This is a genomic window from Corynebacterium sp. HMSC071B10 (genome assembly GCF_001814825.1).
GTDB lineage: Bacteria > Actinomycetota > Actinomycetes > Mycobacteriales > Mycobacteriaceae > Corynebacterium.
Genome location: NZ_KV818008.1, coordinates 1 through 56255 on the forward strand (window position 1 = coordinate 1; position 56255 = coordinate 56255).

A 56255-nucleotide genomic window follows, 5' to 3' on the forward strand; every position below is an offset into this window, starting at 1 on the left:
GGTGTCTACCTAACGGGGGTCAGGTCCATCGACGAAGTCACGCTCGGCACGACCAAAGCCGAAAAGCAACACATCGATGCCCACGCGATCCTTGAAGAACTCGACCTTGCCGACCATGAGTCCGACCATCCGCAAGCGCTGTCTGGTGGGCAGCGCCAACGCCTGGTTATTGCTACAGCGCTTGCTGCGAACAAGAAAGTTTACATCTTCGACGAACCCACGTCCGGTGTTGGCTACAAGCACCTTGTCGCGATTTCCCGAGTAATGCGTAAACTCGCTGACACTGGTGCCGTCGTCATTGTCATCACCCACGACGCTGAACTCGTTACCGAGGTCGCCGACCATAGCGTCCGCCTTGACCAGATCAACGCCTGCTAACGCAAACGCTCGCTCAGCCGAAAGAGAGGAAAGCGTTTCCGCAGGTCAGAGCTAATGCGCTATACACTCGCTAACGCAAGCGATTTTCTTGACCCCCTTGGGGCGTACGCGCTAACGCAAACGCCTACTTATCATTTTCGACGTCATAGTGGAGCCGGCGACGAGAATCGAACTCGCACTCTCAGCTTGGGAAGCTGATGTTCTACCACTAAACTACGCCGGCATCTGCCGCACAATGATACGCGCGACAATGGGGATACTGTAGCACCGTCCCTCCCTGAATCGGAAAACGAGCCTGCCGTATGCTTGTGGCGTGCTTCTTTCAGATCATGACATCCGTGACGCTATTGATTCCGGCCGCCTCGGCATCGACCCGTACGACGCTTCGCTGGTGCAGCCGAGCTCAATTGACGTGCGCATGGACAAGTTCTTCCGCGTCTTCAATAACTCGAAGTACACGCACATCGATCCGAAGCTGGAAATGCCGGATCTGACCACGGCAGTGGAGGTACCCGAGGGCGAGGCCTTCGTGCTGCACCCGGGCGAGTTCGTCCTCGCGTCCACGTTGGAGCACTTCACACTGCCCGCGGACCTGGCTGGCCGCCTGGAGGGCAAGAGTTCGCTGGGCCGACTTGGCCTGCTCACGCACTCCACCGCGGGCTTCATTGACCCGGGTTTTTCCGGCCACATCACCCTCGAGCTGTCGAACGTGGCGAACCTGCCGATCACGCTGTGGCCCGGCATGAAGGTCGGCCAGCTCGCCATCTTCAACATGTCCTCGCCCGCGGAAGTCCCGTACGGCTCTGGTGCGCTCGGCTCGAAGTACCAGGGCCAGCGCGGGCCCACGCCGTCGCGCGCGTACTTGAACTTCCGGTAGCCCTATTTTTCAAAAACAGCGGTTTTTGCAAAATAGGATCGCGTCTCGCGCTGCTTGTTTGCAACTTTGAAAAATACAGCGCCCAAGCCGCCCTACGCCCCTCACCCTGCCGTGTCCGACCCGACCGGGCATAATAGGCAGTTATGCGGATGACAGTAATTGGCACCGGATATCTCGGTGCAACCCACGCGGCATGCATGGCTGAACTTGGCCATGAGGTGCTGGGCGTGGACGTAGACCAAGAAAAGATCGATCAGCTCAAGGCCGGAAAGGTCCCGTTCTACGAGCCGGGCCTGCCGGAGGTACTTGAGCGCAACATGGCCGCTGGTCGCCTGGATTTCACCACCTCATACGAGGAGGCAGCGGCCTTCGGCAATGTCCACTTCATCGGCGTTGGGACCCCGCAGCAGCGCGGCTCTTACGCGGCGGATACTCGCTACGTGGAGGCCGTGATCGATTCGTTGGTGCCGCACCTGGAGGGTGCGCACGTCATCTTTGGTAAGTCGACGGTGCCGGTGGGTACCGCCGCGGCGCTGCAGGAGCGCGCAAATAACCTCGCCGCTCCGGGAACCACTGTGGAGATCGCGTGGAACCCGGAGTTTCTGCGCGAAGGCTACGCGGTCAAGGACACGATTGAGCCGGACCGCATTGTGCTGGGCACTCGCCCGGAAGATTCGCAGGCAGAGGCCATTGCGCGCGAGGTCTACGCGACCCCGCTATCCAATGACACCCCGTTCATCCTCACCGATCTGCAGACTGCGGAGCTGGTGAAGGTGTCCGCCAACGCCTTTTTGGCCACGAAGATCTCGTTCATCAACGCGGTCAGTGAGGTCTGCGAGATTGTGGGCGCGGACGTGACCAAGCTGGCCGACGCCATTGGCTACGACGACCGGATTGGCCGCAAGTTCCTGGGCGCGGGCCTGGGCTTCGGCGGCGGCTGCCTGCCGAAGGACATTCGCGCGTTCATGGCTCGCGCGGGCGAGCTGGGCGCGGACCAGGCACTGACCTTCCTGCGCGAGGTGGACGCGGTGAACATGCGTCGCCGCGAGCGCGTGGTGGACATAGCGCGCGCGGAGCTGGGCAGCCTGATCGGCCGCCGCATCACGGTCCTCGGCGCGGCGTTTAAGCCGAACTCGGACGATGTGCGCGATTCGCCGGCGCTCGCGGTCGCGGGCCAGCTCTCGCTCGCGGGTGCCGCGGTGCGCGTCTTTGACCCGGAGGCGATGGACAACGCCCGCCGCGTGTTCCCCACGCTGGACTACGCGGACACGCTCGAGGACGCGCTCGCTGGCGCTGAGCTGGTCATTCTCGCCACCGAGTGGAAGCAGTTCAAGGAGATGGATCCTGTCGCTTCGGCGAAGCTCGTGGAGCAGCCGCTGCTTATCGACGGCCGCAACGTCCTCGACGTCCCCACCTGGCAGCAGGCGGGCTGGACCATGCGGGCCCTGGGGCGGAACCTGTAGAACTCGCCGCTTCCGGGGTGCATGATGGAGGTATGGCTGAAGAAAAATCTGCACCCCTTGTCAAAGGCGCCCTCGGTGCCGCTGCGGCGGCGCTCGGCGGGATTGCCGTCCACGATCTGACGCAGCAGAAGTACCCAGTGCTGCGGAACTACCCGGTGCTGGGGCACATGCGTTACCTGCTCACGGATCTTGGCCCAGAGCTGCGCCAATACTTCATTGAGCGGGACTGGGACGGCCGCCCCTTCAACCGGGACCAGCGCAACGCCATCTACGAGCGCGCCAAGGGGATACAGAGCGAGACTGCTTTCGGCACGGTGCAAAACGTGCGCGAACCTGGCCACGAGTACCTGGTGCACTCGGTCGCGCCGGTCGCGCAGCCGGATGAGCCGCCGCGCACGCTCATCGGGGGCAAGGACTGCGCGAAGCCTTATTCGATGTCGCTGATGAACGTTTCGGCGATGAGTTTCGGTTCGCTGTCGCGCAACGCGATCCGGGCGCTGAACAAGGGCGCGGAACTCGGCGGGTTCGCCCACGATACTGGCGAGGGCGGGCTGAGTCCGTACCACATGGAAAACAACGGCGACCTGATCTGGGAGCTGGGTACCGGCTACTTCTGCGCGCGCACTCCGGACGGCGACTTCGATCCCGCACAATTCCGCGAGAAGGCCGCGAATGACCAGGTTAAGATGGTGGAGCTGAAGCTGAGCCAGGGCGCGAAGCCCGGCATTGGCGGCGTGCTGCCGGCGGACAAGATCACCGAAGAAGTTTCGCAGATTCGCGGGGTTCCGCGCGGGCAGGACTGCATTAGCCCGGCCCGCCACCGCGTCTTTTCCACGCCGACCGAGCTGATCGAATTCATTGCGCAGATGCGCGAGCTCTCTGGCGGCAAGCCCGCGGGCTTCAAGTTATGCGTGGGTAGTCGTCGAGAAGTGCTCGCGATCTGCAAGGCGATGCGCGAGGTGGGCACCGCCCCGGACTTCATCGTGGTCGACGGCTCCGAGGGCGGCACGGGTGCGGCCCCGATCGACTTCGAGGACCACGTGGGCATGCCGCTGACGCACGGGCTGATGACGGTGCACAATGCGCTCGTCGGCACTGGCCTGCGCGACCAGGTCAAGATCGGCGCGTCGGGCAAGGTCGCGGGCGGTTCGGACATCGTGATGCGCCTGATTCAGGGTGCCGACTTCACCAACGCCGCCCGCGCCATGATGATGGCGCTCGGCTGCATCCAGGCGCAGCGCTGCCACACCGGCAAGTGCCCCTCGGGCGTGGCCACGCAGGACCCGCGCCGCAACCGCGCGATCGTGGTGGAGGAGAAGTCGCACGCCGTCTACAACTTCCAGAAGGCGACAGTTGCGCAGGCCGTGCGGCTGATGGCGTCGATGGGGGTCAGCGACCCGGCGGAGCTTACCCCGGCGATGCTGCGCCGCAACGTCTCGCCCACCGAGGCACGCTCCTACGCCGAGCTCTACGAGTGGCTTGCGCCTGGCCAGCTACTCGACGACGCCCCGGCGTCCTGGGCCGACGACTGGCAGGCAGCCTCCGCGGACACCTTCCGCCCGGTGTAGGGCCGCAACGCCCGTGGTAGGCGGGCGTGCAAAAAGTTCCCGGGTTCGCCTTGAAACCGGGAACTATTTTCGGGAAAAGGCCCATAACATCAGGTCAAATCATCGATGGAAACTTCCCTGTCAAGGTTCATACGCTCACAGAAGTCTTCGTCGTGGCTGACGAGAAGAAGCGCACCTGCATAACTCTCAAGAGCGGAGACAAGCCAGTTCACGGTTGAGATATCGATGTTGTTGGTGGGCTCGTCGAGAAGCAATAGCTGCGGAGCAGGCGACGAAAGAAGAACACGGGCAAACTCGACGCGGAAACGCTCACCACCCGAAAGCGTTCCGATAGGTGCGTGGACAGTCTCATTCTGAAACAACAATTGCGCGAGTTGGTCCCGAATATACTGCGGATCAGCAGAGGCGTTAGCCTCCGAGACCAACTCCAAGACTGACCGGTTGGGGTCAAGAGCAATGCGCTGCCGGAGGTACCCCACATTCTCAATCACGTACCCCGCGCCTCCGTCTGCAACAGAGTTGAGCAGGGTCGTCTTTCCGCTGCCGTTCGGTCCAGTGATCCGGACACGCTCGGGGCCCACAACAGTGAGTCCTGGGATTTCCATAACGCGGGTTCCGTTCGGAAGCGCCGTTCCGGGAAGCTCAATGTACACATGTTGATCGTCGCGAACCTTGTCTTGCGCGTGACGATACTCAGCGAGAGACGACTCCACAGACTCGGCATGAGCCGCACCACGCCGAGCAGCAGTCTTCTCAGACCGATCCTTGTCCAGCCCCATCGCCATGCCAGGTTTACGATTGTTAGCAGCGAACTTCTTTCCGCGACGAGCGTCCCGCGCAATGCGAGTTTGCATCGCCTCACGCTCTCGAACCTGCCTACTGTGAATCGTCTTCTTTTCCCGAACCTCCCGCATCGCTGCATCTTGTTCATTGGCCAGAGCTTCACGGTAGGCGGAGTAGTTACCGGGGAAAAGTCGTAGCTTCCCGTCGTGAAGTTCTGCAATTTCGTCCACGGAATCCAACAAGTCGCGATCGTGGCTCACCACAATCGCAGGAACAGTGGATTTGGAAAGAGCGCGGATTAGCTGGGCTTTCGCTTCCGCATCGAGGTTGTTCGTGGGCTCGTCCATGACAATGAAATCGGGGTTGTCAGCCATGAGCGCAGCTAGTGCAACACGAACAGCCTCTCCACCGGACAGTGTAAACAGCGGCCTATCCAGGTTGAGCTCGAGTCCATGAGCTGACAACACAGCCCGAGTCTCTTCGGCAGCATCCCACCGGTCACCGATGAGCTCGAACAATTCGGGATTGAACTGGCCACCTTCGATGGCGCTGATTGCCTCGATGATTTCGGTGATCCCAAAGACGTCTGAAACCGTAGTGTCCAGTTGCAGTCCAAGATCCTGAGGTAGGTAAGCGATTTTCGACGGGCGCTCGACCGAACCAGTGCTCGGTTGCAGCTCGCCGAGGATGACCCTGATCAGACTCGTTTTTCCGGAACCGTTATCGCCGATCAGGCCGGTCAGGTGACTTGAAAAAATGGCGTTTAAGTCCGAGAAGCAGGGGGATCCGTTAGGCCACTCGAGGGAGACGTTATTCAGGGAAATAGGCATGCTCATTCAACTTTCTGTTTCGTGTTAGGCGGAAACACGGAACTTGAGCACGGCCTATTCCTTCCTTCGGGGACAGTTCCTCGTCGATATTATGACAGTGTCCGTCGGGGGTCAAGGGGTTTGCGCTGCTGTAAGTCGGGATAGGTGATGGTTTGAAGGTGGACCGCGGCTGACAGATTGCGGCGGAATCTGTCAGCGACCGGCAGCGGCACCCAACCGCCAACAAACGAGCCCTAGTGCTGGTGGTAATCGGCCAGGAAGTTGCCTAGGCGCTCGAGGGCGTTTTCCAACTGGGACGCCCAGGGCAGCGTCACTACGCGGAAGTGATCTGGTGTGGGGTAGTTAAACCCGCGGCCCTGCACCATCAAGATCTTCTCTGACTTGAGCAGGTCCAGCATGAAGCGCTCGTCGTCGTGGATGTTGTACATCTCGGCGTCGATCTTGGGGAAGCAGTAGAGCGCGCCCTTCGGCTCGACCACTGAGATGCCCGGGATCTCGCGCAGCTTGCGTACCGCCACGTCGCGCTGCTTGCGCAGGCGGCCGCCCTCCGCGGTGAGCTCGAAGATGGATTGGCGCCCGCCGAGCGCGACCTGGATCGCGTGTTGGCCGGGCACGTTCGCGCACAGACGCGTCCCGGAGAGCAGATCAAGCCCCTCGATGAAGCCCTTCGCGCGCCGGCGCGGGCCCGTGATGACCATCCAGCCTGCGCGGTAGCCGCACACGCGGTAGGCCTTAGACAGGCCGTTGAAGGTCAGGGTGATGACGTCGGGGGCAACTTCGGCCATGGAGATGTGCTGCGCATCGTCGTAAAGCACGCGGTCGTAGATCTCGTCAGCGAAGATCATCAGCTCGTGCTCGCGCGCAATGTCGGCGATGCCCTCGAGCACTTCGCGGGAGTAGACGGCCCCGGTGGGGTTGTTCGGGTTGATCACCACGATCGCCTTCGTCTTGGAGGTGACCTTGGAACGAATGTCCTCCAGCGAGGGGTTCCAGTCGTCCTCCTCATCGCAGGTGTAGTGGACAACCTTGCCGCCGGCCAGGGTGGAGGCGGCGGTCCACAGCGGGTAGTCGGGGGCGGGGATGAGGATCTCGTCGCCGTCGTTCAGCGCGGCCTGGGTGACCATGCTGATGAGCTCCGAGACACCGTTGCCCAGGTAGACATCGTCGATGTCGAGCGGCGGGAAGTCGTCGATCATTTCGTAGCGCGTCACCACGGCGCGGCGGGCCGAGGTGATGCCCTTGGAGGTGGTGTAACCCTGCGAGGTAGGCAGGTTGGCGATCATGTCGCGCATGATCACGTCCGGCGCCTCGAAACCGAAGACTGCGGGGTTGCCGGTGTTCAGCTTGAGGATGGTGTGGCCGTCGCGCTCCATCTCCTCCGCCGTGGCAGACACCGGGCCGCGAATGTCGTAGAAGACATTTTTCAGTTTCTCGGCCTGGTCGAAGTGGCGGTGCGGGCGCGGCTTCTTTGCCTTCGCCGGTGTGGGCTGCGGGGCGGATTCATCCTTATTTGTGGCCATACGGCCATGTTAGCCACGGCGACGGAACTTGTTCAGTGATTCCTGAGCAAAATTCAGGGTATCGCCGGTGAGACGGTCGATCTGTTCGCGCCGCTCCACCTTGCGTTGCGCTACGTCAAAGGCGCGGTCCGCCTCCAGCTCGAGCTGCTTCGCGCGAACGAGTCGGCGCTGCGCCCGTTCGATGTCGCGTAGCGATGGGCTGTACCAGCTATCCGGGCCGACCTTCATGACGTAGAGCAGGATGAACAGCACGGGCACCACGGCGAGGACCGCGGGGGCATTGAAGACTAAGGCGGCGGTGACGCTGCCGACCGTACCCAGCCAGAAGATCCCGGCGCGCGTGCGGCGGCCCGAGCGGCGCGCCTCCACCACCTCGCGGGCGCTGAAGACGGGCACGTCCTGCTGCACCTGGGCGACATCCGTTGAGCCGAAGGCAGGCCGCTGCGGCAGGTCGGCGAACAGGGGAGCGAGGTCCGTGCGCGTGACCGCGGTGGTGCAGGCCTGACAACGCTCGTCGTACTCCTGCATGCTCAGTCGGCCCTCGCCCAGCGCGTTGCCGAGCGCGGTCATGGCCGCGGTGCGGTCGGCGTCAGAAAGGCGCACGTGATCTGGCTGGCGGGCACTGGTCATGAGGGAAGCGAGCTCCTTTGGTTCAAACGCGCGTAGAAAAGGGCCGGAGATATCTCCGACCCTTCGAAGTGTAACACTCGCCTATGCGGCCCAGCGGGAATCCGGACCGGTCACGCGGTCGTTAAAGCGGGTGCGGGCCGTGTCGTACTCGTCCTCCGGCAGCTGGTAGAAGTACACGCGCGGCAGGACGCCCTCGACGCGGTTGAGGTAGGAGTTTATGAACTCCTCCAGCGCGGCGTTGTCCTCGACCGACTCGGCGTTGACGTAGACAAACAGCGGGCGGGCCAGGGGATATTCGCCTTCCTGGGTGGCGTCGCGCGCAGGGGCGACGCCGTCGACGGTGACGTTGTCGATCCGGTCGCGTACCGCGCCCTCGGTGGCCAGGTAGTTACCGGTACCCATGAAGCCGATGGCGTTTGTATCCTCGGCGATCCAGGTGGAGAGCTCGTCGATGTCGTCGGTGGCCTCGTAGTCCTCGCGGATGGTGTCGCCGCCGAGCACCTTGTCCTTGAACACCTCAAGGGTGCCGGAGCCGTCCGGGCGGCCGTACAGAGAGATCTCCTCGTCAGGCCAGGACGGGTCGATGTCGGACCAGGTGGTGACCGGGGAATCCTGCGACCACACGTCGTGCAGCTGCTCGACGGTGAGGTCGTCTGCCCACGTGTTCTCAGCGTTCTTCACAATGGTCACTGCATCCAACGCGATGGGCAGCTCGATGAACTCTACCCCGTTGTCGCTGCACTGCTTTTGAAACTCTTCCGGGATCGGCACGGAGGAGTCGTTGATGTCCGACGTGCCGTCACAGAAGTCGGCGAAGCCGTCGGTGGAGCCGTCGGCGGTGATGCGCACGTCCTGCTGGGAGCGCTCAGCAATGAACGCGGTGATCGGCTCGACGGTGGCGGAACCGGTGACGTGAATCGGCCCATCTGTACTCGGCTGGGCGTCGGTGTTGGATTCGCTGGAGCATGCACTCAGACCGCCAACGGTCAGCGCGAGTGCGGTAGTAAGTGCGAGGATGCGCGAGTTCATACCTGATCCTTCCCATGCTTCTTCTTCGAGGCTTCGTCGCGCAGCTCGCGGAAGAGGCTCAGCACGTCGCGCCAGCGGGGACGGGTCAGCTCGAGGTACTGGGGGATGTGATTGAGCTCCTCGAGCTGTTCGGGCGTGAGGCGCTCATGGTCGGCCTTTTCACGCTCCTCCAGCTCGTTGCGCAACACGCGGGACGTTTCCTCGAGCTCGTTGATCAGCTCTTGCAGTTCGGCGTTCGGCGCGTCCGCGTCAATCAGCTTCTGCGCTCGCTTGCCCGAGGTGGACTGTTCGGATTCGGGGTGAGTCATGGCAGTTCCTTAAGGGTGCTTAGAAGAAGACGTTGGTGATCAAAACGGCGAGGAGCGGGAGGGCGAAGAAGATGCCGCCGACCCAGATGAAGACGTACCACTTGTTCTTATCCGCCAAAGTGGCCAGCCAGTTCGCGCCCTTCGGGGGCAGTACGCGCAGGAATGGCAGCGTCATGATGACGAGCGCACCGAAGACGTTGAACATGGTGTGTACGAGTGCACCCTGCATCGCCGCCTCCGCCTCCACACCGGAGGCGGAGAAGGCGGCGATCAGGCCCGTGACGGTAGTACCAATGTTGGCGCCCACCACGAAGGGGAACAGCTCTGTGACCTTGAACTTGCCGGAAGCCGCCAGCGGGACGGTCAGCGAGGTCGTGGTGGAGGAGGACTGGACGGCGGTGGTGATGATGGCGCCGGAGAGGATGCCCGTGATCGGGCCGCGGCCGAGTGCTGCGTGCAGCATCTCCTGGGCGCGGCCCACGAGCAGGGCGGACAGCATCTTGCCGATGTAGCCGATGACCACCAGGATGAGCACGACACCGGCGACGGACAGCACGATGCCGCCCCACACGTCGCCCAGCGGACTGACGATGAGCGTGGCCAGGTTGACCAGCGGCTCCGTGATTGCGTCGACGCCGTTGCCAACTACCTCGAAGATGCCGGCGAGCACGCCGTCGCCCTCGCCCGCGAGCGAGCCGGCGAAGACGCCAGAGACCTTGGAGAGGAAGCCGGTGAAGATTTCTAGCGGGAAGAAGATGGCCAGCGCGAGCAGGTTATAGAAGTCGTGCACCGTGGCCATGGAGAATGCGCGGTGGAACTGCTGCTTGTTGCCGGACAGGCCGAGGGCAACCAGGGTGGAGGTCACCGTGGTACCGATGTTGGCACCGAAGAGCATGGGCACCGCCACCTCGAGCGGGAGGCCACCGGCAATCATGCCGACGGTAATAGAGGTGGTGGTGGAAGACGACTGCATGATGGCGGTGGCGAGGATGCCGACCGCCAGGCCGACGAAGGGGTTCTCGGCAAAGGCAAAGAGCTCCTTGGCCTGGTCGCCCGCCGCCATCTTGAAGCCGGCACCGATCATGCCGACGGCGTTGAGCAGCAGCCAGATAGCCAGGACAACCGAGATCCACTCGGCCGCCTTCTTCGCGCCGCCGCTCAACGGGAGCCAGCCGAGCGGGTCGGCCGGTGCGTCCTCGCTCTGTGCTTCCTGCGGCTCACTGTCTAGGTGGGGCTTGGTGGCGACGGTGCTGCCCACCGTGTCGCGTGTGACGTCTCTGCTCATCTGCGCTCTCGATCAACGTGTGTACAAAAACTCGGTCGTGCAGCACCATAGACGCCCGAAGCAGATTCCCCGTGTCTTCTCGGTTAACTTACAGCAAATTAAATACAGGCTCCCTAAGTATTTGTGAACTGGCTCTGGTGGAGCGCGTAGTACGCGCCCCGGCGTTTGAGCAGCTCATCGTGAGTTCCTTGCTCCACGATCCGACCGGACTCCATGACTAGGATCACGTCCGCGTCTCGAATGGTGGAAAGCCGGTGCGCGATGACAAAGGAGGTGCGCTGCGCCCGCAGCGCGTGCATCGCCTGCTGCACGAGCACCTCGGTGCGCGTGTCCACCGCTGAGGTCGCTTCATCGAGCACCAGGATGGTGGGCTGCGAGAGGAACGCGCGGGCAATCGTGATCAGCTGCCGCTCACCTGCCGAAAGCGCCCCGCCGTCCTGGTCCACCACCGTGTCGTAGCCCTCCGGCAGCGTGCGCACGAAGCGATCCACGTACGTGGCCTTCGCCGCAGCGATGACCTCGTCGTCCGTCGCGTCGAGTCGCCCATAGCGAATATTTTCCATGATCGTGCCTTCGAAGAGCACCGCGTCCTGCAGCACCATGCCAACTTGGCTGCGCAACGCCGTGCGCGTCAAGGTGCGGATGTCACGGCCATCGAGCTCAATCGCACCGGCGTCCACGTCGTAGAAGCGCATGAGCAGGTTGACCAGCGTGGTCTTGCCAGCGCCGGTCGGCCCCACAATCGCGGCGGTCTGCCCAGGCGCAACGCGCAGGCTCAGGTCCTGGATCAGCGGCTCGTCGGTGTACGAGAAGGAGACGTCGCGGAACTCCACCAGGCCTTCCGGGCTCTCGCTTATCGACGCCGCGTCGTCCCGCACGTCCGCCACCTCCTCTTCCGCATCGAGCAACTCGAAGATGCGCTCGGCGGAGGCAACGCCGGACTGGATCATCTGCATCATGCCAGCGAGCTCGCCAAGGGGTTGGTTGAACTGGCGTGAGTACTGGATGAACGCAGTGGCGTCGCCAAGCGTCATCTGCCCGCTGGCCACTCGCAGGCCGCCGAGGACGGCGATGGCCACGTACGAAAGGTAGGAGATGAACTGCATGAGCGGGTGCATCGAGTTGGCGAGGAACTGCGCCTTGCCTGCAGCAACGGCGAGACGTTCGTTGCGCTCGTCGAACTCGCGGTGCAGCTCATCGGTGCGGCCGAAGATGAGCGCGACCTCGTGGCCAGAAAACGCCTCCTCGACCTGGCCGTTGACCTCGCCGGTGGCTTTCCACTGCGCGGCGAACTGCTTCTGCGAGCGGGTGCCCACCACGCCCATGGCGAGAGCTGTGAGGGGGATGGACAGCAGCGCGACCAGCGCGAGCTGCCAGGAGATCACGAACATCATCGCGATGATGCCCACCACTGTGAGGACCGCGTTGAAGATCTGCGACAGTGCCTGTTGCAGTGCTTGCTGCACGTTGTCCACGTCGTTGGTGGTGCGGCTCATCACGTCGCCGCGCTGGCGCGAGTCGAAGTAGCTCAGCGGCAGGCGGTGCAGTTTTGCCTCCACGCGCTCACGCAGCTGGTAGACAGTGCGCATGGTCAGCCGGTTCAGGATCGCACCCTGCGCCCACATCAGTACCGATGAGAAGACGTACAGCGCCAGGATCACCAGGATCAGGTCGCGCAAGCGAGCAAAATCGATGCCCTCGCCCGGGCGCAGATCCATGGCCGAGGCCATATCTGCGAAGCGCTCCTGGCCGGCAGCGCGCAAGCCTTCGACAGCTTGGTCCTTGCTGACCCCGGCCGGCATGCGGCCTGAGATCGCGCCACTAAAGATCACGTCCATCGCCTGGCCCAGCACCTTCGGTGCCCAGACGGCGAGCACAACGGCTGCGATGTTCATCACGAACACTGCCGTCAGCGCGAGCTTGTACGGGGCGAGCAGGCCTACCAGCCGTTTCGCCGAGGGCCAGAACTGTTTCGCCTGCCGTGGTTCTTGCTCACTCATGCCTGTACCGCCTTCTGGCTCTGTTCGATTTCCCGGTATGTCTGGCTGGTCTTCAAAAGCTCCTCGTGGGTACCGCGGGCGACGATCTCGCCGGCCTCCAACACCAGAATCTGGTCCGCCCCGCGGAGCGAAGCGATGCGCTGGCCGACAATGATGACGACCTTGCCCGCGGTGTATTCGCTCATCGCGGCGCGCACACGCGCGTCCGTGGAGGCATCCAGCGCGGAGAAGGCGTCGTCGAAGAGGTACACATCCGGCTGTGCGACCAGCATCCGTGCGATGGAGAGGCGCTGACGCTGCCCGCCGGAGACGTTGGTGCCGCCCTGGGAGATCTCCATGTCCAGGTCGTCTACGAAGTCGGCCTGCGCCACGCGCAGCGCCTTCCAGAGCTCCTCGTCCGTGGCGTCAGGGTTGCCCATCCGCAGGTTGGAGGCAACGGTGCCGCTGAACAGCCAGGGCTTCTGCGGCACCATGGAGACGCGCTCGACGAGGTCGGTGCGGGCGAAGTGGGGGATGGGCGTGGCGTCGAGAAGCACTTGGCCCTCGGTTGGGTTGTGCAGGCGCGGGATGAGGCTGAGCAGCGTCGACTTGCCGGAGCCGGTCGCGCCGATGATCGCCGTGGTCGTGCCGGGACGTGCCGTGAAACTGATGTTCTTCAGCACGGGGGCCTCGGCGCCGGGGTAGGCGAAGGTGACGTCGCGGAACTCGATTTCGCCGCGGCGCTTCGTCGGGGTAGCGGGGGAGGCAGGCTCGATGATCTGCGGGTCGTGGCCGAGCACTTCGGCGACGCGGCGAGCGCAGACGATGGCGCGCGGCAGCATCATGAGCATGAAGGTGGCCATCATTACCGCCATGAGGATCTGCATGAGGTACTGCATGAATGCGGTGAGCGCACCGACCTCGACCAGGCCGTCATCAACGCGGTGCCCGCCGAACCAGAGGACCGCCGCGGTGGCGAGGTTGAGGATGAGCATGATGACGGGGAACATCGTGACGAAAACGCGGCCGATGTTCAACGAGACGCGGGTGATGCGCTCGTTGGCGTCGGTGAAGCGCTGCGCTTCGAACTCCTCGCGCCCAAACGCGCGGACAACGCGGATGCCCGCGATCTGCTCGCGCAGTACCCCGTTGATCGCGTCGAGGCGCTCCTGCATCGTGCGGAACATGGGCATGAGCAGGGCCGCGATGATGCCCACCACGACGGCGAGGGTCAGCACCGCCGTGACCACCAGCCAGGACAGCCCCGCGTCCTGGCGCAGCGCCATGATGATGCCGCCGACGGCCATGATCGGGGCGGTGACCATGAAGTTGAGGAAGAGTAGGAACGTCATCTGGATCTGCTGCACGTCGTTGGTGCCGCGGGTGATCAGTGACGGGGTGCCAAAGTGAGACATATCCTCCGGAGAGAAGCGGCTCACGTGGGCGAACACGGCTGCGCGGATGTCGCGGCCGGTGCGCATGGCGGTGCGCGAGGCGAACCAGATCGCCGCCACCGCCGTACTCACCTGCACGAGCGCGGCGGCGAGCATGACGCCGCCAGTGCGCCAGATGTAGGGCACATCGCCTTGGGCGACGCCCTGGTCGATGATCGCGGCGTTGAGATCCGGCAGGTACAGCGTGGCCAGAGTCGTAAGCAGCTGGAGGATGACCACTGCGAGGATCGCGGGCCAATACGCCGCGGCGTGCCTGGCGAGTAGGCGAGTGAGATGCATGGGCGCATGCTAGCACCTAAAACCCTTGACCTGCACCTTCTTAAGCGTGACAGGTCAACATGTCGATTTTGGGCCGAAAAATCGACACGTCGCGCGGACGTTTCGATTCGGTGTACATGTCGGGTTTATTCGCCGGCGCGGGAGTGACTGAGCATGTCGTCCCACTCCACGATCTTCTTGCGCTCGCGCGGGAACTTCTCGTCGGCCTCGCCCAGGGCGCGCTCCGCCTCGTCGAGCTTGTACCAGCCGGCCCAGGTGGCGTAGTCGATGCCGCGCTCGCGCAGCAGGCCGAGGATGTCGTCGATGCCGGTGTGCGACGGGGTAGCCAGCTTGCCCGCGTCCGCGTCGGCGAGCAGCATGTCGGTGGTTTCCTTCGCGTCCGACTTGGTGTTACCGATCAGGCCGACCGGGCCGCGCTTGATCCAGCCGGTCACGTACAGCTTCTCCTCGGGAGCAGCGCCGTCTTCGGCAGAGACGAGGACGCGGCCGCCGTCGTTCGGGATGACGTGGCGCTCAAGGTCGAAGGGCACGCCTTCGACGGGCTCGGAGCGGTAGCCGACGGCGTGGTAGACCTGCTGGGCGGGCCAGTCGGTGAACTTGCCGGTGCCCTTGATGCCGCCGTTACCGTCAAGCTCTTGGCGCTCGGTGCGGATGCCGGTGGTGTTACCGGCGTCGTCTACCAGGACCTCCACCGGTTCCTCGAAGAAGTGGATGTGAATCTTGTGCGGCGCATCGTCCGGCTCGCGCATGGCGTACTGCTCGAGCACCTGGCAGTTCAGATCGATGGACTTGTCCGCGCGGCGGACTTCCTCGCTGGCGGCGTCGTAGTCGATGTCTTCCGGGTCGACGAGGACCTGGATGGTATCCGACAAGTCCATCTCGCGCAGTTCCTTCGGGGTGAACTTGGCCTGCGCCGGGCCGCGGCGGCCGAACATGTGGACCGTTTCGGCCTGGTTCTTCTTCAAGGACTCGTACACGTTGTCCGGGATCTCGGTGACGGCGAGCTCGTCGCCGGTCTTGGCCAGCACGCGCGAGATATCGAGGGCGACGTTGCCCACACCAATGACGGCGACTTCCTTGGCTTCGAGGTTCCAATCGCGTTCGAAGCGGGGGTTGCCGTCGTAGAAACCGACGAACTCGCCGGCACCGATGGACTTGTCGCCGTTCGGGATGAGCAGCTCGCGGTCACGCACAGCGCCGGTGGACAGGATGACGGCGTCGTAGTAATCACGCAGCTCGTCGATGGTGACGTCGCGGCCGACGGTGACGTTGGCGATCAGGCGCAGGTTGTCCTTATCCAGCACCCGGTGCAGGGACTTGACGATGCCCTTGATCCGCGGGTGGTCGGGGGCGACGCCGTAGCGAATCAGCCCGAAGGGGGCGGGCATCTGCTCGAAGAGGTCGACGTGGATGTCGTGCTCCGCGTTGCGGAGGAGGAGGTCGGAAGCGTAAATGCCGGCCGGGCCGGCGCCGACGACGGCGACGCGCAGACTCATGTAAGGGGTGTCCTTTCGAGATAGGGGTCCGTTTAATATTCAACCAATATAGCGTATAGACAGCTTGGTCTGAAAGTTGGGGCGTGTCAAGGCCAGTGCTTCTCGACGCCCCTCCGTCCGCCCATTCGCGCAGCGCAGCAGGGGTATCTGCCAGTGAAAAAATGACAGACCGGGTGGTCTGATTTGGCATGGAGGGGGTTTGCGTGACGTCGATAAGCGCACTGCTCGGTCTGAACTGGAATACATTCACAATAAATACGCAGTTCAGCGCCCATGATTTTCCAAACGCTTGCCACAGACTGCTTGGTACGGCACACTCGACCGCACAACAAAAACGTGCCGCACACCATAGACCACTCGGTCTGTGCCACTAGGAGGAAAAATGACCGTATCGACCGCTACCCGCGAGGTGAAGGCCCGCGCCAAGAAGCCCGAGGGGCAGTGGCGCATTGACGGGACCGACCCGCTCAACCACGACGAAGAGGTTAAGCAGCGCGAGCCCGTCATGGAGGTCAAGCAGCGCGTCATTGACACCTACTCCAAGGGTGGGTTCGACTCGATCGACCGTGAGGACCTCTACCCGCGCTTCAAGTGGCTGGGGCTGTACACCCAGCGCAAGCAGAACCTCGGCGGCGAGCACACCGGCGAGGACAACTCGGTGCTGGAGGACAAGTACTTCATGATGCGGATCCGCTTCGACGGCGGTATCTGCACCACCGAGCAGGCGCGCGTCGTCGGTGAAATTTCCCGCGACTACGCCCGCTCCACCGTAGACCTCACCGACCGGCAGAACATCCAGCTGCACTGGGTGCGCATCGAGGATGTGCCGACGATCTGGGAGAAGCTCGAAACCGTTGGCCTGAACACCTGGGACGCCTGCGGCGACGTGCCTCGCGTGGTGCTCGGCTCGCCGGTTGCCGGCATTGCGAAGGACGAGATCATCGACGCGACACCGGCGATCCACAAGATCCAAGAGATCGTCACCGACGAGGAGTTCCAGAACCTGCCGCGCAAGTTCAAGTCCGCCATCTCCGGTAATGCGCGCCAGGACGTGGTCCACGAGATCAACGACCTCGCCTTCATCGGCGTGGAGCACCCGGAGCTCGGCCCGGGTTTTGAGTGCTACGTGGGCGGTGGGCTTTCCACCAACCCGATGCTCGCGCAGTCGCTCGGCGCCTTCATCACGCTCGAGCAGGTGCCCGAGGTGTGGGCCGCGGTGGTGCGCATCTTCCGCGACTACGGCTACCGTCGCCTGCGCAACCGTGCCCGCCTGAAGTTCCTCGTGGCCAAGTGGGGTGCGGCCAAATTCCGCGAGGTGCTCGAGACCGAGTACTTGGGCTATGCGCTTCCCGACGGACCGAAGGCCCCGAACAACCTCATCGACCGCGACCACATCGGCGTCCACGAGCAGAAGGACGGCAACGTCTACGTCGGTGTGAAACCCACCCTGGGCCACATGTTTGGCGAGCAGCTCATCGAGGTCGCCGACGTGGTGGAACGCTACGGTTCGACCTCCCTGCGCTTTACTCCGTTTAAGGAGCTGCTGGTACTCGACATCGCACCGGAGCGCGTCGACGCCCTGCAAGCGGACCTGGAAGCACTCGGCCTGTACGCCAAGCCCAGCGAGTTCCGTCGCGGCCTGCTTTCCTGCACCGGCCTGGAGTACTGCAAGCTCGCGCACGTGACCACCAAGTCCCGTGCCATTGAGCTGGCCGACGAGCTGGAGGAGCGCTTCGGCGACCTGGACAGCCCGATCACCATCTCGCTCAATGGCTGCCCGAACGCCTGCGCCCGCCACCACGTCTCGGACATCGGGCTGAAGGGCCAGACGGTGACTAACGCCGATGGCGAGCGCGTCGAGGGCTTCCAGGTGCACCTCGGCGGCACGGTGGGCGAGGGCGCGAACTTCGGCCGTAAGCTGCGCGGCCACAAGGTCGCCTCGACCGAGCTGACGGACTACGTCACCCGCGTGGTGCAGAACTACGTAGACAACCGCGAAGAGGGCGAACTCTTCCGCGATTTTTTGCTGCGCGCCGACGAGGAGCAGCTGCGATGAGCTTTCGCCGCGAACCGAACCCGAACCGCAACCACCCCACCTTTTGCCCGTACTGCTCGGGCGAGGGGCTGTGGCCGGACGAGCAGACCGATTTCGCGTGGAAGTGTGACGCATGCCTGCGTATTTTTGAGGTCAAGTTCTACGGACAGGACGACCCAGACCACGCGCCCGCGCCGGCTCCTTCGACGCCGCAGGCGCTGCAAGACTCACTCGCCCGACACGGTCATACCGCGGTGGTGCGAAACGATGGAGGCAGAAAATGATCAACCTTTTGCAGGGCGACAGCTCGCAGTACAACGACCCGGAAGTCAGCCCGGAAGGCCCGAAATCCACGGCCCCGCTGGATGCGGAGACCGCCGCGCGCAACGCGCAGCTTGTCGACGAATACGCCGATGCGCTGTACGACGCCTCCGCGGCAGAGATCCTCAGCTGGGCGCACGAGCACGTGCCGGGTGAGCTGGTGGTGACGCTCTCGATGGAAAACACCGTGCTCGCCGAGCTGTCCGAGCAGTATCTGCCTGGTGCGGACTTCCTCTTCCTGGACACCGAGTACCACTTCCCGGAGACCCTCGAGGTCGCCGATGCGGTAGAGCAGCGCTACTCCGAACACCGGCTGGTGCGCGCCACCGCGCAGCTGAGCCGTAAAGAGCAGGACAAGGTCTACGGGCCGAACCTGTACCGCCGCAACCCGACCGCCTGCTGCCGGATGCGCAAAGTGGAGCCGCTGGCGGTGCACATGAGCCCGTATGCAGGCTGGGTCACCGGCGTGCGCCGCGCAGACGGCCCGACCCGCGCCGAGGCACCCGCGCTGAGCCTGGACCGCACGGGCAGGCTCAAGATTTCGCCGCTGGTGACCTGGTCGCTTGCGGACACGGACACCTACATCGCCGACCACGACTTGATCGTCCACCCGCTCACCACCCAGGGCTACCCCTCCATTGGCTGCGCAACCTGCACGTTGCCGGTGGCGGAAGGGCAAGACCCACGCGCCGGGCGTTGGGCGTTCGCGCAAAAGACCGAGTGCGGCCTGCACACCGACTAGATCGAAAGTAGAAGGACCACATGACTGTTGCAACGAATGAGGCGCGCACCGCAGCCGGTACGCTCTCGCCGCACCTGAAAGACCTAGAAGACGAATCCATCCACATCCTGCGCGAGGTCGCGGGCCAGTTCGACAAGATCGGCCTGCTCTTCTCCGGCGGGAAGGACTCCTGCGTGGTGCTAGAGCTGGCGCTGCGCGCGTTCGCCCCGGCCGCCATGCCGATTGAGCTTTTGCACGTGGACACCGGCCACAACTTCCCCGAGGTTCTCGAGTTCCGCGACCGCATCGTGGAGAAGTACGGGCTGCGCCTGCGCGTAGCCAAGGTGCAGGACTGGATCGACCGCGGCGACCTCACCGAGCGCCCCGACGGTACGCGCAACCCGCTGCAGACGGTGCCGCTGGTAGAGACCATCGCCGAGGTGGGCTACAACGCCGTGCTCGGCGGCGCGCGCCGCGACGAGGAGCGCGCCCGCGCCAAGGAACGCGTCTTCTCCGTGCGCGATTCCTTCGGTGGCTGGGACCCGCGCCGCCAGCGCCCCGAGCTGTGGGACCTGTACAACGGCGCGACCCTGCCGGGGGAGAACGTGCGCGTGTTCCCCATCTCCAACTGGACGGAAGCGGATGTGTGGGAGTACATCGGTGCCCGCGGCATCGAGCTGCCCAGCATCTACTTCGCGCACGACCGCGAGGTGTTCAACCGCGACGGCATGTGGCTCACCGCTGGTGAGTGGGGTGGCCCGCGCGAGGGCGAGGAGCTTCAGACCCGCCGCGTGCGCTACCGCACGGTGGGCGACATGAGCTGCACCGGCGCTGTTGAGTCCGACGCAGCAACGATCGACGCAGTACTCGCCGAGATCGCCAATTCCACCCTCACCGAGCGCGGCGCTACGCGCGCCGACGACCGCCTGTCCGAGTCCGCCATGGAGGACCGTAAGAAGGAAGGTTACTTCTGATGACTGTCGCCCAAGCTACTTCCGCAACTGACCTGCTCGCCGCGCGCCAGACGCTGCGTCTGTGCACCGCCGGCTCCGTCGACGATGGCAAGTCCACTTTCGTTGGCCGCCTGCTGCACGACACGAAGTCGGTGCTCGCCGACCAGCTCGCCTCTGTTGAGCGCAGCTCAGCCGATCGCGGCTTCGAGGGCCTCGACCTGAGCTTGCTTGTCGACGGGCTACGCGCCGAACGCGAACAGGGCATCACCATCGACGTGGCCTACCGCTACTTCGCCACCGACAAGCGCACCTTCATCCTCGCCGACACCCCAGGGCACGTGCAGTACACTCGCAACACGGTCACCGGCATGTCCACTTCCCAAGTGGTCGTCCTGCTTGTCGACGCCCGCAACGGCGTCGTCGAGCAAACCATCCGCCACCTCACCGTGGCGAAGCTGCTCGGCGTGCGCACCGTGATCCTCGCGGTGAACAAGATTGACCTGGTCGACTACTCCGAGGACACTTTCACCCAGATCAAGGACACCTTCGAGGCGAAGGCCCACGAATTGGGCATCGAGCAGCCGATCGTGGTGCCGATCTCCGCCCTCAAGGGCGACAACGTGGTCGAGCGCTCCACCAACATGGACTGGTACACCGGCCCGACCGTCCTGGACGTACTGGAGGAGATCCCGGTGAACTCCGGCCGCGCGCTCGACCTGGACTTCCGCTTCAACATCCAGTACGTCCTCCGCGAGCACGCCAGCGACTACCGCGCGTACGCGGGTCGGATCAACGCCGGCACGATCAACGTCGGCGACACGGTCACCGCCCCGCACGGCCGCACCACCACCGTGGTGGGCATCGACACCTCCGACGGCGAGGTCGACTCCGCACGCGCCGGCCAGTCCGTCGCACTGCGGCTTGCCGACGAGATCGACCTTGTCCGCGGCGACCTGCTCGCCGCGGGGACACGCCCCGAGCCGGTGCGCGAGTTCGAGGCAACCGTGGTTGGCCTGTCGGAAAAGGAGCTCACCGCGGGCAAGGCCGTGAAGCTGCGCTACGGCACCGGCCTCGAGCGCGCCCGCGTGGTGGCGATCGAGCGCACCCTGGACATCGACTCCGCTGACAACGACGTCCTCGACCCGGCAGCCGTGGGCCTCAACGACATCGCGCACGTGACCATCCAGACCGCCGGCGAGCTGCCGGTGGAGGACTACGCCGCCCGCGGCGCGGTGGGCAACTTCCTGCTCATCGACCAGTCTTCCGGCAACACGCTGGCCGCGGGCCTGGTTGGTAAGCGTCTGCGCTAGGTGTGCTGCCATGGTTGCCCTGATTACGCTCTCGCACGGATCCCGCCACCCGCGGGCCCGCGCCGGAGTGCGCGCACTGACCGAAGTCGCCGCGCAGCGAATCGGGGCACCGTGGGTTGATGCCCACCTCGAGTTCGACCGTCCCGACCTGGAGGGCGCTGCATGCGAGCTCGCCTCGCGCGGCGCGGACCGGGCAGTCGTGGTCCCGCTGCTGTTTACCCACGCCTTCCACGCCAAAAACGATGTGCCCGCGCACATGCGGGCAGCAGGCGAGTTCCTCCCGCTCACCCAAGCCCCAAGCCTCGGGCTTGGCGAGGAGCTCGTCGACCTGCTCGCCGCGCAGGCGCTTGCCGACGCCCCACCGCACGCCCACCTCGTTGTCTACCCCGTCGGGACGTCCGATGCGGGGCAGGCGGCGCGGTACGAAGAGGTGCGTGTGGGCGTCGAGAAGCGAACCGGGCGCCCAACAGAAGTGATTGCCGCGACGCGCGGCGGGGCCCAAGCCCTCGCCGAGCGGGCGCGGGCCACCCCGATCCATCTTTTGCCGCTTTTTGTCTCCGACGGCCTGCTGCTCGATAAGGCGCTGGCCGCCCTGGCACCATTTCCCGAGGCCACGGCCTCGGGCCCCCTCACTACCGCGCTCGCGGACATCGTGGTCAACCGCTACCGCGCAGCGCTTGAAGGAGCACCTCATGTATAAACTCAGCACTCTCACGCTCATCGCGTTCGCGGGCCTTGCCGCCCAGCTTGTCGACGGTGGTCTCGGCATGGGGTTCGGTGCCACTTCCACCACCATCCTGGTCATGCTCGCTGGCCTGGGGCCCGCCGCCGCGTCTGCGGTCGTGCACACCGCCGAGCTGGGCACGACCCTGGCCTCGGGCGTGGCGCACTGGCGCTTCGGCAACGTGGACTGGAAGGTCGTGGCCGCGATCGGCGTGCCGGGCGCGGTTGGCTCGTTCGTGGGCGCGACGGTGCTGGCGCGGCTGTCGACGGAGGCGGCGCAGCCGGTGATGTCGCTGATCCTGGCCCTGATCGGCCTGAATCTGATGATCCGGTTTTCCCGGGGGCTCACGCAGCGCAAGCTCGCGGCGAAGCCGCACTCGAAGCAGTTTTTGGGCGGACTTGGCCTCTTCGGCGGCTTTGTCGACGCCACCGGGGGCGGCGGCTGGGGGCCGGTGACCACCTCGACGCTTTTGGCCGCGGGGCGCAGTGAGCCGCGCCGCATTGTCGGCACAGTCAACACCGCGGAGTTCTTGGTTACTGCTGCGGCGACCTTGGGCTTTGCCATCGGGATGTGGCACGACCTGGTGGCCAACCTCGCCGCCGTGGCAGCGCTGCTGGTTGGCGGCGTGATCGCCGCCCCGATCGGCGCGTGGCTGGTCTCCCGCCTCAACCCGGTCCTGCTGGGCGGGGTCGTGGGCACCCTGATTGTGTTCTTGAACCTGCCGAAGGTACTCGACGCGCTCGGGGTGCCGGGCGACGGGCTGTGGGCCGCGCGCGTCGCAGTGCTTGTGGTGGGTGTGCTGCTGTCCTGGCGCGGCGTGCAGCGGGCGCGCACCTCGCAGGCGAAAACGCCGGGTCCGGTGTCCGAGGACCCGCAGCGCCGCACAACGAAGGTGCACGCAGCCTAGCTACTTGGCAAACTCCTCGACGAGCGCTGCGTTGAAGGCCTCCAGGTCAGCCGGGGTGCGCGAGGAGATGAAGCCGGAGTCCACGACGACTTCCTCGTCGACCCAGTTGGCACCGGCGTTGACCAGGTCGGTCTTCACGTTGGCTACCGAGGTGAGCTTGACGCCCTTGAGCACGTCGGCGTCGGTAAGAATCCAGCCGCCGTGGCAGATCACGCCGATCGGCTTGCCTGCGGCCTTGAACTCCTTGACCAGTGCTACTGCCGGGGCGTCGACGCGGATCGCGTCCGCGTTCAAGGTGCCGCCAGGCAGGATGAGCGCATCAAAATCGGCGGCGTTTGCCTCGGCGGTGGTGGTGTCCACCTTCACCGCCGCGCCCTTCTTACCCTCAATCTCGCCGGTCTCGGGCGCGATGACGGCGGTGGTAGCGCCGGCGGCCTCGACGGCCTCCTTCGGCGAGGTCAGCTCAGAATCCTCGAAACCGTCGGTAGCAATAATTGCAATTGTCTTGCCGTTCAGGTCAGCCATGATGCTCCTTTGTCAGTGGGGTTTTCGCTTACCGGCCCCAGGGTAGGAGCGAACCCGCCCGGCGTGCCACCTATTCTTCGTCGGGGGTTGTGTCGCGCGGCACCTTCGTCGAGCCGAGCTCGGTGTCCTGCACGGGTTTCTTCTCCCGCTTGGCAATGCGGACCATGTGGTCGCGCACCGCGAAGAAGGCCTCCTTGGAGTCCAGCGTCTCACTCTGCGAGGTGGAGATCTGTATGTCGTCGGCGGTGATTTCGCCGGTGCGCAGCGAGATCATCTCGGCCCAGTAGCGGAGCCAGACGGCCACCACCGCGGCCACGGGCACCGCCAGGAAGGCACCGACGATGCCGAAGAGGGTGCCGCCGAGAGCGACCGCGAGCAGCACGATCGCCGCGTGCAGGCCCATCGCCTGGGACTGCAGGATCGGCTGGAGGATGTTGCCCTCGATCTGCTGCACGGCGATGATGAGAATGAGCACGAACACGGCGTTCATGAAGCCGTTCGACACCAGCGCAATGATCACGGCGAGCGCGCCGGCGGTAAAGGCACCGACGATCGGCACGAAGCCAGCGAAGAAGGTGGTCACCGCCAGGACCGGCCACAGCGGCACGCCGAGGACGAGCAGGCCGATACCGATGAAGATGGCGTCGACCGCGGACACGATCGCCTGGGTGCGGATGAAGCCGGACAGCGTGTTCCAGGAGCGCATGCACACCTCGGTGAGGTGCCAGCCCGCCTTCACGCCGACGTATTTGCGTAGCCACGGCAGGAAGCGGTCGCCGTCTTTGAGGAAGAAGAAGGTGAGAATCAGCGTGAGCACGAGCGTAGTGCCGACCGAGGCGATCGCGCCGATGCCGGAGAACACACCGGAGGCGATATTCGACGCCTGCCCGCGCAGCGCGTCGGTGGCCTGCGCAAACTTCTCGCGGATCTCATTCGGGTCAAGCACGGACGGATCAACCTGCTCGTTGACCCACGCGAAGATCTGGTCAATGCCCTGGCCCGCCTGCTCGTAGAGCTGCGTGCCCTGCTTCTTTACCGTCGGCCCCATCGCGGCGAAGATGCCGATAATGATGCCGAAGAAGCCGATCATCACAGTGAAGGTGGCCAGCGCCGCCGGGAACTTCTTGGAGCGCAGCCAATGCACCGGCGGCCACAGGACGGTGCACACGATCAGCGCGAGGAAGATCGGGAGCAGGCCCATCCACACGAACTTGAGCAGGTAGAGCACAATCGCGGTGGCAGCGACGATGATGATGAAGCGCAGTGCCCACGCGGCAGCGGTGCGCCCATCAGCAGCAATGACTTCGCCGCGGTCAATGGGCTCTTCGGAGAGCTCCTGAGCGGCGTCGGCCGGGGTGGGCATCATGTCGACTTCTTCGACGGTGGTATCGAGCGCGCCGACGAAGTCGTTAGGTTTCTTCTCAGTCCCCTTGCTTATTGTGCCAGACAGGCGGTAAATCGCAGAGGTCGGTGGGAGGTGGGTGCTGGATTCGGGGCGCTTGAATCATCCACGTTTCGGCCGATTGACGATTCATTGACAGATTAAGGGGGTGCCTAATCTAACAATGCCCTTCTTTCTGCTGGTCAGGTGGCCGTATGGCGTTTGCCGGGGCGACGTGACGTCGATAAGCGCTATGCCCTAGCCCTCGTTCCAGAATGCGTGTAGTGTGGGTCACACTGCGCCCCTAAGTAACGAAAGGAAACAGCGAAGTGACTGTCTACCCTAACCCCGGCACCGCCGGTTCGACCGTGAAGTTCCGCGAGCAGTACGACAACTACATCGGTGGCGACTGGGTCGCGCCGGTGGACGGCGAGTACTTCGACAACATCACCCCGGTGACCGGCGAGACCTTCTGCCGCGTGGCGCGCGGCAAGGAGGCGGACATCAACCTGGCGCTGGACGCGGCGCATAAGGCGGCACCCGCGTTTGGCAAGACTTCGCCGGCGGAGCGTGCGCTGATGCTGCACCGCATCGCGGACCGGATGGAGGAGCACCTCGAGGACATCGCGGTGGCTGAGACCTGGGAGAACGGCAAGGCCGTGCGCGAGACGCTCGCCGCCGACATCCCGCTGGCTATTGATCACTTCCGCTACTTCGCGGGCGCGATCCGCGCACAGGAAGGCCGTCTGAGCCAGATCGACGACAATATGGTGGCCTACCACTTCAACGAGCCGCTCGGCGTTGTCGGTCAGATCATTCCGTGGAACTTCCCGCTGCTCATGGCGGTGTGGAAGCTTGCTCCGGCACTGGCTGCGGGCAACGCCGTGGTGCTTAAACCCGCGGAGCAGACCCCGGCCTCCATCCTGTACCTGCTTGACCTGATCGGGGATCTGATCCCGGACGGCGTGGTCAACGTGGTCAACGGCTTCGGCGATGAGGCGGGTGCGGCGCTGAGTGGTTCCGACCGCATCGCCAAGATTGCGTTTACTGGCTCCACCCAGGTGGGCAAGATCATTAACAAGGCGGCCGCGGACAAGGTCATCCCGGTCACGCTGGAGCTGGGCGGCAAGTCGCCGTCGCTGTACTTCGAGGACATCTTCGCTCGTGACGACAACTTTAAGCAGAAGGCGATCGAGGGCTTCGCCATGTTCGCGCTGAACCAGGGCGAGGTCTGCACCTGCCCGTCGCGTGCGCTGATCCACGAGTCGATCGCCGACGAGTTCCTGGAGCTGGGCGTGAAGCGCGTCCAGCAGATCAAGGTGGGCAACCCCCTGGACACCGAGGTCCAGATGGGTGCGCAGGCCTCGCAGGAGCAGATGGACAAGATCACCAGCTACCTCGAGCTCGGCCCAAAGGAGGGCGCGGAGACGCTCACTGGCGGTGGCGTGAACAAGCTTGAGGGCCTGGAGAACGGCTTCTACATTGAGCCGACCGTGTTCAAGGGCACCAATGACATGAAGATCTTCCAGGACGAGATCTTCGGTCCGGTGATGTCGGTGACCACGTTCAAGGACTTCGACGATGCGATCCGCATTGCCAACGACACCATCTACGGCCTGGGTGCGGGCGTGTGGTCGCGCAACCAGAACACGATTTACCGTGCAGGCCGCGCGATCCAGGCGGGCCGCGTGTGGGTGAACCAGTACCACTCGTACCCCGCCCACGCAGCCTTCGGTGGTTACAAGCAGTCCGGTATCGGCCGCGAGAACCACCTGATGATGCTGAACCACTACCAGCAGACCAAGAACCTGCTCGTCTCCTACGACGAGAACGAGACTGGCCTGTTCTAGCGCCGTTCCACTCCAGTGCCCCGCCGCTTTTGCGTACCTTGCGCGCGAAGCGGCGGGGCCCGCTGTCTTCCTCCCCCACATAAAAGAAAAGAGTTATACAAGTGAAAAACACGCACGTCGCCGCCGCGGCCCTTGCCACCTGCCTTGCCGCCTCCGCGGTTGCTGCTCCAGCCGCCCAGGCCTACGAGACCAGGTACGACGCCGAGAATAACCAGTGCACCATCACCTTTACGGATAAGGACACTGAGCGGGTCAACGGTGCCTACTCCGTGCTGTTTGCCCGGCTGGGCGAGCAGGTCCGCGACAGCTTCGAGGGCGAGGAGGCGAAAGCCCAGGCCAAGACGGTGTGGGAGTATGGCCAGCGCAAGGACGTCAAGAGCGCGAGTGACCTGCCGGTGCCCGCGGATCGGAAGGTCTCCGACGCGCAGGCCGCGCTCGCGCTGGGCAAGCAGAAAGATAAGTACTGGCGCATGGTTGGCTTTCTCAACGCGTCGAAGAACGACGTGATCACCGAGCAGAAGATCACGATCACCCCGGAGAAGGCGCACGAGCTCGGCCCGCTGTACGGCGTGGACTTCGGACCCGTGGTCGGCGGCACTGCCAGCGGCGTTCTCTTCGGCACGAGCTTCGTAGAGTTCCGCGACGGGATCATCGACGCGGCCAAGACCCACGCGCCAGAGTTCGCCGGCCCGGTCGTGTCCTACTTCAAGGCGTTCTCCGACTGCGCCGAGGGCAAGACGCGCTCCAGCTCGGTGCTGCCGGCCAGCTCCATGACGTCGAGCCAGACGACGGGGCTCGGCATCGCGGGCGTGATCGTGACGCTCTTCGCGCTCGTCGGTTTGGGCTATGCCGCACGCCCGCTTATCGACGATGCGTTGGCCCAATTCCAACGCTAGCCCACCCAATTTCCCGCCTGTGACCTGCGGTAACAAAGAAAGTTGAGCCGAGTGGGAACAACTTTGGGGCGTGTGCCGTTGTAAAGATTGAGTGCGACAGGCTCAACTCCGGTGAATCATCTGTTACAGTGGTGGCCGTGAAGTTGAGTCACAGCACATCAACTTACTGATAAACCCCAGATACACAGGAGGAAAAGCACATGGCACGCGCAGTAGGTATTGACCTCGGTACGACGAACTCGGTTGTCTCCGTCCTTGAGGGCGGCGAGCCGGTTGTTATTGCAAACGCGGAGGGCTCCCGCACGACCCCGTCCGTCGTCGCTTTCGCGAAGAACGGCGAGGTGCTGGTTGGTCAGTCCGCGAAGAACCAGGCGGTGACCAACGTTGACCGCACCATCCGCTCCGTCAAGCGCCACATGGGCGAGGACTGGACCGTCAACATTGATGACAAGAACTACACCCCGCAGGAGATTTCCGCTCGTACGCTGCAGAAGCTGAAGCGCGACGCGGAGGCTTACCTGGGCGACGAGGTGACCGACGCGGTCATTACCGTCCCGGCCTACTTCGAGGACGCACAGCGTCAGGCCACCAAGGAAGCCGGCCAGATCGCAGGCCTGAACGTCCTGCGTATTGTGAACGAGCCGACCGCGGCCGCGCTGGCTTACGGTCTGGAGAAGAACGACTCCGAGCAGACCATTCTGGTCTTCGACCTGGGCGGCGGTACGTTCGATGTCTCCCTGCTGGAGATCGGTGACGGCGTGGTCGAGGTGCTCGCTACCGCTGGTGACAACGAGCTGGGCGGCGATGACTGGGATAACCGCATCGTCGAGTGGCTGGTAGACAAGTTCAAGTCCGCACAGGGCGTGGACCTGTCCAAGGACAAGATGGCGATGCAGCGTCTGCGTGAGGCTGCGGAGAAGGCGAAGATTGAGCTGTCCTCCTCCCAGCAGGCCTCGATCAACCTGCCGTACATCACCGTTGACGCCGAGAAGAACCCGCTCTTCCTGGACGAGACCCTGACGCGCACCGAGTTCCAGAAGATCACTTCCGATCTGCTGGACCGCACCAAGACCCCGTTCAACCAGGTGATCAAGGACGCCGGCCTCTCGCTGGGCGACATCAACCACGTCGTCCTGGTCGGTGGCTCCACCCGTATGCCGGCCGTGACCGACCTGGTCAAGGAGATGACTGGCAAGGAGCCGAACAAGTCCGTGAACCCGGACGAGGTCGTGGCTCTGGGCGCAGCCCTGCAGGCTGGCGTGCTCCGCGGCGACGTTAAGGACGTGCTGCTTCTCGACGTCACCCCGCTCTCCCTCGGCATCGAGACCAAGGGCGGCGTGATGACCAAGCTGATCGAGCGCAACACCACCATCCCGACGAAGCGTTCCGAGACCTTCACCACGGCTGAGGACAACCAGCCCAGCGTGCAGATCCAGGTCTTCCAGGGCGAGCGCGAGATGGCGTCCGCGAACAAGCTGCTGGGCTCCTTCGAGCTGGCAGGTATCGCTCCGGCACCGCGTGGTGTGCCGCAGATCGAGGTCACCTTCGACATCGACGCCAACGGCATCGTGTCCGTGTCCGCAAAGGACAAGGCCACCGGCAAGGAGAACACGATCAAGATCCAGGACGGCTCTGGCCTGTCCCAGGAGGAGATCGACCGCATGATCAAGGATGCGGAGCAGCACGCTGACGAGGACAAGAAGCGCCGCGAGGAGCAGGAGACCCGCAACGGTGCAGAGTCCGCGGCCTACCAGACCCGCAAGTTCATGGAGGACAACGCAGACAAGCTGCCGGAGGACCTGAAGACCCGCGTGACCGAGGCCGCAGATGCTGTGGACGAGGCGCTCAAGGGCGACGACCTCGAGGCTGTGAAGTCCGCGGTGGAGAAGCTGAACACCGAGTCCCAGGAGCTGGGCAAGGTGCTCTACGAGGCACAGGCCAACGAGGGCGCTACCCAGGCTGACGCGCCGACCGACGACAACGTGGTCGACGCCGAGGTTGTTGAGGATGACGCAGAGGAGTCCAAGGACTCCGACAACAAGTAAGTCAGGAAGTGGTGAAGGTTATGACGAACCCGAACCCGGAGATGCCGGAGGATCCAGAAGCCGTCACCCCGCAGGAGGCGGAGGCCGCAGCCAGCATCGATGAGGAGCTTTCCGACATCGAGGCCGCAGTTGCCGAGGACGAGGATGCAAGCGACGTCGAGAAGGAGCTCGCGGAGCGCACCGAGGATCTGCAGCGCGTGAGCGCGGAGTACGCGAACTACCGTCGCCGTACCGAGCGCGAGCGCGGCCAGATCGCCGAGCAGGCGAAGGCCAAGTTCGCGGGCGAGCTGCTGCCGCTTCTCGACGACCTCGACCTCGCCGAGCAGCACGGCGACCTCAAGGAGGGCCCGCTGAAGGCGTTCGCGGACAAGTTCCGCAGCGTGCTCGCAGGCCAAAAGGTCGCAGCCTTCGGTGCTGAGGGCGAGGCCTTCAACCCGGAGATCCACGAGGCGGTCCAGGATTTGTCCTCGGGCGGTGAGCAGGTCATCGGCAGTGTGCTCCGCAAGGGCTACACGGTCGGCGACAAGCTGATCCGCAACGCGATGGTGATCATCGCGGATCCTGCTGAATCCGCTGCGGCGGACGACGAAGCCTAGGGCCCAGCTTTAGGCACCCGGCCGGGGAACGAGGAAGCGATACGCACGCGGACTCTTCCCCGGCCATTTTTATAAAAATTTAGCTACGTACATCGCACTACAGTTGTGTGAAAGGAGGGTGCGAGATGGCTATGCAACAGGAATGGGCAAACAAGGACTACTACGGAGATCTCGGAGTGTCCTCGTCTGCCTCGGCGGCGGACATTAAGAAGGCGTACCGCAAGCTCGCACGCGAAAACCATCCCGACTCCAACCCCGGCAACAAGGCCGCGGAGGAGAAGTTTAAGCGGGTGGCTGAAGCGTACGACGTGCTTGGCAACGAGCAGGAGCGCAAGGAGTACGACCAGTTCAAGTCCATGATGGGCTCCGGCGGCTTCGGCCGCTTCGGGGGAGGTGGTTCCGGGTTTCCGGGTGGGTTTCGCACGACGCAAACAGACTTCTCCGACTTCTCCGACGTCTTCGGACACCCCGGTGCTGGACAAGCTGGAGACGGCGGCCTTGGTGATCTCTTCGGTGGCCTCTTTAACCGCGGCGGCGCTGCTGGCAGGAACGCTCGGCCGTCGCGGGGGGCGGACGTCGAAACGGAAATAACGCTCGACTTCCGCGAGGCGGCCAAGGGCACGACCTTCCCGGTGGAGCTCACCGGCGAGGCCCCGTGTACCACCTGCCACGGCTCTGGCTCCAAGGACGGGAAGACGCACCGGTGCGGCACCTGCTCCGGTTCGGGCTACGTGCGGGAGAACAGCGGTGCCTTCGGCATGGCGCGCCCGTGCAGCGAGTGCCAGGGCACCGGCGAGATTATCGAGGATCCCTGCACCACCTGCCACGGCACCGGCACCGTGCGCCGCACCCGCAGCATCACGGTGCGGATCCCCGCTGGCGTGATCGACGGGCAGAAGGTGCGCCTGGCAGGACAGGGCGAGGCCGGGCCGAACGGCACCCCGGCCGGCGACCTGTTCGTGCACGTCCACGTGCGCGAGGACGCGGTCTTTACCCGCTCCGGCGACGACCTCGAGGTCACCGTCCCGGTCTCCTTCGGCGAGCTCGCCCTGGGCGGCACCGTGACCGTGCCGACGCTGGAGAAACGCGTGCGCGTGAAGATCCCGGCGGGCACCCCGAACGGGCGCACCCTGCGCGTGAAGGGTCGCGGCGTGCCGCGCAAGTCCGGTCAGGCAGGCGACCTGCTCGTCACCGTCGAAGTGGCGGTGCCGAAGGACCTGGATGCGGCCGCCACCAGCGCGTTGCGCGCCTACCACCAGGCCGAGCGGGACTCCGGCTTCGACCCGCGCGCCGGGTGGGCCGGCAACCAGTAGGAGGTGGTGGAAATGGCGAAGGAGACAGAACAGTACTTTGTGATCTCCGTGGCCGCGGAGCTGACCGGCATGCACGCCCAGACGCTGCGCACCTACGACCGGATGGGCCTGGTCACGCCGATGCGCACGAGTGGCGGCGGGCGTCGCTACTCGCGCCGCGACATCTCGCTGCTGCGCCGGATCCAGCAGCTGTCCCAGGAGGACGGCGTGAACCTGGCCGGCATCAAGACGATCATCGAGCTCACCGAACAGATCGATGACCTGCAGGAGGAGCTCGCCGCGAAGCACGAGGAAAACGCCCAGCTGCGCAGGCGCCTCGAGTCGCGGCCCCGCGGCGGCGAGCTGGTCCACGTGCCGCGCTCGACCGCGGTGGCGATGTGGGAGCCCGCCGCTTCTCGACGCCGCCGTCGCTAGCCGCCGAACTCGATCGCCGCAGCGCCGCCGATGTGGCGCAGGTTGGACTTTGCCAGGTTGAAGAGGCGTCCGACGCCGCCTTCCAAAAAGGCGGTGCGGGCACCCGACTTGGTGAAGCCCTTCATCATGTCCCAGGTAATCCCCGGTGGCAGGGAAAGGGCCTCCGGGTCGGTGACGATGTCAACCAGTACCGGGCCGTCGTAGGCTAGGGCCTCCTTGAGCTTGGGCTCAAGGTCCTCGGGCTCTTCGATGCGGAAGGACTTGATGCCTGCGCCCTTGGCGATCTCGGCGTAGTTGACCTCTTCGTGGTCGGTGCCGAAGTAGGGCATGCCGGCGACCATCATCTCCAGCTTGACCATGCCGAGCGAGGAGTTGTTGAAGCAGATGACCTTCACCGGCAGCTGGTGCAGCTTGATGGTGAGCAGCTCGCCCATGAGCATGCCGAGCCCGCCGTCGCCCGACCAGGAGATGACCTGGCGATCCGGCTGCGCAGCTTGCACGCCAATGGCCATGGGCAGTGCGTTGGCCATGGTGCCGTGGAGGAAGGAGGCTGCCTCATCGCGCTTGCCGTTAGGGGTGAGGTAGCGCGAGGACCACACGTTGCACATGCCGGTGTCCACGGTGAAGTAGGCGTCATCGTCGGCAAGCTTGTCCAGCACGGAGGCCGCCAGTTCGGGGTGAATCGGCTTCTTCGATTCGAAGGCCTCTTCCGTGTAGCTCTTTACTACGTGCTCCAGCAGCTGGTAGTGGCGCTTGAGCATCTTGTCCAGGAAAGCGCGATCCGTCTTTTCTTCGACGTGGGGGAGGATGTTCTCGATCACGCTCTGCACGTCACCGACGACCGGGTAGTCCACCTTGGTGCGGCGGCCGATGTGGGCGCCGTTGATGTCGATCTGCGCGACGTTCTCATCCGGCAGCCAGTCGGTGTAGGGGAAGTCCGTGCCCACCATGATGAATAGGTCGGATTCTTCCATCGCGTCGAGGCAGGCACCGTAGCCGAGCAGCCCGGACATGCCCACGTCGAAGGGGTTGTCGTACTCGAAGTATATCTTGCCGCGGAAGGAGTGGCCGACCGGCGCCTTGATCTTCTCCGCTAGCGCGAAGACTTCCTCGCGAGCATCGCGCGCGCCATAGCCGCAGAACAGCGTGACCTTGTCGGCCTTGTTGATCGCCTCGACCAGGCGGGCCGCCTCGTGCGGGTCCGGGTAAACGCGCTTGTGCTTGCCCGTGGCGTAGACGGAGTCGGCGCTCAAGGGACCCTCCGGGGCGTCCGCGGCGAAGACATCGCCCGGCACGACCATCACAGAGACGCCGTGACCGGCCAGGGTGTTCTGCACGGCGTTGTGGAACACACGCATGCCCTGCTCCGGGTTGTGGACGACCTCGCAGTAGGAGGAGCACTCCTGGAAGAGCAGCTCCGGATGGGTCTCCTGGAAGAAGGAGGAGCCGATCTCCACGGTGGGGATGTGCGAGGCGATGGCCAAAAGCTTCGAGCCGTTGCGGTGTGCCTCGAACAGGCCTTGGACGAAGTGGGTGTTGCCGGGCCCGCAGGACGCGCCGCAGACGGCGAGCTCATCTTGGGCCAACGCGTCCGCACCGGCGGCGAAGGCGGCCGCCTCCTCGTTGCGCACGTGGACCCATTCGATGTCGCTCTGGCGCACGGCATCAGACAGCGGGTTGAGCGAGTCGCCCACCAGCCCGTAGATGCGCTTAATACCGAGTGTTTCGAGTTTTGAGACTAACGCTTGTGCAAAATTTTCAGCCATAGAACCTTTCCTTTGGTGATAGGTCACTGATGCCCCATAAATGCTACCTATCTTCTGGCGCGTCGTGTGCGCCTTGTGCGAGGGCAGACAGGAACGCAGGGTCTGTGAAGTAGTCGGTATGGCTGCCGGTCACGCCCTCCACGGCGGTGGCACCGTAGCCCGGGTGCGAGGGCGAAGCACCGAGCGCGGCGGTCGGTCCGGAGCGCAGCGCGAGGATGATGTCCTCGGGCGAGTCAACCACGTAGACCTCGGAGTCCGGACCGGCGAGCGTGAGATCGTCCACGCTGGTTCCTGCAACTCCGGCGCTGCCGACCAGCCACAGGTCGTCGACAAGCAAACCGCCCTCGGACGCGGCGCGGGTGGGCACGAGTGTGCCGTAGCTGTGCGCGACGAGGGTCTTCTGCGCGTCGGGGAAGCGTTCGTCGAGTGCGGCCTGAAAGCGCGAGAGGTTGCCCGCGCCGCGCCGGGCCGGCGTCTGGATGCCGGCGTCGGGCAGGTTGGCGGGCGGGCCGTAGCCCTGCCACACGACGACCGCGGCTCCGGTACGGGAGGCAATGCGCTGTGCCTTGTCGAGCTCGCGTCCCAGGTCCTCCGGTTTGCCGGTGTGCGTGCCCGCGACCATGGTGATGATCCGCGTCGGCGAGTGGGTGTCGCCGACCATGGCGGTCGTACTGCCGGGGCCCGCCTCCAGGATGGTCGCGCTGTGCTCGGCGATCGTGCGCTGCGTCGCTGCTGGCACGGTGGCGGCGTGGTCCGCGTGCAGCTCCTCGAGTGTCTGGTCGGGGTGGTGGAAGAGCTCGTCGATCGTGTGATGCGGAATATTCGTGCGCAGCGCGTCGCCCGCCGCCTCATCCAACACAAAAGAAAGCTGGTTGAGCCAGAGGATGATCCGGTAGTGCCCGTACCTCGCGGCGAGTTCGGCGAGCCGGTCAAGCCGTTCGTGCAGCTCGGCAGCGGTGTTCAGGATGGTGCGGATGCGGGTCAGTTCGGCGTGGTGGCTGCGCAGGGAAGTCTGCTGCGTGTGGATCCGGGCGATCGCGGCGTCGGCGGCGGAGCCAGCGAAACCCGTGGCATGCAGCGCCTGTGCTGCATCTTCGGCGTTGCGCAGTTGCTTCTCGACGTCCCCACGCACCCGCCCCAGCTCCCACACCGCTCCCCGAAGCTGCCCCGTAATGAGCGCGGGCTGGTAGGTCGCGCTATGCATGCTCGAGCCTCCCCGCGAGTTCGGCGTCGAGGCGGCAGGCGGTGTCGGCGAAGTCCGCGACTGATTCGAGGTGGGCGGCGAGCGCGCGCACGGTGTGGTGGATGCCCTGTGTAAGTTCCGTGTGCGCGCCTGTTAATGCGGCTGCGGTGTGAGATGGTTGGAGCGGGATTGCAGGATAGTGCTTGGTTTCCGGGATATAGTTGCGAGCTTTGGTTGCGGTCTCTTCTGAAATAACTAAAACGGTCATGTCGCAACCGTAATATATGAAGTATGGTTGCGCAAGGGGCCGCGCGCCGGGCTAAGTTATGGCAGGGTTGGGGGATGAAACTCGCGTGCATCCAGACCACCACCGGCCCTTCCGTGCGTGACAACGTGGCGCTTGTTACCCCGCTGATCCGCGACGCCGCCGCGGAGGGTGCAACGTTGATCGTGCTGCCCGAGGCGACGAGCCAGGCCTTCGGGCAGGGCCGCCTGGACACGCAGGCAGAAGACTTGGATGGGGAGTTCGCAACGCAGCTCGCCGAGCTAGCAACGGAGACCGGCACCACCATCGTCGCCGGGACCTTCCGCCCGGCGGATACCCGCGAGGTGGACGGCAAGACGATCCACCGTGTCTTCAATACCGCGCTGATCACCGGTGGGGGCGTGCATAAAGGCTACGACAAGATCCACACCTACGACGCCTTTAACTACCGCGAGTCCGACACCGTGCGCCCCGGCGAGGAACTCGTCCTCTTTGAGCACGAGGGAGTGCAGGTGGGCGTGGCCGTCTGCTTTGATATCCGCTTCCCCGAGCAGTTCCGCGAGCTCGCACGCCGCGGGGCCGAAGTCATCGTCGTGCCGACGAGCTGGGCGGACGGCGAGGGCAAGCTCGAGCAGTGGCGACTGCTCACCCGCGCCCGCGCGCTCGACTCCGGGGTGTTCCTCGCGGCGGCGGGTCAGGCGCGCCCCGACTTTTTGGAAAAGGCCGGGCAGGAATCCGGGCCGACCGGTATCGGCCACTCCGTGGTGACCGCGCCCGACGGCACTGTGGTTGCCGAGGCTGGCTACGGGCCCGAAACGCTCATCGTGGACATCGATCCCGCGCGCGTCGCCAAGGTGCGCAAGGCGCTGCCGGTGGTGGAGATCGAAGCCGCGACGACGATGCGGTAGGGGAGTTTCCTTAAAAAACTGCGCAATGCGCAGTTATTCGCGCACGTTTGTTCGCTCCGTGGTCGACCTTCGAACGCGCCCTGAGAAAACTGCGCAATGCGCAGTTTTTGACCCTCATGTGATGGTGGTGGCAGGGCTGGTTGTGATGTCTAAGAAGCGCTTTTATAACTCGCTATAAAACTCGCATTATCGCAGGTGGGAGCCATGATCGGGTGGCCTGTTACGCTTCCTTTTCAAACGTCCATCACCTAAAGGGAAGACCGCGAACATGACCACTCCCACCGACACTCAAACAGCTAACAAAAGCGCCATTTCTGTGGCCGAGGCTTCGCCCATCACGGACGAAAACATGAGCGAGCAGGAGGCGGTGCAAGCCATTGCCGATCGAATCGAAGCAACTTTCGGCGGCATCACACGCCATAAAGCCCGCCTCCTCTACGACATCGGAATCTTCGACTCTTTGCGCCTTGCCCGAAAATGTGGCGCGAAAACGACCGCAGGTTGGCTCATTCGCCGCCTTGGGATTTCACAAACCACCGCGCACGAGTATGTGCGTATTGCCCGGAAGCTCACGCGCCATCAACTACTCGCCGGTGCCTTTGCTGACGGGGCGGTGAACTACTCCAAGGTCCGGCTCCTGATGCCGTATCTGGCAAAGAATGATGAGCAACTGCTTATCGATATGGCGCGCGACTACACTTACCACCAGCTGGAGGCGGAGCTTGCGCTGCTTGAGCGCGATGATGAGGACTCCGCGAAGGCACAGCCGAAGTCGTACGTGCGCATCGCTGAGCGCAAAAACGGCCGTTTCGGCCTGTGGGCCGACCTCAGCCCCATGGAGGGTGCGCAGGTTGCCGCAGCGCTGAAGATCGGTGAGTTGGCCTACCATGACGTCGATTTACAAGACGTCGTCGGCCGTGATGTCGTCGATGAGACGCTGGACGCGATGCCGACCTCCTCAGGATTCGGCATGCCCACCGGCAGAGTGATGCTGGCCGCGTTCATGGGCATGGTCAACATCGTCCGCTCGCGCCCGAAGAATCCCCTGCGTACACCGGGCGCGCACGTCAACATCGTCACCACCGTCGATGGTGGGGCCTATCTGCCGGTGGGAGGGAGCGCGGCGTCGGCAAGCGTGGCTCATGCCGTGGCGAACGCGATGGTGCGGGTGAACACGGTCGACGAGAACGGGCTGATTCTCAACACGTCGCGAGCGTCGCGTCTTGCCACGGACGGGCAGGTCAACGCGCTCATGACCATGTGGGGCGGGGAGTGTGCGACACCTGGGTGTAATCACACAAAGTTTATCGAGGTCCATCACGTCCATGATTGGGCTACTGGCGGGGCCACCGACCTGGATAACCTCATACCGCTGTGTTCGGCGTGCCATTCGCTTGTTTCCGACGAGTACATCGAGATCAAAGCCGACGGGCCGGACTACCATTTCGTCTTCCCGGACGGGACAAGGCACGTCTCGATGAACTACCAGCGCCCCAAACGCGACGATACCGCGCTCACGCTCGCCGAATACAACGCGCTCGATGATCTCTAAAGCGCTCGCTGGCAGAACCAGTCGGGCTCGGCGTCGGGTGCGATGACCAGCGGTGCCGGTGCGCCGGCCTCACGGAGTGCGTCGGCCAGCAACGTGCAGCGCGCGGTCGACCCGCAGAGGATGAGGCGGCGGCCCCACCACGTGCCGGTCGCCGCGGCGAGGTGCTCGAGGGGAGCCCAGACGCGGCGCAGCCCCTCGCACACCGCGGGTGCCTCCGAGCTTTCTGGGTCAATGACCTGCTCGGCCACGCAGGTCACGGTGAGCCAGTCGCGGGCGGCTGCGCTGGAGGCGAGCGAGGCGAAGGTCTGCAGGTCGTAGAATTCGTCCTCGTGCTCGACGCCGATCATCAGCTCCACCTGCGGGCGCTCCGGGCGGTCCATGAGTTCGAAGACCATCGCTTTGGCGGCGGCGAGGCCGGTGCCGTCGGCAATCAGCAGGACGCGCTCGTTCGGGGAAGTGCTGTCTTCGGGAAACGGCACGGGGCCGTAGGCGGTGCCGAGGGTCACGTGGTCGCCGACCTCGACGTCCAGCTCGTCGCGGACGTGAAACTCCACCTGCCCCAGCTCGTTCGGCGGCAGCGCGGGCGCGAGCGAGTTCCACACGCCCTGGCGATCCGCCTGCATGACGGGGATGACCTGGCCGGCCGCGTACTCGAGCGGGGTGCTCGTTTCCAGGCGCACGATGCGGGTATCGGCGGCGCTGGGGCTCCCTGAGCTTGCCGACGCCTCCGTCACCGCCATCACTTGCGCCGCCGAAGCCGGGGGAACACCGTCCAGGTCCGCCTGCTCGATGGCCTCCTTCATGGTGTTGGCACCGCGGCGGATTGCGTCCGCTGTCTCGTCGCCGAGGGGGCGATCAATCAGTTCGGTAATCACGTCAATGTAGATCTCCGCTGCACCGGGGAGCTCGGTGGCAGGAAAACCAGTGCGGCGCAGCTGCAGCGCCCAGGCGCGGAGACCAGTGAGCACGGCTTCGTTGATTGCTTCCTGGTCGAGCTCTACAGCGTCTGTAGCGTCCTCGTCCGCGGGGACTTCGGGCGCCGGAGTGTGAGCGGCGTCGAACACCCACGGCGAGACGTCGCACCCGGAAACATTTCCGGCGGCGCGGCTGAGCGCCTTGGCGGGGACGCACACCATTTCGTGCGGCACCTCCGTCACGCCGACGGGGAACAGGCCGGGCGCTTGGGTGAACTCGGCGACGAAGTGGGTCCAGAGGGTGGAACGGGACAACGTTTCGTCGTTAAGCAGTGCCTGCGCGGCTGCGTTGGCGTCGGTGCGGAAAGAGCTCATAATTAACAGGGTAATGTGACTGATAAAACAGTGAAGAGAAAGGTGGGTAGCGGTGGAATTTACGCCCTACACAATGCTAACCGACATTGGCTGGATTTCGTTGCTACTCATCGTGGGCAACGTGCTGCGCAACAGGCTGAAGGTGCTGCAGGCGCTGCTTCTGCCTGCACCGATCACCGCCGGGCTCATCGGGCTTGTGCTGGGGCAAGAGGTGCTCGGCCTGATCAACTGGTCAGAGCATGTTGGTACGTACACGACGCTGCTGATTGCGGTGGTGTTCGCCTCGATGGCGTACTCGATGGAGCTCGGCGGCTCTGTGGCCACGGGCGCGCGCAACATGTGGGCGTATTCCACGTCGATGTTCATGGGGCAGTGGGGGCTGTTCATCCTGCTCGGCCTGTATCTGTTCGCGCCGCTGTTTGGTACCGAGCCCTGGTTCGGCATGATGCTGCCCGTCGGTTTCGTCGGAGGCTTCGGTACTGCGGCGGCGGTCGGTTCCTCGCTGGAGGGTATCGGGGTGGAAAACGCGTCGTCGATTGGCTTTACCGCGGCGACGGTGGGCACGCTCGTTGCCATCGTGGGCGGCGTGATCGTGGCGAACTGGGGCATCCGCAAGGGCAAGGCGGACCAGCTGCAGGGTGACCTTCCGCGGGAGCTGCGCACCGGCTACATCGATAATGAAGACGATCGTCCCTCCATCGGTCGGGCGACCACCAACCCGTCCTCGATTGAACCGCTCGCGCTGCACGGCGGATTCGTTGTGTTCACGGTGCTCATTGCCTACACCCTGAACAACCTGATCAAGGGGCAGTGGGAGAACGTTTCCATCCCGCTGTTCGCTATGTCGTTCGTGGTGGGCCTTGTTGGTCGTGGCCTGTTGAAGGCAGTGGGTAAGTCGAATTACCTGGACCGCGACACGATCACCACCATCTCTGGTGCGGCGACCGATTACATGATCGCCTTCGGTATCGCCTCGATTATCCCGGCGGCGCTGGCGGGCTACTGGCAGGCGCTGCTGCTCCTGTTCGTCCTCGGCACCATCTTCTGCGTGGTGTGGATGCTGTGGGCAGGCCCGCTGTTCTTCGGCGAGCACTGGCTGGAGCGCGGCATCTTCGGCTGGGGCTGGGCGACTGCCGCGGTGGCGACCGGTATCGCGCTGCTGAAGATGGTGGACCCGAAGCTGAAATCCGGCACGCTCAACGAGTATGGCGTGGCGTACGTGGGCTTTGCGCCCTTTGAGATCGGCATGACCATTCTCGCGCCGATTGCGGTGATCGCGGGCTTTGTCACCGGCTTCGGCTGGGTCTCCTTCGCCATTGCGGTGGGCGTGGTGATCTTGGCATTTACCTCGAAGTGGGTGCCAGTGAAGGAGCAAGCCGCGAGATCCAGCGGGGCTTGAGTCTACCCCGCGCAACTTTTTTCACGTTGAGTGGAACAGACTCAACTTCGGGTGCGTTATAGGGAGTAGACCGGGTAAACCGGTAGACAAACCATATAAATGAACGCACACGGAAAGGAGGATGCACCATGGCATCCTTTACCCCCACCACCAAGACGCAGGAGGCAATCCAGCAGGCGCTGCAGAAGGCCTCCGCGGCAGGGAACCCGGATATTCGCCCGGCGCACCTGCTCCAGGCAATTCTTACGCAGGAAGACGGCATTGCCGCCCCCGTGCTCAAGGCCACCGGTGTTGATCCGGACACGGTCGCGCGCGAGGCGGGCGAGCTGGTCGCCGGTTACCCCAAGGCGGAGGGCCAGAATATGGCCAACCCCAACTTCAACCGCGATGCGCTCAACGCGCTCAATGCGTCGCAAGAGCTGGCAGGGCAACTTGGCGACGAGTACGTGTCCACCGAAGTCCTCCTCGCCGGTATCGCCCGCGGCAAGGACGAGGCCGCAGAGCTTCTGACCAAGCGCGGCGCCACCTTTGAGGCGATTAAGGCCGCCTTCCAGTCCGTTCGCGGCAACAAGAAGGTCACCACCGAGGCGCCGGAGGATCAGTTCCAGGCGCTGGAGAAGTACTCCACGGACTTAACCGCGCGCGCCCGCGAGGGCAAGATCGACCCGGTGATCGGGCGTGACTCGGAGATCCGCCGCGTGGTCCAGGTGCTCAGCCGCCGCACGAAGAATAACCCGGTCCTTATTGGTGAGCCCGGCGTGGGTAAGACCGCGATCGTGGAGGGCCTGGCCCGCCGCATCGTCGCGGGCGATGTCCCGGAGTCGCTGAAGGGCAAGACGCTGCTCTCTTTGGATCTGGGCTCGATGGTCGCGGGCGCGAAGTACCGCGGCGAGTTCGAGGAGCGGCTGAAGGCCGTGCTGGATGAGATCACCTCGGCCGAGGGCGAGATCATCACCTTTATTGATGAGCTGCACACGATCGTCGGTGCCGGCGCCAGCGGCGAGGGCGCGATGGACGCGGGCAACATGATTAAGCCGATGCTGGCCCGCGGCGAGCTGCGCCTCGTCGGTGCCACCACGCTGAACGAGTACCGCCAGCACATTGAGAAGGACGCCGCACTCGAGCGCCGCTTCCAACAGGTCTACGTGGGGGAGCCGACCGTGGAGGACACGATCGGTATCCTGCGCGGGCTGAAGGAGCGCTATGAGGTGCACCACGGTGTACGCATCCAGGACTCCGCGCTGGTGTCCGCGGCCGAGCTGTCGAACCGCTACATCACCAACCGCTTCCTGCCGGACAAGGCGATCGACCTGGTCGACGAGGCCGGTTCGCGCCTGCGCATGGAGATCGACTCCTCCCCGCAGGAGATCGACGAGCTCGAGCGCATCGTCCGTCGTCTCGAGATCGAGGAGATCGCCCTGCAGAAGGAATCTGACGCGGCCTCTCAGCAGCGCCTGAAGGATCTGCGCCAGGAGTTGGCCGACCAGCGGGAGAAGCTCGGCGAGCTGAAGACGCGCTGGTCCAACGAGAAGGCCGAGATCGACAAGGTGCAGTCTGCCAAGGAGGAGCTCGAGCGGCTGCGCAACGAGTCCGAGATCGCGGAGCGCGAGGGCGACTACGCCAAGGTCTCTGAGCTGCGCTACGGCCGGATCCCCGAGCTGGAAGCACAGGTCGCGAACGCCGAGGCGAGCGCCAGCGAGTCGCAGAAGACCATGCTCACTGAGGAGGTTACCCCGGACGTGATCGCCGAGGTCGTGTCCTCCTGGACCGGCATCCCGGCGGGCAAGATGATGCAAGGCGAGACCGAGAAGCTCCTGCACATGGAGGAGATCCTGGCCGGCCGCGTCGTCGGGCAGAAGGACGCGGTCAACGCGGTTTCGGACGCGGTTCGCCGCTCCCGCGCCGGTGTCGCCGACCCGAACCGTCCGATCGGATCCTTCCTCTTCCTCGGCCCCACGGGCGTGGGTAAGACGGAGCTGGCGAAGGCACTCTCGGAGTTCCTCTTCGACGATGAGACGGCCATGGTCCGCATCGACATGTCCGAGTACGGCGAGAAGCACTCCGTCTCCCGCCTGGTCGGTGCCCCTCCGGGCTATGTCGGTTACGACGCCGGCGGCCAGCTCACCGAGGCCGTCCGCCGCCGCCCGTACTCGCTCGTGCTTTTCGACGAGGTCGAGAAAGCCCACCAGGACGTTTTCGACATCCTGCTGCAAGTCCTTGATGAGGGACGCCTGACCGACGGCCAGGGCCGCACTGTGGACTTCCGCAACACGGTGGTCATCCTGACCTCTAACCTGGGCGCGGGTGGCAGCCACGAGCAGATCATGGACGCGGTGAAGCACCACTTCAAGCCCGAGTTCATCAACCGCCTCGACGACGTGGTCGTCTTCGACGCCCTCTCGGCCGAGCAACTCGTGGGCATCGTGGACATCCAGCTCGGTTCGCTCGCGGATCGCCTCGCTTCTCGACGCCTCACGCTCCACGTCTCCGACGCAGCGAAAGCCTGGCTCGCCGAGCGCGGCTACGACCCGGCCTACGGTGCGCGCCCGCTGCGCCGCCTGATCCAGCAGGCCATCGGCGACCGGCTCGCGAAGGCCCTGCTCGCCGGCTACGTCCGCGACGGCGACACCGTCAACGTGGACGTTGCCGAGGGCGGCGAGCACCTCACCGTCGACGCGGCGTAGGGGCCGGGGCCGGGCGGCTGGCCGTTTCCGGGATGGCCGCCCGGCATTCGTCTACATGGAGCTAGCTCCGTTTGCATGCTGTGCCAGTGCAAAACCGCAGGTCGCGGTTCAGCTGGTCGGCCAAATAGAGCTAGCTCCTTTTGCGTGCGGTGCACAGGGGCACTGATTGCTAATGGCGCATCATCTTCTATTTGGAAGGAGCTGGTCTTTGCGGCCAACTTCAAGCAGACCATTCAGCCAAGGTCCTTGTTGGGGCAGTACAGGAGGTATATTCTCGTAGCTATCCAACATTTTGAATGGAGGTGAGCTTGCCATGACTAGGAGTACATATCCCGAACGACTGCAGGCAACTGTTTTTGTATCGGGCACAAGTCAGGCTGTAAGAATCCCAGCAGCATTTCGGATCGATACGGAAAATGCAACGATTGAGAAAGTGCCTGAAGGGCTTCTTCTTCGACCTTTGGGTGAAGACTTTGGAGCCGTGGTGTCACGGTTACGAGAGTTTCAGGAGGCACACGACATAAGCGACGGCCTCATCGATGAGACTGGCGATTTGCCGCTTGATCCCATTCCGGTGGTTAGCGACCTTGGTGCCACTGACCACCGTTAGAAGGAACGGGTAATGGGCTATTTGCTTGATACCAACGTGTGGATCGACATAGAACGTGGTAGAGAAGACCGACTCATTAATAAGGCTGCGTCCGTTTCGAATGATGACTTGCTGCTCTCAATGGTTGTCTTGGGGGAGATTGTGGCAGGGATCGAGCGATCTCGGAACCCCGAACTAGCCCGACGAACATACGACATCCTTTTTCATGGCCGTGCGACGGTAGGGATCGATGAAGGTTGCGCTGCAGCTTATGGGAGTATAAGGGCTCGCCTTTTGGACAAAGGTACGCCTATCGGAGCGAATGATCTGTGGATCGCAGCTCAGGCGGTCAGCAACGGTCTGGTTCTCGTAACAGCGAACACAGCAGAGTTCTCTCGGGTTCCCGGATTAGTGGTGGAGAATTGGCGATCAGGGTAATGGAAGCTGCGAGGATGGGGAATCCTCCACTGGGATGAGTTGCTTGGGGTGCCGCTGCGACGCAAGGATGAGGAGCGGCGTGCTGCGACACGGGGTCTTCGTCGTGCAGGTTTCGTCATGTAAGCGTGTAAGCGGGCACGTGGGGAGTCCCCGGGAGGAGCCCGAGGTCGTGTTCCGACCACGACGCTAAATGGAGCTAGCTCCATTTAGGCCGCCCACCGGTGCAAAACCCCAGGTCGCGTTCCGGCCACGACCCCAAATGGAGCTAGCTCCATTTAGACCATCCACAACCCCAAGCCACGCCCGGCCACCACCAGGCCCATAATCATCTACATGACACACCTCGTTCACACGCCGGAGTCGCTCAAAGACCTCATCGGCACCGCCCCCGTCTCCCTGGTCCCCACGATGGGGGCGCTCCACGACGGCCACCTCGCCCTGGTCAAGCAGGCGAAGGCCCTGGGCAACCCGGTGGTGGTGAGTATCTTCGTCAATCCGCTGCAGTTCGCGCCGGGCGAGGACTTGGACGCGTACCCGCGCACGCTCGCCGAAGACGTGGGAAAGCTGAAGACGGAGGGCGTCGAGGCCGTGTTCGCGCCCAGCCCGGAGACGATGTACCCGCACGGCCCGCGCACGACGATCCACCCGGGCCCGCTCGGCCAGGTGCTGGAGGGCGCGAGCCGTCCGACGCATTTTGCGGGCGTGCTTACGGTGGTGGCGAAGCTGTTCGCGCTCACGGGCGCCACGGACACATTCTTCGGTGAGAAGGACTACCAGCAGCTCGCGCTGATCCGGCAGATGGTCGAGGATCTGCACATGCCGGTGCGCATCCACGGCTGCCCGATCGTGCGCGACGCCGACGGCCTCGCCCTGTCCTCGCGCAACCGCTACCTCAGCGCCGCCGAGCGTCAGACCGCGCTCGCACTCCCCAAAGCGCTGCAGACCGGGAGTCTCGCGCAGGCCCGCTCGCTTCTCGACGCCACACCCGCCCTCACCCTCGACTACCTCGTCACCACCACGCCCGACCTGGGCGAACTCCCCGCCGGTTTCACCGGTGAGGCCCGCATGCTGGTGGCTGCCAAGGTCGGCTCGACCCGCCTGTTGGACAACGCGCCGATCCAAATTAGCTAGAAGGTGTGCTCCGAAGCCGGGAACTCGCCGGTGTGCACCGCCCGTTTGTAGGCGGCGGCTGCGGCGGTGAGATCGGCGCCGATGGTGCCGAAGCGGTGGACGAAGCGCGCTCGGTGGTCGCCTTCCGGCAGGTCGGCCATGTCGTGCCAGACCAGCACCTGCGCGTCGGTATCCGGGCCCGCGCCGATGCCGACGGTGGGGATGGGGCAATCGCGCGTGAGTTTCGCAGCGAGCGCGGCGGGCACCATTTCGAAGACGACGAGGTCGGCGCCGGCGTCGGCGACGGCGTTGACGTCGGCAAGCAATTGCGCGGCGCTCTCATCGCGGCCCTGCACCTTGAAGCCGCTCAGGCTGTCGACTGATTGCGGGGTGAAGCCGACGTGCGCGCACACCGCAAGACCTGCGTTTTTGAGTGCGTGGATGCGCGGGGCGATGCGTACGCCGCCCTCGAGCTTGACCATGTGCGCGCCCGTGCGGCGGATCATGTCGGTGGCGGTGCGGACGCATTGCTCGTCGCTGGCCTCGTAGCTGCCGAAGGGCAGATCCAGGATGACCAGGGCGTTGCCCGCGCCGCGGACCACGGCGGCGCCGAGGTAGACCATCTCGTCGACGGAGACCTGGTTGGTGGTCTCGTAGCCGTAGACCACGTTCGCCGCGGAGTCGCCGACCAGCATGCATTCGATGCCGGCCTGGGCGAACGCGCGGGCGCTGGAGTAGTCATAGGCGGTGAGCATGGCCCACTTCTCGCCTGTGACCTTCTTTTGTGCCAGGTCAGCGACCCGGACTTTCTTCGTAGGGGCAAGGTAACTCGTCACGCGGTCATCTTAGCCCGCCCAACCCAAAACACCCCCACCCACTTGACGCGCGCGGTAGGCTGCGAGGCATGCAGTACCCCACCACCATTCTCACCCGGGTGGCTATGCCCGGGGTGGAAAATGAGCAGTTGGCCGCGCACAACCTGGGCGGGAACCACTTCGTGGTGGCGAGCGTCCCCTTTGTAGACGTCTCGCTGGCCGTCGGCGACATCGTCGAGTGCGTCCGCGTTGGTGGCAATTGGCACGTTGACCGGGTGCTGGTGCGCGGCGGGGCGTCGACAATGCGCATCCTGCCGGAGGAGCAGCAGCCGCACGAGATCGCGGAGACGCTGCTGGCGTTCGGGTGCCGCGTGGAGATCGGCCCCGGTGGGATGCTCGCCGCGAGCATTGGCCCCGACTGTCCGATGGAGGGCATCCGCGAGTGGCTCGATGGGCTCGAGGCGGACGGTGTGATCCAGCAGGCTCCCGGCTACATGGCCTAGCCTGCGTAAAAGCGTTGGCCTGTGGGGTGAGCGCCCGCCGGTTACACTGGCAGCCATGAGCGTATTTGTCTCCGCGGAAGACCTCCGGCTGCGCATCCGCGCCGGGGAGAAGAACACCATCCTCGCGTCCCTGTGGGAGCCTGAGGAAGGCAAGGCCGTGTCCAAGTACCGGTCCGAACATATCCCGACCTCGCAGTTCTGCGACCCGGCCGCGCATCTCGCTGGCCTGCCCGGCTCGCGTAGCGGCCGCAACCCGCTGCCCGCGCCCGAGGTAGTGGAGCGGGCGATCCGCATGTGGGGCATCGGCCCCGGCCGCCCGGTGATCGCCTATGACCAGGGGAATTGCCTGTACGCGGCGCGCGCCTGGTGGGTGCTGCGGTGGATGGGCATCGAGGACGTCCACATTCTGGACGGCGGCTTCGCCGACTGGGATCGCCGCGGCTTCCACACGCTCGCGGGCCCCGGCTCGCCCGCGGTCAAGCGCCACGTGCCCACCCACCCGGGCAGCATGCCGACTGCGGAGATGTCGCAGGTGCGCGAGTTCGAGGGCCTGCTTATCGACGCCCGCGGGGCCGACCGCTTCGCCGGCCGCAAAGAAAACCTGGACCTGCGCGCAGGCCACATCCCTGGCGCGCTGAACCTGCCGGTCTACGACCTGTTCGATAAGGAGACGCGCACGCTGCGCTCGGTCGAGGAAATCCGCGGCCGCCTCGCCGAAGTAGGCCTGACCCAGAACACCGACCCGGCCGACGTTATCGTCTACTCCGGTTCCGGCAACCACTCTGCGCTGCTGATCGCGGTGATGGAGCACGTCGGCCTGCCGGTGGTCACGCACTACGTGGGCGGCTGGTCGCAGTGGAGCGCGGAGAAGTCCAACCCGATTGCCACGGACGTGTAACGGCCGCGCCCGGCAAGGCAGTAACATCAGTTCGCGATGGCACCTTTACTCATTGTTGTAGCGCTGCTCGTCATAGCGGCCGGAGTCGCGCTTTGGCTTAGCGACGCCCGCGAGCGCCCTTCCCGCGACGCCGCCGACTTTGTCGAGCCTGCTGAGGCTGTCGAGCCTGCGCGCGAAGCTGGACCTGCTGAGCCCGAGCCGGAACCGGAGCCTGAGCCGGAACCTGTCGAGCCGGAGCCGATTCCGGAGCCCGCTCCAGAACCTGAGCTGATTCCCGAGCCTGTCGAGCCTGAGCCAGAACCAGAACCGGAACCAGAGCCGGCTCCCGAGCCCGAACCGGAACCGGAAGCCGAACCTGGGCCTGTCGAGCCGACTCCCGAGCCAGACCCAGCTCCAACCCCCACCCCCAAGCCCGCCCCACGCGCGCACCGGAAGTCCGGCCTGCAGTTCCCGGGCGCGTCCCGCCGCGAGCGCAGGGCCTGGGCGGAGGGCCACGGGTTCTCCTTCGCCAAGCACAGCGATGAGCTGGTCGGAGAGTGGCAGCGCGGCGCTGCGGCTGCGGGCGCGACGCCGAAAGACATCGCCTCCGGCTCGATCTACGGCCACTCCACCCACGTCATGGACCTGGGTGGGGTGACCGTCATCGCGATGGACACCGGCCGGATCAGTGACGTGGTCGTAGATATGCGCCGCGAGGGTTTCCACGCGGATTCCTCCGCCGACCTCATCACCGTGACCGAGACCGAAGGCTTCACCGTGCTCGGCACGCACGCGGGTGCGGTCGAACGCTTCCTGGACGTGCGGGTGCGCACCGCACTCTCCTCGCTGCCGGAGGCAGTGACCGCCGCGTGGTTCGAGTCCGATTGGGTGCTCGCAGAGATGGATCGCTCCTCGGCCGCGGCCGAGTGGGACGCGACCCTTGCGCCGCTCGCCCTGCTTGCCGACGCTGCGCGGACCCTCCCGCCCGAAACCGCCGACCAGATCGAGTTCGGTTTCGCCACCCGCGACATGCCCGAGCAGACGCTCACACCGGAGGCACACGCGCAGCTGCGACCGGTCACGCGCCCGGAGCCAGAGGAGCCGCACGTGCAGCGCCCGGACGAGCCGCTCGAGATGCCGACCCGTGTCACCGGCGCGGTGCGCGGCCAGGTGGACTACAGCGACCTCGGCGGCGACGAGGTCACCGCGATCGCAGACGGCGCGCCGGAGGAACAGACCACTGATCTCACGCGTGTGCGGCGTGAGCAGGCACCGTCGTCGATTTTCGGCGACGCGCCGACGAAGGACCCAGAGAAAGAGGAAGAGTAGATGAGCAACACAGCAGACAAAGCACGGCTTGCAGACCTGGTCAAGGAGCTGGCGGTTGTCCACGGCAAGGTCACGCTGTCTTCGGGCAAGGAGGCGGACTACTACGTCGACCTGCGCCGCGCCACCCTGCACCATGAGGCATCTCGCCTGATCGGCGCGCAGCTGCGCGAGCTGACCGCAGACCTCGAGTTCGACGCCGTCGGAGGCCTGACCTTGGGCGCGGACCCGGTTGCCACCGCGGTGATGCACGCGCAGGGCCGCGACATCGACAGCTTCGTGGTGCGCAAGGAAGCGAAGAAGCACGGGATGCAGCGCCGCATCGAGGGACCGAGCATTGTGGGCAAGAAGGTGCTGGTGGTGGAGGACACGACCACGACCGGCAACTCCCCGCTGACCGCAGTGGAGGCATGCCGCGCGGAGGGCGCTGAGGTCGTCGCCGTCGCCACGGTGGTCGACCGCGCGACCGGTGCCGCGAAGGTGATCGAGGACGCCGGGCTGGAGTACCGCTTCCTGCTCGGTCTCGAGGATCTGGGCCTTGCCTGAGCAATCCGCGAAAGGCCCGACCGAATGGAATGAGGGCCGCCACGGCGTCGGGCCGTGGGAGGGCCCGCTGCCTGACGACGCCCGCCTGGACCCGGAACTCCTGGCCAATGGAGACCGCCGCAACGTCGTCGACGCCTATCGTTACTGGTCCATGGACGCGATCGTGGCGGAGCTCGACGCGCGCCGCCACCCGTTCCACGTGGCGATCGAGAACTTTGAAAACGACATGAACATCGGCACCGTAGTGCGCACCGCCAACGCCTTCCTGGCCAAAGAGGTGCACATCATCGGGCGTAAGCGGTGGAACCGCCGCGGCGCGATGGTCACGGACCGTTACCAGCACATCCACCACCACGAAACCGTGGCGGATTTCGCCGCCTGGGCGCGAGCGGAGGACATCCCAGTCGTGGCGATCGACAACACCCCGGGGTGCGTCCCGCTGGAAACGGCCGAGCTGCCCGAGCGTTGCGTGCTCGTCTTCGGCCAGGAGGGGCCCGGCATCACGGAGGAGACGCAGTACGCGGCGAGCATGACCTGCTCGATCGCGCAGTTCGGCTCGACGCGCTCCATCAACGCGGGCGTGGCCGCGGGCATCGCGATGCACGCGTGGGTGCGTCAGCACGCGGATCTTGGCCAGGCTTGGTAAACCCGTTGGATATTTCTCTGCAACATTCCGGCCTGCTCTGGCAATATAAAGATCGTACGAGCTCGTTGTAGGTGTTGGGAGCAGATGTGTCAGAACCCGCGTCGCCGTGGCCGCGGCGTGCCGATTTAGCTGAGCAGGCCATCCACAAGCGGCATTCGCAGAAGTTGTGGAAGATGCCGCGGACCAATTTGGCGGTAGTCACCTGGCCCCCGGGGGCGAAGGATCGCCTCTTTTGGCACTGGCATTACTGGTGGCAGGCGCACTACCTGGACTGTCAGGTGGATGCGGCGTTGCGAGAGCCGACGAAGGCGCGGCGGAATCGTGTGCAGCACACCCTGCGCGCGATGAACTACCGCACGGGCGGCAAGCTCACGGCCAACAAGTACTACGACGATAAGGCGTGGTTGGCGCTGGCGTGGAACCGTGCGTTGGCGCTCGAAGGGGTGCGCCGGACGAAGGCGCTGAACCAGCTGGAGTTCGACCTGCTCGCGGGCATCGACCCGGTCACGGGCGTGCTGCCCTGGCGTCGCGGCGAGACCTTCTACAACATTCCCTCGAACGGCCCGGCGGCGATCCTGTTCGCGCGTACGGGCCGGTTGGACAAGTCGCGGCAGGTGCTCGACTGGATTTTTGACAACCTTGTGCGTGAGAACGGCCTGCTCGAGGACGGCATCCGCATGCGCATGCACGGCCCGGAGGTGGTGGAGAAGATCTACACCTACAACCAGGGCACAGTCCTCGGCGCGAGCTTGGAGATCGCGCTGGCGCTTCGCGACGAGGTGGGGCTGGCCCACGACGAGCCGATCGATTCTTTCGCCAACTCCGAGCGCGCCGACGCCTCCGTGTTCTACATCACGCATATCCGCGCGATTGTGCAGGCGATCGCGCTGCACCTCGCTACCCCGCAGGGCGTGATCATCAGCCCGAAGTACGAGTCCGGCGACGGCGACGGTGGCCTGTTCAAAGGCATTCTGGCCCGCTACCTGGCCGAGGTCGCGGTGCGGATGCCGGAGGACAGTCGGGAAAACATCGCCACGAAGCGGGTTGCCGCCCGCCTCGTGCGTGCGTCGGCAGAGTCCTTGTGGCAGCACCGCCTCGAAGTCGACGGCTTGCCGGTGTTTGCCGCCGAGTGGACCGAGGATGCGAAGCTGCCGCACAACTACGGGCTGGGCCCGGCGAGTATCAGCGAAGCGGTCGGGCTTCTGCGGATTGATGAGCGCGATTTGTCCGTCCAACTGTCGGGATGGATGCTGCTTGAGGCAGCGGCAAGAATTCCCAATGCACCGGGGCTGTAAAAAGGGCATACTGGAACACGTACTACCTACCCGCAACTTTGGAGGTTTTTCCCCATGCCAATTGCTACTCCTGAGGTCTACAACCAGATGCTGGATAGTGCAAAGAAGGGCGGCTACGCTTTCCCCGCCATCAACTGCACGTCCTCTGAGACCATCAACGCGGCGATTCGGGGCTTCGCCGAGGCTGAGTCTGACGGCATCATTCAGTTCTCCCTTGGTGGCGCTGAGTTCGGTTCCGGTCTGGGCGTGAAGAACAAGGTGGCGGGTGCCCTGGCCCTGGCCGCATTCGCACACGAGATCGCCCAGCACTACGACGTGAACATTGCGCTGCACACGGACCACTGCCAGAAGGAGGTCCTGGACGAGTACGTGCGTCCGCTGATTGCTATCTCCCAGGAGCGCGTGGACCGTGGCGAGCTGCCGCTGTTCCAGTCCCACATGTGGGATGGCTCCGCGGTGCCGATCGATGAGAACCTGGAGATCGCGCAGGAGCTGCTGGAGAAGGCACGCAAGGCCAACATCATCCTCGAGGCAGAGATCGGCGTCGTCGGCGGCGAAGAGGACGGCGTTGAGGCAAAGGCCGGCGCGAACCTCTACACCACCCCGGAGGACTTCGAGAAGACCATCGATGCCCTGGGCACCGGCGAGAACGGCCGTTACCTGCTGGCAGCCACTTTCGGCAACGTCCACGGCGTGTACAAGCCGGGCAACGTGAAGCTGCGTCCTGAGGTGCTGGACGAGGGCCAGAAGGTCGCCGCGAAGAAGCTGGGCCTGGAAGAGGGCGCTCGCCCCTTCGACTTCGTCTTCCACGGCGGCTCGGGTTCCGAGAAGGAGAAGATCGAGGAATCCCTGCGTTACGGCGTGGTGAAGATGAACGTGGACACCGATACCCAGTACGCGTTCACCCGCCCGGTGGCTTCGCACATGTTTGAGAACTATGACGGTGTGCTGAAGGTCGACGGCGAGGTGGGCAACAAGAAGGCCTACGACCCGCGTTCGTACCTGAAGAAGGCTGAGGCCGCCATGACCGAGCGCGTCATCGAGGCGTGCCAGGATCTGCACGCTGTCGGCCGCTCTGTGTCGAAGTAAGCTTCAAGGCATCCCAAGCGCCGTCCCTGATCCCAGGGGCGGCGCTTTCGCGTGTCTGGGCAGCCGGTGAGGGGCTAGGGTATTGGTCATGGCCAAAGAGAGGATGAGTACGCGCGAGCGCCTGAAGCAGGTAGATAAGTCCCTGCAGTCGCGGGTGCTGCGGGTGCGCAAGCGGATGCTGCCGATTCTGCAGATCGGTCTCGCGTCCGGCATTGCGTACTGGATTGCGAAGGAAATTTTTGACCACCAGCGCCCGTTCTTCGCCCCGATCTCTGTCATCATCATGATCGGCATGACTGGCGGCGACCGGCTCACCAAGGCGTGGGATCTGGCTATTGGTTGTATCCTCGGCGTGCTGGTCGGCGATTTGTTGTTCTACCGGCTGGGGGAGGGCGGCTGGCAGATCGCGCTGATTGTCTCAGGCGCGCTGGTCATCGCGTCGTTCTTCTCCAAGTCGCAGCTGGTGAATAACCAGGTGGCGATCGGCTCGGTGCTGATTGCCACGATCATGCCGCCAGGCGCGGAAGTCACCGGCTTAGACCGCACCATCGACGCGATCATCGGCGTGGCGGTCTCCATGGCCACCCTCGCTGTGCTGCCGCAAGCCCCGATGCAGGGTGCCCGCGCCGAGATCGCGAAGGTAATGGGCATCTTGAGCTCAGTGCTTGACGACGTCGCGTCGGGCCTGTCCAACGGCGATCCCGAAATCATCGACGAGGCCCTCGAGTCCATCCGCGGCTCGCAAACCGACATCGACCAGATGGCCTCTGCGGTCAAATCCGGCAAGGAGTCCACGCGGATCTCCCCGTTCCTCTGGGGCGTGCGCCGCTACATCAACTCGCTGTCGCGCGTGATCCCGCCGGTGGATAACGCCGTGCGCACCACTCGCGTGCTGGCGCGCCGGGCGCTCGTGCTGTGCGAGGACAGGGACGAGGTGACCGAGGAACAGATCGAGTTGCTGGATACGCTCTCGCAGATCTGTCTGGAGTTCTCCGAGGTCTACGAGGTCGAATCTCGCCGTGCGCAGGCGATCGCGATTCCGCGCATTGTCAACGAGCTGCGCGTGGCGGGCCAGCGCGCCTCCATGGACGCGTTGCCCGAAGACGCCGTGCTCTCGGCCTACGCGATCCTGGCGCAGACCCGTTCGCTCATCGTGGACCTGCTGGAGGCCAGCGGCATGTCGCGCGAGTCGGCGGTGGCGGTGCTCGCCCCGACCTCGCACACGCCAAAATACCCGCCCGAGCTTTACGACGAGTAAAGCCAGGCGGGTACTGAAAGCGGTAAGAATTTACTTCTTGTCGCCGTCGACAACGCCCTCAACACCATCGGTGTCAAAGCGCTCCTTGCGCAGCTCCTCGGAGACGCGCTCGGTGTCCTTGACGGTGTCCTTCTCCAGGGAGACCTTCTCCACCGGGACGGACTCCTTGGTCACGTTCACGCGCTCCTCGTGCAGGGTGACGGATGCTTCCTGCTCGCCGATCTTGCCGTCGAAGTTTGCGCGGTCGGCGTCGGTGATCGGCTCGCGGACAACGCGAACCTCTTCGCGCTCGACCGGGACCTCGACGGTCTCGGTCTCGTTGACTACGTACTTGCGCAGGCGGACCTGGCCGGACTCAACGCGGTCCTTCTGTACGTTGAGCTGCTCCTCGGAGCGGATGATGGCGTCCTTGTCGGTCGCGGCAGCGCCTGCAGCAGCACCGGTACCGGCGGCACCAGCAGCGGCAGCGTCGGTCTCGACGTCACGGCGCTCGTCAGCAGCGGCACCAGCGCCCGCCGCACCTGCCGCACCAGCAGCGCCTGCACCAGCAGCAGCGTGGCGGCCGGTGTCGTAGGTGGTGACGTCCTTGGTCTCGGTCAGGCCGTAGTGGCGGTAGAAGGCATCCTGGTCGTCGGTGGTGAGGTGACCGTTCTCGTCCAGATCCGGTGCGTCCTTGATGCGATCCTTCGGGAATGCGAGGTGCAGCTCACCGTCGCGCAGGGTGTGGCCGCGCAGCGGGACGATGGAGGTGCCGGCACCGAACAGGCCGTGGTTGACGGAGACGAAGTCCGGCTGGCCGGAGGTGTCGTTAACGTAGACGTCCTGGACGCCGCCTACCTTGTCGCCATCAACGTCAAAAGCGGTTGCGTTTGCAAGATCTTCAATGCGATTGGTTGCAGTCATGGTGTGGAAAAGCTCCTTAGTGCTTCGGATTCATTCTTGGGTTCTAACTAATTGCTCCCACCCACCGCTAGCCGCGGGGGCGGTGTCGCTTCTCGCAATTCGGAGTGTGTGCTCCGCTGCGTTGCGAACAAGACCCAACGTAAGGCGGTTGCGGCAAACGTGCAGCGCCGCCGACCGCCCACTGGCCAAAAATCGCTGACCGAACATACGGACGGGTGACACATCTTCAAACCATCGGTACAATCGCCAGGCAAACCGGCTGACCTGCGAAAATGTCCAACTTGGACAACATGCGCTACTTGCGAGTCGCCCGCCCAATGTCTCGGCGAGGTAACATCTCGCTCACCGCCAGCGTAGAAAAACTCCTATGTGAGTTATCTCACATAGTCTCGGTGGGGCCCTTTTTCACGCTTTGGATGTCGCGCAAGTGTCGGTAAAAGGTCACCCGCTCGACCGTGCGTGGGCGGCGCACCCCGTCCAACTCCACGGTGATGGCCTCGCCACCGGATTGCAGCGCGCGCCCGGTGAGTACTCGCGACCCGTCCGTCTGACCCGGTGCCACGCCCGCCCCGCGCGTCAAACCGCGCAGCAGCGCATTCCGGCTCATCCGCTCCAGCTTCTCCGGCGAGCGCTTGGACACCGGCCCAGTAGTCACCAGCGGCGTGACGATCGGCGTGGACGCGATCCCCGGCGCACCGGCAGTCGGCACCAGCCGCGCGCCGAACTGCCCGTAAAAGCGCGCCGACGGCGCTTCGCCGCTGCGGTACACCAGGCGCTGCGAATCCACGACGATCTCGCCCACGTACTCCACATCCCCCTCACCCCGGTAGATCGCGGCCGCGCCAGCCACCACATCACCCGTATCGGTCCGCACGCACGGCGACGGCGTCACCGGACCTTCGGCGGCGAGAGCACGCAGTTCCTCAATATTCAGCCCGGCCAGCCCCCAGCCCACCGCAGCGGGGGAGTGCGTATCCACCGGCACGTACGCGACCTCCGCCCACAGGTAGTCCCCGCGCATCATTCGGGTAAGTACAGCGGCAAGCGCCTTGTCCGAGCCGGAAACCACAACGCGGAAACGCTCGCTCGGCTGCTGCGGGGCCGGGCCGGGCTCGCCCATGTGCGCGACGTTCGGCGAGGCCTGGATCTCGGCCAAGGACGGCGTGGGGTCCTCCGGCAGTACGTCCTTGGCGGCGGCGTCGAGAAAGCGTAGCTCCTTGCGCGAGGGCACCTCGCTGACATCGTGGTGCTCGGCACCGGGGATGGTAATTGTGGTTGCGCACGCGCAATGAATCAGCCGCATACGGGTCACGCTACAATAAGCGCGGATTACTGCCTATATAAGGAGTCAACATGTCCGCCATCGTCATTGTGGGCGCCCAGTGGGGCGACGAGGGCAAGGGGAAGGCCACCGACATCCTCGGCGGCAAGGTCGACTATGTGGTTAAGCCCAACGGAGGCAACAACGCCGGGCACACTGTGGTGGTCGGCGGCGAAAAGTACGAGCTGAAGCTCTTGCCGGCCGGCGTGCTGAGTGAGAACGCCACCCCGATTCTGGGCAACGGCGTGGTGGTGAACCTGCAGGCGCTCTTCGAGGAGATCGACGGGCTTGAGGCCCGCGGCGCGAACGCCTCCCGCCTGCGCATCTCGGGCAACGCGCACATGGTCGCCCCGTACCACCAGACCCTGGACCGGGTGCAGGAGCGCTTCTTGGGCAAGCGCGCGATCGGCACTACCGGCCGCGGCATCGGCCCCACCTACGCCGATAAGGTCGCGCGTGTCGGCCTGCGCGTGCAGGACATTTTCGATGAGTCGATCCTGCGCCAGAAAATCGAGTCCGCACTCGATGTGAAGAACCAGATGCTGGTCAAGATGTACAACCGCAAGGCCATCGAGCCGGACGAGGTGATGGACTACTTCATGTCCTACGCCGACCGTCTCAAG

51 protein-coding genes and 1 tRNA gene (1 of these 52 running past the window's edge) are annotated in these 56255 nt (G+C 64.6%); 33 read left to right on the forward strand and 19 right to left on the reverse strand.

Going from position 1 to position 56255, the window contains the following annotated elements; translation table 11 throughout:
• Positions 1 to 378 (forward strand): ATP-binding cassette domain-containing protein (locus HMPREF2990_RS08260; RefSeq protein WP_141757851.1); only part of this gene is annotated, 378 nt, incomplete at its 5' end.
• A gap of 149 nt (positions 379 to 527) precedes the next feature.
• On the opposite strand, the gene HMPREF2990_RS08265 is transcribed toward HMPREF2990_RS08260, so the two are convergent.
• Positions 528 to 601, reverse strand: a tRNA-Gly gene (locus HMPREF2990_RS08265).
• Positions 602 to 691: 90 nt separating this feature from the next.
• On the opposite strand from HMPREF2990_RS08265, the gene dcd reads away from it, so the two are divergent.
• From dcd to HMPREF2990_RS08280, 3 genes are all read left to right on the forward strand, one after another.
• A complete protein-coding gene (gene dcd, locus HMPREF2990_RS08270; RefSeq protein ID WP_038592756.1) occupies positions 692 to 1255 on the forward strand; it encodes a dCTP deaminase in 564 nt (187 codons plus the stop codon).
• A gap of 143 nt (positions 1256 to 1398) precedes the next feature.
• Positions 1399 to 2718: a UDP-glucose dehydrogenase family protein gene (locus HMPREF2990_RS08275; protein WP_083317089.1), complete on the forward strand. Its 1320-nt coding sequence runs from the start codon at positions 1399 to 1401 to the stop codon at positions 2716 to 2718.
• Between the two features lie 32 nt (positions 2719 to 2750).
• Positions 2751 to 4286, forward strand: a complete 1536-nt coding sequence (locus HMPREF2990_RS08280; protein WP_070763982.1) for an FMN-binding glutamate synthase family protein — start codon at positions 2751 to 2753, stop codon at positions 4284 to 4286.
• Between the two features lie 89 nt (positions 4287 to 4375).
• On the opposite strand, the gene HMPREF2990_RS08285 is transcribed toward HMPREF2990_RS08280, so the two are convergent.
• The 9 genes from HMPREF2990_RS08285 to HMPREF2990_RS08325 all read right to left on the reverse strand — a co-directional run bounded on the left by HMPREF2990_RS08285 (position 4376) and on the right by HMPREF2990_RS08325 (position 15879).
• The gene (locus HMPREF2990_RS08285) at positions 4376 to 5899 is read right to left on the reverse strand and encodes an ABC-F family ATP-binding cassette domain-containing protein (RefSeq protein ID WP_070764064.1); all 1524 of its coding nucleotides are present in this window, start codon (positions 5897 to 5899) and stop codon (positions 4376 to 4378) included.
• Positions 5900 to 6132: 233 nt separating this feature from the next.
• Positions 6133 to 7419: a pyridoxal phosphate-dependent aminotransferase gene (locus tag HMPREF2990_RS08290; RefSeq protein WP_246817504.1), complete on the reverse strand. Its 1287-nt coding sequence runs from the start codon at positions 7417 to 7419 to the stop codon at positions 6133 to 6135.
• A gap of 9 nt (positions 7420 to 7428) precedes the next feature.
• Complete coding sequence (locus tag HMPREF2990_RS08295) at positions 7429 to 8049, reverse strand: DUF1707 SHOCT-like domain-containing protein (protein WP_070763984.1); 621 nt, start codon at positions 8047 to 8049, stop codon at positions 7429 to 7431.
• Positions 8050 to 8130: 81 nt separating this feature from the next.
• Entirely contained in the window at positions 8131 to 9078 is a 948-nt protein-coding gene (locus tag HMPREF2990_RS08300) for a substrate-binding domain-containing protein (RefSeq protein ID WP_070763986.1), read from the reverse strand.
• Positions 9075 to 9386: a hypothetical protein gene (locus tag HMPREF2990_RS08305; RefSeq protein WP_070763988.1), complete on the reverse strand. Its 312-nt coding sequence runs from the start codon at positions 9384 to 9386 to the stop codon at positions 9075 to 9077. Before HMPREF2990_RS08305 ends, HMPREF2990_RS08300 begins: the two co-directional genes overlap by 4 nt.
• Before the next feature lie 19 nt (positions 9387 to 9405).
• Positions 9406 to 10671 carry a Na/Pi symporter gene (locus tag HMPREF2990_RS08310; RefSeq protein WP_083317090.1) on the reverse strand — a complete coding sequence of 422 codons (1266 nt, stop codon included), beginning with the start codon at positions 10669 to 10671 and terminating at the stop codon, positions 9406 to 9408.
• Positions 10672 to 10784: 113 nt separating this feature from the next.
• Complete coding sequence (locus HMPREF2990_RS08315; RefSeq protein ID WP_083317091.1) at positions 10785 to 12671, reverse strand: ABC transporter ATP-binding protein; 1887 nt, start codon at positions 12669 to 12671, stop codon at positions 10785 to 10787.
• On the reverse strand, positions 12668 to 14383 hold the full coding sequence (locus tag HMPREF2990_RS08320) for an ABC transporter ATP-binding protein (protein WP_070763992.1): 1716 nt from the start codon (positions 14381 to 14383) through the stop codon (positions 12668 to 12670). The genes HMPREF2990_RS08315 and HMPREF2990_RS08320 overlap by 4 nt, the downstream gene beginning before the upstream one ends.
• Positions 14384 to 14508: 125 nt before the next feature.
• The gene (locus HMPREF2990_RS08325) at positions 14509 to 15879 is read right to left on the reverse strand and encodes an FAD-dependent oxidoreductase (protein ID WP_070763994.1); all 1371 of its coding nucleotides are present in this window, start codon (positions 15877 to 15879) and stop codon (positions 14509 to 14511) included.
• Between the two features lie 382 nt (positions 15880 to 16261).
• On the opposite strand from HMPREF2990_RS08325, the gene HMPREF2990_RS08330 reads away from it, so the two are divergent.
• From HMPREF2990_RS08330 to HMPREF2990_RS08360, 7 genes are read left to right on the forward strand one after another with little or no spacing between them, the layout of a single operon-like run.
• The gene (locus HMPREF2990_RS08330) at positions 16262 to 17935 is read left to right on the forward strand and encodes a nitrite/sulfite reductase (RefSeq protein WP_070763996.1); all 1674 of its coding nucleotides are present in this window, start codon (positions 16262 to 16264) and stop codon (positions 17933 to 17935) included.
• Entirely contained in the window at positions 17932 to 18198 is a 267-nt protein-coding gene (locus HMPREF2990_RS08335) for a hypothetical protein (protein WP_038592714.1), read from the forward strand. Before HMPREF2990_RS08330 ends, HMPREF2990_RS08335 begins: the two co-directional genes overlap by 4 nt.
• Positions 18195 to 18977 (forward strand): phosphoadenylyl-sulfate reductase, encoded by a 783-nt coding sequence (locus HMPREF2990_RS08340; RefSeq protein ID WP_070763998.1) that lies wholly within the window; start codon positions 18195 to 18197, stop codon positions 18975 to 18977. The genes HMPREF2990_RS08335 and HMPREF2990_RS08340 overlap by 4 nt, the downstream gene beginning before the upstream one ends.
• Positions 18978 to 18997: 20 nt before the next feature.
• Entirely contained in the window at positions 18998 to 19930 is a 933-nt protein-coding gene (gene cysD / locus HMPREF2990_RS08345; RefSeq protein WP_070764000.1) for a sulfate adenylyltransferase subunit CysD, read from the forward strand.
• Positions 19930 to 21219 carry a sulfate adenylyltransferase subunit 1 gene (locus HMPREF2990_RS08350; RefSeq protein WP_070764002.1) on the forward strand — a complete coding sequence of 430 codons (1290 nt, stop codon included), beginning with the start codon at positions 19930 to 19932 and terminating at the stop codon, positions 21217 to 21219. Before cysD ends, HMPREF2990_RS08350 begins: the two co-directional genes overlap by 1 nt.
• A gap of 10 nt (positions 21220 to 21229) precedes the next feature.
• Positions 21230 to 21919, forward strand: coding sequence for a sirohydrochlorin chelatase (locus tag HMPREF2990_RS08355; RefSeq protein ID WP_070764004.1), 690 nt, complete (start codon positions 21230 to 21232; stop codon positions 21917 to 21919).
• Positions 21912 to 22850, forward strand: coding sequence for a sulfite exporter TauE/SafE family protein (locus HMPREF2990_RS08360; RefSeq protein ID WP_070764006.1), 939 nt, complete (start codon positions 21912 to 21914; stop codon positions 22848 to 22850). The genes HMPREF2990_RS08355 and HMPREF2990_RS08360 overlap by 8 nt, the downstream gene beginning before the upstream one ends.
• Here HMPREF2990_RS08360 and HMPREF2990_RS08365 read toward each other — a convergent pair whose 3' ends face one another.
• Both HMPREF2990_RS08365 and HMPREF2990_RS08370 read right to left on the reverse strand, forming a co-directional pair.
• Positions 22851 to 23375 (reverse strand): type 1 glutamine amidotransferase domain-containing protein, encoded by a 525-nt coding sequence (locus HMPREF2990_RS08365; RefSeq protein ID WP_070764008.1) that lies wholly within the window; start codon positions 23373 to 23375, stop codon positions 22851 to 22853.
• Between the two features lie 70 nt (positions 23376 to 23445).
• Positions 23446 to 24741 (reverse strand): AI-2E family transporter, encoded by a 1296-nt coding sequence (locus HMPREF2990_RS08370; protein WP_070764009.1) that lies wholly within the window; start codon positions 24739 to 24741, stop codon positions 23446 to 23448.
• A gap of 344 nt (positions 24742 to 25085) precedes the next feature.
• On the opposite strand from HMPREF2990_RS08370, the gene HMPREF2990_RS08375 reads away from it, so the two are divergent.
• The 6 genes from HMPREF2990_RS08375 (at position 25086) to HMPREF2990_RS08400 (ending at position 31870) form a co-directional block, all read left to right on the forward strand.
• Complete coding sequence (locus HMPREF2990_RS08375) at positions 25086 to 26606, forward strand: acetaldehyde dehydrogenase ExaC (RefSeq protein WP_070764011.1); 1521 nt, start codon at positions 25086 to 25088, stop codon at positions 26604 to 26606.
• Between the two features lie 101 nt (positions 26607 to 26707).
• A complete protein-coding gene (locus HMPREF2990_RS08380) occupies positions 26708 to 27502 on the forward strand; it encodes a hypothetical protein (protein WP_070764013.1) in 795 nt (264 codons plus the stop codon).
• A gap of 200 nt (positions 27503 to 27702) precedes the next feature.
• On the forward strand, positions 27703 to 29547 hold the full coding sequence (dnaK, locus tag HMPREF2990_RS08385; RefSeq protein ID WP_070764015.1) for a molecular chaperone DnaK: 1845 nt from the start codon (positions 27703 to 27705) through the stop codon (positions 29545 to 29547).
• Positions 29548 to 29567: 20 nt separating this feature from the next.
• On the forward strand, positions 29568 to 30143 hold the full coding sequence (grpE, locus tag HMPREF2990_RS08390; RefSeq protein ID WP_070764018.1) for a nucleotide exchange factor GrpE: 576 nt from the start codon (positions 29568 to 29570) through the stop codon (positions 30141 to 30143).
• A gap of 125 nt (positions 30144 to 30268) precedes the next feature.
• Positions 30269 to 31456, forward strand: coding sequence for a molecular chaperone DnaJ (gene dnaJ, locus HMPREF2990_RS08395; RefSeq protein WP_070764020.1), 1188 nt, complete (start codon positions 30269 to 30271; stop codon positions 31454 to 31456).
• A gap of 12 nt (positions 31457 to 31468) precedes the next feature.
• Positions 31469 to 31870, forward strand: coding sequence for a heat shock protein transcriptional repressor HspR (locus tag HMPREF2990_RS08400; RefSeq protein WP_070764022.1), 402 nt, complete (start codon positions 31469 to 31471; stop codon positions 31868 to 31870).
• On the opposite strand, the gene HMPREF2990_RS08405 is transcribed toward HMPREF2990_RS08400, so the two are convergent.
• From HMPREF2990_RS08405 to HMPREF2990_RS08415, 3 genes are read right to left on the reverse strand one after another with little or no spacing between them, the layout of a single operon-like run.
• A complete protein-coding gene (locus tag HMPREF2990_RS08405; RefSeq protein ID WP_070764024.1) occupies positions 31867 to 33636 on the reverse strand; it encodes a pyruvate dehydrogenase in 1770 nt (589 codons plus the stop codon). The two genes, HMPREF2990_RS08400 and HMPREF2990_RS08405, sit on opposite strands and share 4 nt — an antisense overlap.
• A 43-nt stretch (positions 33637 to 33679) precedes the next feature.
• The gene (locus HMPREF2990_RS08410; RefSeq protein ID WP_070764026.1) at positions 33680 to 34840 is read right to left on the reverse strand and encodes an alpha/beta hydrolase; all 1161 of its coding nucleotides are present in this window, start codon (positions 34838 to 34840) and stop codon (positions 33680 to 33682) included.
• Positions 34833 to 35087, reverse strand: a complete 255-nt coding sequence (locus tag HMPREF2990_RS08415; RefSeq protein WP_070764028.1) for a hypothetical protein — start codon at positions 35085 to 35087, stop codon at positions 34833 to 34835. The genes HMPREF2990_RS08410 and HMPREF2990_RS08415 overlap by 8 nt, the downstream gene beginning before the upstream one ends.
• A gap of 74 nt (positions 35088 to 35161) precedes the next feature.
• On the opposite strand from HMPREF2990_RS08415, the gene HMPREF2990_RS08420 reads away from it, so the two are divergent.
• Together HMPREF2990_RS08420 and HMPREF2990_RS08425 are read left to right on the forward strand one after the other, a co-directional pair.
• Positions 35162 to 35992, forward strand: a complete 831-nt coding sequence (locus tag HMPREF2990_RS08420; RefSeq protein WP_070764030.1) for a carbon-nitrogen hydrolase family protein — start codon at positions 35162 to 35164, stop codon at positions 35990 to 35992.
• Positions 35993 to 36260: 268 nt separating this feature from the next.
• Positions 36261 to 37544, forward strand: a complete 1284-nt coding sequence (locus HMPREF2990_RS08425) for an HNH endonuclease signature motif containing protein (protein ID WP_070764032.1) — start codon at positions 36261 to 36263, stop codon at positions 37542 to 37544.
• Here HMPREF2990_RS08425 and HMPREF2990_RS08430 read toward each other — a convergent pair.
• The gene (locus tag HMPREF2990_RS08430; RefSeq protein WP_070764034.1) at positions 37541 to 38833 is read right to left on the reverse strand and encodes a ferredoxin reductase domain-containing protein; all 1293 of its coding nucleotides are present in this window, start codon (positions 38831 to 38833) and stop codon (positions 37541 to 37543) included. The two genes, HMPREF2990_RS08425 and HMPREF2990_RS08430, sit on opposite strands and share 4 nt — an antisense overlap.
• A gap of 73 nt (positions 38834 to 38906) precedes the next feature.
• On the opposite strand from HMPREF2990_RS08430, the gene HMPREF2990_RS08435 reads away from it, so the two are divergent.
• The 5 genes from HMPREF2990_RS08435 (at position 38907) to panC (ending at position 45074) form a co-directional block, all read left to right on the forward strand.
• Complete coding sequence (locus tag HMPREF2990_RS08435) at positions 38907 to 40232, forward strand: sodium/glutamate symporter (RefSeq protein WP_070764070.1); 1326 nt, start codon at positions 38907 to 38909, stop codon at positions 40230 to 40232.
• 128 nt (positions 40233 to 40360) lie between these two features.
• Positions 40361 to 42916: an ATP-dependent chaperone ClpB gene (clpB, locus tag HMPREF2990_RS08440; RefSeq protein WP_070764036.1), complete on the forward strand. Its 2556-nt coding sequence runs from the start codon at positions 40361 to 40363 to the stop codon at positions 42914 to 42916.
• Positions 42917 to 43229: 313 nt separating this feature from the next.
• Positions 43230 to 43526 carry an antitoxin gene (locus tag HMPREF2990_RS12730; RefSeq protein ID WP_141757853.1) on the forward strand — a complete coding sequence of 99 codons (297 nt, stop codon included), beginning with the start codon at positions 43230 to 43232 and terminating at the stop codon, positions 43524 to 43526.
• A gap of 12 nt (positions 43527 to 43538) precedes the next feature.
• A complete protein-coding gene (locus HMPREF2990_RS13345; RefSeq protein ID WP_070764038.1) occupies positions 43539 to 43943 on the forward strand; it encodes a type II toxin-antitoxin system VapC family toxin in 405 nt (134 codons plus the stop codon).
• A gap of 333 nt (positions 43944 to 44276) precedes the next feature.
• Positions 44277 to 45074, forward strand: a complete 798-nt coding sequence (panC, locus tag HMPREF2990_RS08450) for a pantoate--beta-alanine ligase (RefSeq protein WP_070764040.1) — start codon at positions 44277 to 44279, stop codon at positions 45072 to 45074.
• Here the strand turns inward: panC and panB are convergent.
• On the reverse strand, positions 45071 to 45889 hold the full coding sequence (gene panB / locus HMPREF2990_RS08455) for a 3-methyl-2-oxobutanoate hydroxymethyltransferase (protein WP_070764042.1): 819 nt from the start codon (positions 45887 to 45889) through the stop codon (positions 45071 to 45073). The two genes, panC and panB, sit on opposite strands and share 4 nt — an antisense overlap.
• Positions 45890 to 45957: 68 nt before the next feature.
• On the opposite strand from panB, the gene HMPREF2990_RS08460 reads away from it, so the two are divergent.
• From HMPREF2990_RS08460 to HMPREF2990_RS08495, 8 genes are all read left to right on the forward strand, one after another.
• The gene (locus tag HMPREF2990_RS08460) at positions 45958 to 46371 is read left to right on the forward strand and encodes a DUF4265 domain-containing protein (RefSeq protein ID WP_038592622.1); all 414 of its coding nucleotides are present in this window, start codon (positions 45958 to 45960) and stop codon (positions 46369 to 46371) included.
• A gap of 55 nt (positions 46372 to 46426) precedes the next feature.
• Positions 46427 to 47269 carry a sulfurtransferase gene (locus HMPREF2990_RS08465; protein WP_070764044.1) on the forward strand — a complete coding sequence of 281 codons (843 nt, stop codon included), beginning with the start codon at positions 46427 to 46429 and terminating at the stop codon, positions 47267 to 47269.
• A gap of 36 nt (positions 47270 to 47305) precedes the next feature.
• Positions 47306 to 48577: a type III secretion system chaperone family protein gene (locus HMPREF2990_RS12965; protein ID WP_070764046.1), complete on the forward strand. Its 1272-nt coding sequence runs from the start codon at positions 47306 to 47308 to the stop codon at positions 48575 to 48577.
• Entirely contained in the window at positions 48578 to 49120 is a 543-nt protein-coding gene (pyrE, locus tag HMPREF2990_RS08475; protein ID WP_070764048.1) for an orotate phosphoribosyltransferase, read from the forward strand.
• Complete coding sequence (locus tag HMPREF2990_RS08480) at positions 49113 to 49766, forward strand: TrmH family RNA methyltransferase (protein WP_070764050.1); 654 nt, start codon at positions 49113 to 49115, stop codon at positions 49764 to 49766. Before pyrE ends, HMPREF2990_RS08480 begins: the two co-directional genes overlap by 8 nt.
• Before the next feature lie 173 nt (positions 49767 to 49939).
• Entirely contained in the window at positions 49940 to 51061 is a 1122-nt protein-coding gene (locus tag HMPREF2990_RS08485; RefSeq protein ID WP_083317093.1) for a glycoside hydrolase family 76 protein, read from the forward strand.
• Positions 51062 to 51115: 54 nt separating this feature from the next.
• Positions 51116 to 52150: a class II fructose-bisphosphate aldolase gene (gene fbaA, locus HMPREF2990_RS08490; RefSeq protein WP_070764054.1), complete on the forward strand. Its 1035-nt coding sequence runs from the start codon at positions 51116 to 51118 to the stop codon at positions 52148 to 52150.
• 88 nt (positions 52151 to 52238) lie between these two features.
• Positions 52239 to 53408 (forward strand): FUSC family protein, encoded by a 1170-nt coding sequence (locus tag HMPREF2990_RS08495; RefSeq protein WP_070764056.1) that lies wholly within the window; start codon positions 52239 to 52241, stop codon positions 53406 to 53408.
• Positions 53409 to 53438: 30 nt separating this feature from the next.
• Here HMPREF2990_RS08495 and HMPREF2990_RS08500 read toward each other — a convergent pair whose 3' ends face one another.
• Both HMPREF2990_RS08500 and HMPREF2990_RS08505 read right to left on the reverse strand, forming a co-directional pair.
• Complete coding sequence (locus HMPREF2990_RS08500) at positions 53439 to 54311, reverse strand: PRC and DUF2382 domain-containing protein (protein ID WP_070764058.1); 873 nt, start codon at positions 54309 to 54311, stop codon at positions 53439 to 53441.
• Between the two features lie 379 nt (positions 54312 to 54690).
• Positions 54691 to 55614 (reverse strand): class II aldolase/adducin head domain-containing protein, encoded by a 924-nt coding sequence (locus HMPREF2990_RS08505; RefSeq protein ID WP_070764060.1) that lies wholly within the window; start codon positions 55612 to 55614, stop codon positions 54691 to 54693.
• A 50-nt stretch (positions 55615 to 55664) separates the two neighbouring features.
• On the opposite strand from HMPREF2990_RS08505, the gene HMPREF2990_RS08510 reads away from it, so the two are divergent.
• Positions 55665 to 56255, forward strand: partial view of an adenylosuccinate synthase gene (locus HMPREF2990_RS08510; protein ID WP_038592590.1) — the beginning only. Its footprint extends 699 nt past the window's final position; 591 of the gene's 1290 nt are visible here — the first part of the coding sequence; it begins with the start codon at positions 55665 to 55667; its stop codon lies beyond the right edge, outside the window.

What these genes read in the sequence shown, in the direction of transcription:
- HMPREF2990_RS08305 (WP_070763988.1), bottom strand. Translation starts at nt 9,386, where the DNA reads ATGACTCACCCCGAATCCGAACAGTCCACCTCGGGCAAGCGAGCGCAG.
- HMPREF2990_RS08350 (WP_070764002.1), top strand. Translation starts at nt 19,930, where the DNA reads ATGACTGTCGCCCAAGCTACTTCCGCAACTGACCTGCTCGCCGCGCGC.
- HMPREF2990_RS08430 (WP_070764034.1), bottom strand. Translation starts at nt 38,833, where the DNA reads ATGAGCTCTTTCCGCACCGACGCCAACGCAGCCGCGCAGGCACTGCTT.
- grpE (WP_070764018.1), top strand. Translation starts at nt 29,568, where the DNA reads ATGACGAACCCGAACCCGGAGATGCCGGAGGATCCAGAAGCCGTCACC.
- HMPREF2990_RS12965 (WP_070764046.1), top strand. Translation starts at nt 47,306, where the DNA reads ATGGCACCTTTACTCATTGTTGTAGCGCTGCTCGTCATAGCGGCCGGA.
- HMPREF2990_RS08415 (WP_070764028.1), bottom strand. Translation starts at nt 35,087, where the DNA reads ATGACCGTTTTAGTTATTTCAGAAGAGACCGCAACCAAAGCTCGCAAC.
- HMPREF2990_RS08365 (WP_070764008.1), bottom strand. Translation starts at nt 23,375, where the DNA reads ATGGCTGACCTGAACGGCAAGACAATTGCAATTATTGCTACCGACGGT.
- HMPREF2990_RS08285 (WP_070764064.1), bottom strand. Translation starts at nt 5,899, where the DNA reads ATGCCTATTTCCCTGAATAACGTCTCCCTCGAGTGGCCTAACGGATCC.
- HMPREF2990_RS08465 (WP_070764044.1), top strand. Translation starts at nt 46,427, where the DNA reads ATGAGCGTATTTGTCTCCGCGGAAGACCTCCGGCTGCGCATCCGCGCC.
- HMPREF2990_RS08330 (WP_070763996.1), top strand. Translation starts at nt 16,262, where the DNA reads ATGACCGTATCGACCGCTACCCGCGAGGTGAAGGCCCGCGCCAAGAAG.
- HMPREF2990_RS08355 (WP_070764004.1), top strand. Translation starts at nt 21,230, where the DNA reads ATGGTTGCCCTGATTACGCTCTCGCACGGATCCCGCCACCCGCGGGCC.
- pyrE (WP_070764048.1), top strand. Translation starts at nt 48,578, where the DNA reads ATGAGCAACACAGCAGACAAAGCACGGCTTGCAGACCTGGTCAAGGAG.
- panC (WP_070764040.1), top strand. Translation starts at nt 44,277, where the DNA reads ATGACACACCTCGTTCACACGCCGGAGTCGCTCAAAGACCTCATCGGC.
- HMPREF2990_RS08275 (WP_083317089.1), top strand. Translation starts at nt 1,399, where the DNA reads ATGCGGATGACAGTAATTGGCACCGGATATCTCGGTGCAACCCACGCG.
- HMPREF2990_RS08435 (WP_070764070.1), top strand. Translation starts at nt 38,907, where the DNA reads ATGCTAACCGACATTGGCTGGATTTCGTTGCTACTCATCGTGGGCAAC.
- HMPREF2990_RS08320 (WP_070763992.1), bottom strand. Translation starts at nt 14,383, where the DNA reads ATGCATCTCACTCGCCTACTCGCCAGGCACGCCGCGGCGTATTGGCCC.
- HMPREF2990_RS08325 (WP_070763994.1), bottom strand. Translation starts at nt 15,879, where the DNA reads ATGAGTCTGCGCGTCGCCGTCGTCGGCGCCGGCCCGGCCGGCATTTAC.
- HMPREF2990_RS08400 (WP_070764022.1), top strand. Translation starts at nt 31,469, where the DNA reads ATGGCGAAGGAGACAGAACAGTACTTTGTGATCTCCGTGGCCGCGGAG.
- HMPREF2990_RS08425 (WP_070764032.1), top strand. Translation starts at nt 36,261, where the DNA reads ATGACCACTCCCACCGACACTCAAACAGCTAACAAAAGCGCCATTTCT.
- dnaK (WP_070764015.1), top strand. Translation starts at nt 27,703, where the DNA reads ATGGCACGCGCAGTAGGTATTGACCTCGGTACGACGAACTCGGTTGTC.
- HMPREF2990_RS13345 (WP_070764038.1), top strand. Translation starts at nt 43,539, where the DNA reads ATGGGCTATTTGCTTGATACCAACGTGTGGATCGACATAGAACGTGGT.
- HMPREF2990_RS08495 (WP_070764056.1), top strand. Translation starts at nt 52,239, where the DNA reads ATGGCCAAAGAGAGGATGAGTACGCGCGAGCGCCTGAAGCAGGTAGAT.
- HMPREF2990_RS08410 (WP_070764026.1), bottom strand. Translation starts at nt 34,840, where the DNA reads ATGCATAGCGCGACCTACCAGCCCGCGCTCATTACGGGGCAGCTTCGG.
- HMPREF2990_RS08360 (WP_070764006.1), top strand. Translation starts at nt 21,912, where the DNA reads ATGTATAAACTCAGCACTCTCACGCTCATCGCGTTCGCGGGCCTTGCC.
- HMPREF2990_RS08405 (WP_070764024.1), bottom strand. Translation starts at nt 33,636, where the DNA reads ATGGCTGAAAATTTTGCACAAGCGTTAGTCTCAAAACTCGAAACACTC.
- HMPREF2990_RS08485 (WP_083317093.1), top strand. Translation starts at nt 49,940, where the DNA reads ATGCCGCGGACCAATTTGGCGGTAGTCACCTGGCCCCCGGGGGCGAAG.
- HMPREF2990_RS08290 (WP_246817504.1), bottom strand. Translation starts at nt 7,419, where the DNA reads ATGGCCACAAATAAGGATGAATCCGCCCCGCAGCCCACACCGGCGAAG.
- HMPREF2990_RS12730 (WP_141757853.1), top strand. Translation starts at nt 43,230, where the DNA reads ATGACTAGGAGTACATATCCCGAACGACTGCAGGCAACTGTTTTTGTA.
- HMPREF2990_RS08280 (WP_070763982.1), top strand. Translation starts at nt 2,751, where the DNA reads ATGGCTGAAGAAAAATCTGCACCCCTTGTCAAAGGCGCCCTCGGTGCC.
- HMPREF2990_RS08315 (WP_083317091.1), bottom strand. Translation starts at nt 12,671, where the DNA reads ATGAGTGAGCAAGAACCACGGCAGGCGAAACAGTTCTGGCCCTCGGCG.
- clpB (WP_070764036.1), top strand. Translation starts at nt 40,361, where the DNA reads ATGGCATCCTTTACCCCCACCACCAAGACGCAGGAGGCAATCCAGCAG.
- HMPREF2990_RS08370 (WP_070764009.1), bottom strand. Translation starts at nt 24,741, where the DNA reads ATGATGCCCACCCCGGCCGACGCCGCTCAGGAGCTCTCCGAAGAGCCC.
- HMPREF2990_RS08310 (WP_083317090.1), bottom strand. Translation starts at nt 10,671, where the DNA reads ATGAGCAGAGACGTCACACGCGACACGGTGGGCAGCACCGTCGCCACC.
- HMPREF2990_RS08340 (WP_070763998.1), top strand. Translation starts at nt 18,195, where the DNA reads ATGATCAACCTTTTGCAGGGCGACAGCTCGCAGTACAACGACCCGGAA.
- cysD (WP_070764000.1), top strand. Translation starts at nt 18,998, where the DNA reads ATGACTGTTGCAACGAATGAGGCGCGCACCGCAGCCGGTACGCTCTCG.
- HMPREF2990_RS08300 (WP_070763986.1), bottom strand. Translation starts at nt 9,078, where the DNA reads ATGAACTCGCGCATCCTCGCACTTACTACCGCACTCGCGCTGACCGTT.
- dnaJ (WP_070764020.1), top strand. Translation starts at nt 30,269, where the DNA reads ATGGCTATGCAACAGGAATGGGCAAACAAGGACTACTACGGAGATCTC.
- HMPREF2990_RS08295 (WP_070763984.1), bottom strand. Translation starts at nt 8,049, where the DNA reads ATGACCAGTGCCCGCCAGCCAGATCACGTGCGCCTTTCTGACGCCGAC.
- fbaA (WP_070764054.1), top strand. Translation starts at nt 51,116, where the DNA reads ATGCCAATTGCTACTCCTGAGGTCTACAACCAGATGCTGGATAGTGCA.
- HMPREF2990_RS08420 (WP_070764030.1), top strand. Translation starts at nt 35,162, where the DNA reads ATGAAACTCGCGTGCATCCAGACCACCACCGGCCCTTCCGTGCGTGAC.
- HMPREF2990_RS08500 (WP_070764058.1), bottom strand. Translation starts at nt 54,311, where the DNA reads ATGACTGCAACCAATCGCATTGAAGATCTTGCAAACGCAACCGCTTTT.
- HMPREF2990_RS08335 (WP_038592714.1), top strand. Translation starts at nt 17,932, where the DNA reads ATGAGCTTTCGCCGCGAACCGAACCCGAACCGCAACCACCCCACCTTT.
- HMPREF2990_RS08460 (WP_038592622.1), top strand. Translation starts at nt 45,958, where the DNA reads ATGCAGTACCCCACCACCATTCTCACCCGGGTGGCTATGCCCGGGGTG.
- HMPREF2990_RS08505 (WP_070764060.1), bottom strand. Translation starts at nt 55,614, where the DNA reads ATGCGGCTGATTCATTGCGCGTGCGCAACCACAATTACCATCCCCGGT.